Genomic DNA, 57,671 nt, shown 5'->3' with positions numbered 1-57,671 from the left:
TACGTAGCTTGCCGCGGCGGTGGGAGCTATCGTCATTAACAGTACTATTCCTAAATTCATGCCACGAAATCCGGCCCAGTAACTTAGCAGTACCAGTAGAAGCGGGTAGAGTATGCACTTACTCACTGTGCTGACGCCGATGTTGTACCAATCGGTGCTAAAAGAGCGAAATTGCAGCGAAGCGCCAGTGCATATTAGCGCTAACGGAAGAGTAAGCTGCGCGAAATATTTACCGGTGGCGAGCAATGTAATTGGCAGTTGAATTTGAAAGAAAGAGACGAAAAGTGCCAATGCAATGGAGATGATTAAAGGATTGGTGGCAACTCCTACAATATGCTGACTCACAGACCGTTTGGCATCTAAATAAAAGTTAAGTACAAAAACAGAGAGAACATTATACAAAATGGTGGTGAAACCTAGATAAACAGAAGCAGCCGCTAAGCCTTCATCACCATAAGTGTTAGCACAATAAGCGAGCCCGATGATCCCCATATTGGCGCGAAAGCCGCCTTGCACCACCACGCCGCGTGCGTTGGCAGGCGTGACAGTAAAATGGGAAAACAGCGTTAGTGCTGCAAAAAATATTATGGTACCAAAGAGACCGACAAGAATAAGAACCGGATTGGCCGCCTGAGAAAAATCTGCCTGACTGATGGAAATAAAAAGAAGGGCAGGCAGCGCCACATTGAACACCAGCTTAGATCCCGCTTCTATAAATCCTTCATTCAAAATTTTCCAGCGGTAAAGCGCGTAACCCATGAGCAAAAGAATCAGTACCGGGACAAGCGTGGTGGTAATAAATGTGAACATCTAAATGTGAACCTTAAGTACTTATCCATGAATGTCAAAACAACAGTTTACCAAATATCGAATTCGGCTAAGACTCCGGTTACCGATAAAACACTATGTTTGGTCGGCAGTGGGGAGCCGTTGTAATTCCTTTGTTAAACAGCGTACCAGCGGCTTAACACCTCTGGCGTTCAACGTGGTTATTTCGCCGTTAAGCGCCTCTCAACAGCAACGAAGACTTACTGTAAAATAGGACAGTACTTTTTGAACGTTTCCGGCCTCTGCGGCAAATTTCCCTTAAACACATTGAAACTGTAGCGACATGCTACAACCCTTTTCTATTTTCCAAAACAGGGTCACAGGCATGGCGTAATTGCCAAAGCTTGGGGTGAATTTGGCAGCGAAACCATGGCGGAAGAGCAGCATTTACTTTATCAGAAAATTAAGGCAGTAGCAGATTATGACGACAAATCCCCTGGAGCAGATTTCTCACCGCCATCGTTTCTGGTGCATTGTGATAATGGCTATGGGTACATTTATTTTGGGCATTACCGAGTTTGCTACTATGCCGATGTTGCCCTTGATTGCCTCCAGTTTCAATGCAACACCTGCTGAGGCGGGAAACGTGATAAGTGCATATGCCATCGGAGTGGTTGTTGGCGCACCGCTTTTAATGCTGACAACCACCAAAATGAATCGTCGAACCGCTCTCATGCTGTTCGCATTTTTGATGTTTGCCGCCAATTCTCTAAGCTCAAACGCTGCAAGCTTAATGCAGTTAACCTTTTTTCGTTTTCTTAGCGGGCTTCCACATGGTGCCTATTTTGGAACGGCTTTTCTATTGGCTGCGGATATGGCCCCGAAAGGGAAGCGGGCAAATTATATGTCACGGGTCTTTTTTGGTTTGACCTTTGCCACAATCTGCGGCGTGCCGCTGGTGACATTAATCGGTCAATACTCAAGCTGGCGATTGTGTATGCTGGCGGTAGGGGTGATGGCACTTGTTACCGTGATGCTGCTTTATCTGGTGTTGCCCAGCAGCCCCGTGACTAAACCTTCAAACATGATGAACGAGCTTGGCGTACTTAAAAATAAGCTGGTTTGGTCTATTCTGGGGATCTGTATTATTGGCTTTGGCGGTGTCTTCTGTATTTATACCTATTTAGCCGATACTATTTTAACGGTGACCAATGCTCCGGAGATTTCAATTTCTATTGCCATGGTATTATTTGGTGTGGGTACAACCACAGGCAACTGGATTTGCGGGAAATACGCCGACCAATCTCCCGTAAATACGTCGGGGATTGCGTTGATCGCGAGCATCCTGGTGTCGCTGTGCTTTGTCTACGCCGCTTACGAGTTGTGGACTTTATATCTGGCCGTTTTTTGTTTGGGGTGCAGCGTAGGTTTGGCTGCTGTCATCCAGTCGATGCTGTTTGATGCCTCTCCCGACGGACACTCCATGATTGGTGCTCTCGTTCAATGCGGGTTCAATACTGCTAACGCCATCGGACCATGGGCGGGTGGTTTAATGTTAGCAACTGGCGCTGCACCTAACTACACCGGTTATGTTGCGGCAATGCTATTTTCTGGCGGCTTTTTAATGTGGCTGGTGAGCAGCGTCCAAATAAAACGCCGTCTGCAACCTTCACTCTGCTAACCGGCTTTTGTCCTTAGTTTCATTTACTAATCCTTAAAAAGCGGTGATTTGTTGTCGCTTTCTATTCCTACCAGTTCTTATTTTCATACTAATCACCAGATTCTTCAGCCGCTTAGTGCCGGCCACCCGTTTACACCCTTGAAAAGTTGTAAGTTAACAATATAATAAGCAACACTTACTATATAGGTGGCTTATGAGCGAACTACATCGCGAAAATCCAGGCTTTCTATTGGGTGACATTATCCGGCGCATGCGCGGCGTCTTCAATCAACGTTTGGAAGGCACGGATTTGACCTTGGCCCAAGCCAAATCGCTGCTGCATATTTCTCGTAATCAGGGAGTTAAACAGCGGGAGCTCGCTGATGCCCTGGATATTCAACCCATGACACTGGCTAAACAATTGGACCAGCTTGCGGAACGTGGGCTGATTGTGCGTAACCCTGATCCTAATGATCGCCGTGTGCATCTGATCAATCTAACTGATGCTGCTCAACCAGTCCTGGCCAATATTCAGACCGTCATCATGCAACTGCGCAAGGATATGACGCAGGATCTGACAGAAGCAGAAATTGCCGAGTTTAACCGCGCCCTTGTTCTCATCCGTGAGCGTTTACTTACCTTATAAATTCTGATTTGGAGTCGTTATGTCAGAACAACGTGTTGCTACAGAAACTGTGACCGAAGCCAAACCGAAAAAGCGCCGAACGCGTTTGTTGTTGATGGTAGTGGTGCCAACCCTGGCATTGCTCGTTGGTATAGCAATTTACTTGCACAGTGGTCGTATTGTGGAAACAGATAATGCTTACGTTAAGGCGGATAAGGTACGTATCAGTCCGGAGGTCACTGGCATTATCAGCGCCGTTGAGGTTTCAGAAAACCAACACGTTAATCAGGGCGACGTGCTGTTTCAGATTGATCCACAGCCCTTTAAAGTGGCAGTGGCAAAAGCGTCTGCGAATCTGGCGCAGGTGAAGACCGATTTGGCGGCATTGAAAGCTTCTTACTTTGAGAAGAAAGCAGAACTGGCACTGGCTGAAAGCCGTTACGCCTTTGCGCAATCAGAAGAAAGACGTCAGACAGACCTGCTAGCTAAAAATTATATATCAGGTTCGCAGTTTGATGCTACCAAACAGAACTCCGATGTCGCGCGTCTGCAGATTCAGGCTGTGAGAGAAGACTTAAAAAGAATTGAAGAATCTCTTGGTGGTCGTCTTGATTCGCCTGTTGAACAACATCCTAATTATATGGCGGCAAAAGCGGAACTGGAAAGTCGTGAACTGGATTTACGCCGCACCACGGTTGTGGCTCCACAGACAGGAATTGTGCATTCCATCCCGTTAAAAGGGCAGTACTTGCCGGTAGGCACAACGGCCATGGCTTTGGTTGTAGATGACAATTTGTGGATTGAAGCTAATTATACAGAAACCAGTCTTACCTATGTGCAGCCAGGCCAGCAGGTGCAAGTATTTGTCGATACCTATCCCGGTGTTGAATGGCTGGGTGTTGTGGAAAGCGTCAGTCCAGCGACTAGCGCAGAATTTTCAATTCTGCCAGCCCAAAACGCCACCGGAAACTGGGTGAAAATTGCGCAGAGGGTGCCCGTAAGGATTCGGCTTGAGCCTAATGCAAATGCGCCTAAACTCCGCGCAGGCCTAAGTGTTATTACCGAAATTGACACCGGCCATCAACGTAGCCTCATGGGAATTACGCTGTAACATGCAAAACCGGAGCTCGAAAATTCAGCCGGTCAATACGCTTATGGTGACGTTTTCAGTCATGCTGGCTACCATCATGCAAGCGCTGGATACGACTATTGCCAATGTGGCGCTGCCTCATATGCAGGGCAGCATGAGCGCTACACAAGATCAAATTAGCTGGGTACTCACTTCTTATATTGTGGCGGCCGCAATATTTATGCCGCTCACCGGGTTGTTAAGCGCGAAATTTGGCCGAAAACGTCTGTTCATCTGGTCGGTGGTGGGCTTCACCATCACCTCTATGATGTGTGGTGCCGCGCAGAACCTCAACCAGTTGGTACTTTTTCGCTTACTGCAAGGCGTGTTCGGCGCCAGCCTGGTCCCGCTATCGCAGGCGGTGTTGCTGGACACGTATCCTCGGGAGAAACACGGCTCCGCGATGGCGATGTGGGGAGTAGGCGTTATGCTTGGGCCAATTCTCGGTCCTACGCTTGGCGGCATACTTACCGAGTACTATAACTGGCGCTGGGTATTTTATATTAACCTGCCGTTCGGCCTACTGGCGTGGTTTGGCTTGGTGAAGTTTGTGCCGGAAACTGAACTCGATCTCTCACGGCGCTTCGATTTAACCGGCTTCGCCTTGCTGGGAATAAGTATCGGCGCACTGCAGATGATGCTGGACCGCGGCCAATCTCAGGATTGGTTTGGCAGTAGTGAAATTATCGTTGAATGCATTTTAACTGTGTTGGCTTTCTATTTGTTTGTCGTACACATTTTTACCAAAGATAAACCCTTTATCGAACCGGCCATATTCAAAGACAGAAACTTCAGTGTGGGGCTGATATTTATCTTTCTGGTGGGAATAATCCTGCTGGCTACCATGGCGCTGCTCCCTCCTTTTATGCAGAACCTGATGGGTTATCCGGTAGTGGACGTTGGTTACGTTTTGGCTCCGCGCGGGCTGGGAACCATGATAGCGATGATTACGGTGGGTAAGCTTTCTGGCAAGGTCGACACAAGATATATGATATTTTTCGGCCTGCTACTGATTTGTTTTTCGTTGTGGGAAATGACGTTATTTACTGCCGAAGTCGATGCGTTCGAAATTGTACGTACTGGTGTAATTCAAGGTTTAGGGCTGGGATTTGTTTTCGTTCCTCTTTCCACCATTAGCTTTGCCACTTTACATGCGCATTACAGGAACGAAGGCACCGCATTGTTTAGCCTGATGAGGAATATTGGTAGCAGCATCGGTATTTCCATTGTTATGACTTATCTAGCGCAGTCGACACAGAAAAACCATGCGGTATTCAGTGAGTTTATTAACCCCTATAATTTTGCTTTTATGCAGTCAGTGGAGCAGGGCGTGAACGCCACCAGCGCTCAGGGATTAGCTACCGTAAACGAGATGATCACCAGTCAGGCAATGACATTAGGTTATTTACAAGACTTTCGTTTGATGATGTGGATCACTCTGGCCGCCATTCCGCTTTTGCTACTTCTTAAGGCACCAGCGAAGCACTAAATGGATTGGCCGCTTTGTACCTTTGCAGTAAAGCGGCCGGTTCAAGTGATACTTTTTCCATTCCTGCCTGAATAATCCTGATCCTCATCTCTTGGCTGATCACACATCAATGAGGATTAGTATAAAGGTGAAATCCTTTATCGCGAGAGTTTAATGGCACAAGATAAGCGGCGCCTTTTTACCACCCAGACTTTCTTTCTGATGTGGCTGTTCTTTGGCTTGGTTTGGCTTTTTGTGCACCTGGCGATGACAGTAGCGGCGGGGGAAACGTGGATAGTGGATGAAGCTATCATGCTCGGCCTTCGTAACCCGCAGGATTTATCCGATCCTATTGGGCCAACCTGGGTAGAAGAGATTATGCGCGATGCTACGGCCCTGGGGAGTAATTGGTTACTCGTTCTGATGTCTGGGGTGATTGGGTTGGCGCTGGGTATCAACGGCAGACCTAGGCTCGGTTGGTTTTTAGTGAGCGCCATTTTGTCCGGCATGCTTGTCAGCTTTTTGCTGAAATATGGTTTTACCCGCCCGCGCCCTGATTTGGTGCCGCATCATACGCGTATTTATACCAGCAGTTTTCCCTCTGGACACGCCATGATGTCAGCCCTCACTTACTTTACATTAGCTACTTTAGTCGCGCAGATCCAACCTCGTCGCGCCATCAAGATACTGCTATTTTCTGTTGCGTTACTATTGGCAGTGATGGTGGGTTCAAGCCGCGTATATCTGGGGGTTCATTGGCCTTCTGACATCGTTGCTGGTTGGTGCGCCGGTGGTTTTTGGGCGTTGCTCTGTCATCGCGTGGGCAAATTCTTTAATCTTCAGGGCCAACTGTAACGGCTGACGATATGCAATGGTTGTGGCTTTACCAGCGTAGAGAAATTTATGATGAACGTAGAAGAGCAACGTACCGCGGCTCTTTTAAATGCTGATAATTTCAGGCAGCAGTGCCTGCAAGCGGTGCGATCACTTCGGTTACCCGGCGGCTATATTAGCGCTGGGTTTCTGCGCAACGCCATCTGGGATCATCTTCATGGCAAATTGCACATGACGCCGCTCAACGATATTGATGTCGTTTATTTTGACAGCACCGACACCAGTTTTGCAGCGGAGCAGCGCGCTGAATCCATACTTGAAGAGCAACTACCGAATGTTAAGTGGCAAGTGCGAAATCAGGCGCGAATGCATCTGGTTCACGGACACTCTCCTTACCGCTCGACAGCTGAGGCAGTGGCGCACTGGTTAGAGGTGCCAAGGTGTGTAGGGGTGAGAATAAATTTTGATGACAAGCTGACTTTTCTCGCACCATTCGGTTTACACGAAAACTGGTCTTTAACTGTTAAAATTAACCCACTTAATCCGCATCCCGAGGCTTTTATTAGTCGCATCCAGAATAAAAGGTGGCGCGAAATATGGCCTCAGTTAATGATTCAACAGCCATAAATAATTTATGGTGTGGGAGTCTTTACTTAACGCAGCTCTTTCAGTATCGAATTGAGTTCTTGAAAATCGATGGGTTTAGTTAAATGTTTATCGAATCCAGCTGCGCCAGCTAGCTGCTTATCTTTGTCCTGGCCCCAGCCAGTCGTAGCGATGAGATAGACCTCTTTGCCCCACGCGTTTTGACGTATACGTGTTGCGACCTCATAGCCCGTTATATCTGGAAGGCCAATATCAGATAATATGACCTCAGGTCTGAATTCTGCTGCCAGCTCAACCCCGGTTATTCCGTCATGAGCGCTCAGGGTTGTATGACCGTTAGCGCCTAACAAAAATGCAAGACTTTCAGCAGCATCAACATTGTCATCGATAACCAAAATTCTTCTACTTTCCGCATTCTCGGGCCTCGCTCTGCTGTGTTGTGGAGCAAGAACTTCAGACGGAGTCACAATAGGTAATCGTACAATAAATTCACTGCCTTTATCCTCACCTTCGCTACGTGCCGATATTGTCCCGCCGTGTAGCTTTACCAGCCCGCTTACCAGTGCAAGACCAATACCTAAGCCACCGTGGGAGCGTTCTAGCGCTGGCGCAAGTTGCGAGAACATATTGAATATATTGCCAAGTTGCTCCGGTGGAATACCAATTCCCGTATCACTTACGGACAACACCACTTCGTCACCTTCCTGGAAAGCGCGCAGATGAATTCGTCCTCCGTCAGGGGTATATTTTGCAGCGTTATTAAGTAAGTTCGAAATAATTTGAATAATTCTGGTTGGATCGGCATCAATAATAATAGGGTGTTCTGGCTCAGTGACAGTAAGCGTGTGATTTTGCTCCAGCATTAGAGCCTGAGACGATTCCACCGCGTTTTGCATCATTTCATTGATATCGATCTGCTGCTTCCTTAGTTCCACACGTCCTTGGGAGATGCGCGAAACTTCCATCAGGTCATCAATAAGATGAGTCATTTGCGACACATGACGCTCAATAATATCCCGCGACCAATGCATAAAAGAATCCTCAGTTTCTTTCAATCGCATAATTTCTAATACATTTTTGATTGGCGCTAACGGATTTCGTAGCTCGTGCCCCAGGGTAGCTAAAAACTCATCTTTTCGGCGATCAGCAAGGGATAACTGCTGATTTAAGTCATGGAGTTGCTTTTCTGTCGCTTTGCGATCCGAAATGTCAATGAGGATGCCAAAAACAGAAATAACTTCTCCGCCGTCAGAATAGGTCGCGTGACCGCGTCCCTCCATAACCAACCAGTCTCCCGATGCGTGTTGAAGCCGAAATTCAATAGCGTAATCAGATTTTGTTTGGATGGCGTTATGTATTGCATCTTCAAACTTACTTCGGTCATCTTCATGTATTAAGCGATAGAAGTCTTCGGAAGTTGCCCAGCGCGTACTGTCGGTCAGTTCTGTCAAATGCTGAAGTTCCTGGCTCCAGCTTACCTGATTAGACGCTATGTCTTGGGACCAGATACCCATTCTCGCGCTATGGATCGCAATGCTTAAAAAATCACGACTTTCTTGCAGCTTTTTCTGCGTGTCACGTAAATCAGCTAAAGAATCTTCCACAGATTTACGAGCGGCAATTAATTCCCGCTCATAACTCTTCCTATCGGTCGCAACAAAAAACGCCAGTTGATCGAACGTTTTATCACTATATTTTGCGCGGGATGCATTAATGAGCATGGGCAATGTTTCGCCGTCACTTGTCACCATATCAATTTGTACTTCGGCGACAGAACCTTGCATTTGCAACAGCGGAGCCCAGTGGGTGTGGTGAAAAAACCGCCCTCCAACTGTAAACAGTTCCTGAATCTTCTTTTTCCCGATGAGTTCATCGGGCGTAAAGTTAAACCATTTACAGAATGTTGAATTGGCTCTGCAAATCGTCCCGTCCGCTTCAGTGGTGACTAATCCGCAGGCTGCATGCTCGAAAGACGATGGCAGATCCGGAATAGTATTCATTGCAGCCTACGGTTAATAAAACTTTTTAAGATAGTTCTCAATAGCCTCAATGCTCGCGTGAGGGGCACTCAGGTGCGGGCAATGGCCCACATTGTCAATAATGCGTAATTCTGCATCAGGCATCTCTTTTTGCATATATTCCCCAACAGTGCGGGGGGCAATAAAATCATCACTGCATTGCAAAATTAAAGCTGGTGTGACCGATTTTGGTAAAGCGTCACGATGATCTGACAGAAACGTAACTCGCGCAAAATGTTGAGAAATTTTTGGATCTGTTCTGCAAAAACTGTTGGTGAGTTCCTCTGCGAGCTCAGGCTGCTCCGGAGCGCCCATAATCACAGGTGCCATCGTGCTAGACCAGCCCAGGTAGTTACTGTCGATGGTATTACATAATTCTTCCACATCGGCACGTGAAAATCCGCCGATGTAATCACCCTCGTTAATGTAGCATGGTGATGGGCCGATCATGATTTGACACGTAAACTTATCCGGAGCGTCTACAGAGGCGAGTAAGCCGATAATGGTGCTAACTGAGTGTCCTACAAAAATTACCGGTTTATCAGTGACTTCATCAATTATTTCAATGAGATCATCTGCATAACCGTGCAGTGAACTGTATTTTTCATAATCGTAAGCTGAAAGATCCGATTTGCCACTGCCCACCAGATCAAACAGTATCACTTTAAAGCGATCGGTAAATGACGGTGCCAGATACCGCCACATGTTTTGGTCACAGCCAAAACCGTGAGCGAATACAATTGCTGTTGACCCGTTACCGATAACTTTTATGTTATTACGAAGGTAAACGCTCATAATCTCTCTTTTCTACAGCGCCATCTAATTGGCCTACTGATTTATAAATGGGTTAGTACCGCGCGATGTTACTTGTGTGATGCATGTTCTTGAAGGTGACAAAGCAGTAAAATACTTTAGTTATACAGGTTGCGTAGTTTTGTGGCAAACGAAATCTGGCGATTAGACGGACTGCACTCTTGCCGGATGATATAAAGCCGCCAGATAGGAGATTCGGCTACTTACCAGCATCAAAGAACATGTCTGGAAATTGCACATCAAGGTGAAATCCTTTCCACGGCATCCGCAACTGTAATATCCATAATGGCCTCTACAATAGGTTGCGCCGGCATTCAGGGAAAGGTCAAATCCTTAGTTGGTGAGCCACCCATTATTGGCGCCGTTGTGTCCGACGGTTGAAGGACCATCTTCCTTACAGCTTCGGCGTTTTAGTCTTCTGCAATTTGGCGAGACCGTTTGATAATGCGGTTAGACACATCATTTAGCTCTTCTTGCATTGAGGCGGATACATACGGAGTGACTAAAAATACAGCAAGTTTCTTTCGCTTGTAGAGCGAGACCCACGAAGACGTTCCGAATGTCCCTCCGCCGTGATAATACTGGCCTTCAGTATCTAATTGAAATGTATTCCAGATGAATGCCCGACCTAGTCCGTCTCTTTCTCCGGCGAGCAGAGTAAGTGCTCTTTCAGCTAGTTTGTTATCTTCCTGCATATAAAATTAGAGATATTTGCCCATATCAGTGACCGTTGACTTCAAGCCGCCAGCAGCGTTGAAGTAAGCTGACGCATCGGGCGGTGGGATACCGTTTTCGTGCTCACCCTGCCGCCACCTAGCGCGCTTCTGAATCGACAATGTAGCGTGAGTATCGGATTGGCCCGTCCGCTGAAATACAAATTTCTCAAATAGTTGCTCAAGAGGCTTATCGTAAACTTGCTGAAGAATGGTTCCAAGAATCCGCACGCCGACGTTGGAGTAACGGTAATTTGTTCCTGGCTTAGTTGCCAAATTATAATTATTCAGTTGGTTCAGAAGATCTTTATCATCATGTTGTAAACAACAGTCCAAACGCAATTTTGGGTGCATAGTCGGCTCATTACAGGATAAATCCGTGGGTAAACCCGACAAATGTGTAGCCAAGTCTCGAATTGTAATTTCTGTTTCCTCAAATTCTATTGCTTTGCGATTTATTTGTGGCAGGTATCGAGAAACGGGATCATCAAGATTAACTAAACCATCGGCAACTGCCTGAGCAAGAACTAATCCCGTGTAGGTTTTGGTAATTGAGCCTATATCATAAAGTGTTTCATCAGAAGGTTTTTCGCCATTATGAAATTCACCAAAGTGATAAGTCTTAATGGAATTTCCTGAAACAAACGCAACGGAGACAGCGCTAGCAGTTGATTCAGAAAGTAGCTGAGCGACTTCTTCATTAATGATGGCTCCGGAATCTGAGGCATAGAGTTGCGAGCAACTAAGTAACAATAAGCAAGAAACCGTTTTGCTAAGCTTTTATTCAAGCGGGTAAAGTGTTTATTCGGGGAAGCCATCGCCCTTTTCTTTACCGGAGAACAGCACGTAGCCGTTGATAAGTTTCTAAAAGATAAAGCTTTATTACTCATAGAGACAGTTCCGTTGTTTATTATCATCTTATTTTCACTAATAAAAAATTGACGCTATTTCGAGAAGGTCTAGGTCGCAAAGGTCTGCCTGACAGGTCAAAGATTGCTATTGAGCGAGCAGGCGGCAGCCAAAGCATCTTCCTCCCATTAGGCTGGCTGTTAGCAACACCAAAAGTAAAGCTGATAGTGAATTATATCAACATGGGCTATCACAAAATGAGTGTAGTAAACTTTGCGTCTCTAGCCTACTTTTTGCTGAAAATCAGGCTGTAGGGACAGTTCCACCGTCTATAACATACTCTGTTCCTGTAATAGAACTAGCTCGCGATGACACCAACTACTTACGAAATTGTCAGGGGCTTACCTGGCGGTAAGTTTTTGGGATTACCTACACTGTAGGAACGAAATAAATATGAAAAAAACTGGACGCCAGCGACAGCGGCAGAAGAAATCGGGAAAGCGCTTAATATCATTGATGGTAAATGGAAATTGCCGGAGCATCCATGCTCCAGCAGTTCGGCTAAGAAACCTTCACTTATCGCTTAAGCTCATTCGCGATCTCTCTCTGACTTGCTGTTAAATTGCTTTTCCATATTTGCTCAAATCAACGATCTGTGGAATGGCTAAGTGCAACGTCTTTAAGAAGACGTTCTCCTTGCCTTAAAAGAAGCCAGGGCAACACACTGTCTACTCTCCAAATTTAATTCTAAAACCTGCATTGGCAACAAACCCATCGTTTCTCGACCAAATATCTGTCGTCCATTGACCACTCGGTGCTCTGCTTGGTAGAAGTAGCGGGTGCTCATCAGTTTGTTTAACGTCCAGCAAGTTTTCCAGGTTAATAAACCAGCTTATATTTCCCACTGTAATTTCGCCCATTAGGCCAAGGTGCCAGTATGGGTTAGACGTATCAATATAAGGGTTATCATTTAGTCGTTGCGGGCCGGTGTAGTAAGCCTCAAACCCCGCGCGAAAGCTCTCGTGTTTTTCCCACATGGCAACAAAACCCGCTGAGTGCTGTGGCGTCAACGCCATTTTTCTTCTGCCTGAGTTATCGGCAGTTACTTCGGTTGCATCCAGATATAAATAGCTTGCGGTAAGTTTTATATCCTGCCAGTAGTAACGTAGCAAAACTTCTGAACCGCGAATGCGGCTTTCTCCTTCAGCATTGACCAGTCTAACTCTGTTCAGTACGTCGCTGTTGACTGACGCGAAAGCGTCAAGTTGTGTCACATTTTCTACATTTGAGGCAAATAACGTCAGGCTGGTTTCGATATTATCAAAAGTATAGGTCAAGTCGAGGGAAGCGGTTTCCGCTTGTTCCTCTTGTAAATCCTGAAGTTTTTCAAGCCGGGATAAACCAGCAGCTTCAATTTCTTCTACAAACGGCGTGGGCGCATAATAGCCTTGCCCGTACGACCCCCTGATGGTTAAATCTCCCGGCCGATATAGCAATGACACCCGAGGACTAAACTGTGTGCCATACTCGCTATGTTCATCAATACGGGCGCTATAAGAGGTTGTCAGGGTATCGGTGGTTTCATAATCCAGCTGTGCAAATATACCCGGAACATCGTAAGTGTAGTTAAATTCAGGAAAGGTAACTGACTGAAAAATGTCAGACTGGTAAGCAACGCCTATAACCCAGTCGCTGTGGTCACTGAAACCGGACAAACTGGTTTCAACAAGGTAGCTTTCATGCTTATCATCTTCTTTAACATCGCCATACACGTGATCATGCTGCTGCACCATGGCTGACGCTCTGGAATTAAAGGTAATCGAAGTGGATACAGGCATGGTGTATACCAGCCCACCATCAAAGCGTTCAGAATCCTGAATTTGTTCAAATGAACTGCCGTCTGCGACAAAGTGTCCAGGTAACGTCCCTCCATTACGATTCTCTGTCATGAACCCGGCAGTAGCATAGAGGTTTTCTCCATTATCGCCTTCCCAAAACAATCTGGGGCGAACGGTGTATCGTTCGTATCCAGCCAGATCTACCCAGCCATCATTATCAATATCTTCCTCGTTCTGACGATGCGCGCCGGCGGTCACCGATCCCTTTAGCGATTCCCCAATTGGGCTTTCTGCATAGGTAGTAACGTCTTGTCCGTCTCGGGTTGTCAGATTAACCAACGCCTCGCCGTTTGCCTCGTCGCCAGGTCGTCGTGAAACCAGATTGATTACGCCGCCTAGTGCTGAACCACCATAAAGGGATGATGCTGAACCCTTGATAATTTCTACTCTGCCGAGGTCTGTTGGCGGAATTTGGAGTAATCCGATTGATGCAGCCTGGTTTCCATAGAGGGGCAGACCATCAGCAAGTAACTGAGTATACCTACCGTACATGCCCTGTAGCCGTATATTTGAACTTCCCAAAGCCGGTGATGTAGTTTGCATGCGAACACCACCCGTTTCAGCAACAAGCATCGAAATATTTCCGGGCCGCATGGCAGCCTTTTCTTGTATTTCTTCACGGTTAATAAGCTCTACACGTATCGGTTGTTCGTCGGCAATGCGACCCGAGCGGGTGGCCTGGACAATAATTTTCTCCACTTCTTCTGTATGCTCCTGCTCATTGTCGTGCTGGGGCTGTTGAGGCGCTTCTGTGCTGTTTGCTGGCGAAGGTGGTAAAGCAGGTTGCTCGGCGTAACTAACGTATGTCGGACCAAGAAAAAGAAACGCTAAGGCAGAACGTGAAAAAGAAATCATAATCGTCTTGCTGCACCAAATAATATTGGATAAATGTTAAGCTTCAGTATAAAGGTTACCGTAACTGGAAGATCAAGATGAAAATAGGTGAACTTACTACCGCTACGAAAGTTCCAGCTAAGACAATACGCTATTACGAGAAGATAAGTCTACTTCCCCCTCCTTACAGAGCCGCTAATGGCTATCGCCACTATCGGGCAAAGGATGCTGAGACCTTGGTATTTATTCGTCGGTGCAGAGAACTGAACATCGCTATTGACGATATTAAGCGCCTGCTTGATGTGCAGCAAAACCCGAACGCCTCCTGCACAGAGGTGGATAACATAATTGCTGATCAACTCGCCCGCGTTCAGCAAACCCAGCGAGAATTAGCTATGTTAGAAGCCTCGCTCGTCAAATTAGCCTCATCCTGTACGCATCATCAAATTCAGGACTGTACTATTTTACAAGAGCTTAAGTCATGTGCAGGCTGAATTTCAATTTGAAAGCTTCTCTTCTTAGTTGTTCGTTAAGTAAATCGATTATCCGCGTAAAAGCCGATTGGCGGTGCTTCCGCAGGTCATGTGGGAGTCATGGGTTTACTGAAAACTAAACATTTAATACTAATCCATGTGGATTAGTATTAGAACAATGGGCTCTTATATTTCAAATGACCAGCATAGTTGCAGAGTTATCTTTAACAAGAAAGAAAGCAACTAACGACTCGTGACTCACAAGCGCAAAGGGCGAGGGATCCTTTTTAAACTCCGAATGACCGCTTTAGCACTCAGTAGTTGTATCTCAATGTAGATGACGTCTAGCACCATGTACTCATTCGCACCCGGAGAGTGACACTATGATGTGATTCAGGGTATCCTGAATTCCGTTCGGTTACGAATGAAGATATTACGGCTGAGCCACCTGATAATTCTGATAAAAATCTGCTTTTTATCGACTTCCAAGGTGGCAGGATAAAAATAACTCAACTGGGAAGGCATTACCATGCGCTCAATATATTGTATTTTACTGATGCTGATGCTCGTCGGTTGTGATAGTAATGAAGTCGGTGATGTATCACTGGGCGTATTCACTACCAAAGATATTAAGCTGGATGCCTTTAACGATCCGATAGTGACAGGAGTCACCTGTCATGTATCCAGTATCGAAGCCAACCTTGACCTTTCAGACCCTTCTGACAGCTCTATCGCGTGTCGCCAGACGGGTCCAATCACCAACGAAATGATTGCCCAAATAGATAAGAGCAAAAACGGTGAAGTACTCTTCACCAAATCAAAGAGCATTTTTTTTAAAGCCATGAAGATAAGACGTATTCTTGATGCGGAAAACCAGACGCTGATGTATCTGGCATACTCCACAAAAGAAACCTCCGGCAGCTTTAAGCACAGTCTTTCCACCGTGCCACTATGGGGTACTGAAGCACATAGCGCCGCGGAGGCGCAGCGGGATTAAGCTGGGATGGTGTGCTCTGTAACGGCTGGGGCATTGTGTTGGTAGCGTCCCTCTGTTAACCGATCAAACAGCGCAATGATTTGCAGGTGGTTACAAACGCAAGCGAGCTACATGATACGGCTACGGTAGAGCAGACTGAGCCGAGGTAGTGCCACATTTTTCTCGCGCTTTAAGTTATTCACATGGAAGTTAGGATGAAATTAGTACGCAAAACTGTTTTTGCATGGTTGTGTTTTTGTGGCGCTTCGGCCTGTTCTTACATTGCACAGGAGACTCAGGTGGCGGACCCGGATTTTACCCCTAAAAATGTTCACAGGACGTTTTCTGAAAATAGCCCGGTAGTATATGTTGATGAAGCACATCACAATCTCCTGACCAAAAGCGGTCGATATATGCCGTTTACTAAAGTTTTAGAGAGTGATGGTTACACCGTAAAACCCAATAAAAAAGATTTTACGTTCGAGCGTTTGAAACAAGTGGACATACTGGTTATTGCCAATGCACTTGATAAAGAAAGGCATGATTGGTCTCCTCCTTTCAAGGAGGCCCTAAAGACCACCGAGGTTTCAGCTGTAAAGCAATGGGTATCTGATGGAGGGGCTCTTTTTCTGGTCGCTGATCACACTCCGTTTCCCCAAATCATCGGAAAACTGACTGCTACTTTCGGTTTCGTGTTTAGTAATGGTCACGTCGGCAATGCCGTCTTTCGTACAACCGATAATACTCTGGCTAATCATTCTATTACCCAAGGAACATCTCAGCACAACGAATTGGGGATGGAAGGATTTATGTCTTCCTTGATGCAGGGCGCCACTAAACACGCATCACATTCTGGCCGAATAACTAAAGTCAGAGCCTTCGGTGGCGCAGCTTTTAAAGCTCCTGACGACGCTATCTCCCTTTTAACACTCGGAGCTGGTGCAACATCTATCACACCAGTTATAACTTTTGATATAAATGCTGACACCCCTAGAGTGGCTGTGGAAGGTTGGAGTCAGGGAGCCATATTGGAAGTTGGGAAAGGACGCATTGCCGTCTTTGCTGAGGGTATGATGTTTTCATCACAACTTGATACCAAAACTGGCAAGAGATATGGCTTATCTTCAAACGGAGCAGAGCAAAATGAAGCGTTTTTATTGAATGTGATGCACTGGCTTTCTGGCGTCATCTAGCTGTGTGAACAATGGCACGACCTTTAGACCGATTGTCAGAGTTAGTCGTCAAATACATCAAGCTCGTTATGTAATCGAAACAGTCATGTTCAAGAGTTTCCGGGGCATGCTGGTTTATCTACGACCCAATTTATGTTGTAAGCATGGCGCAATTGCGCGAGCTATATAGTCAAACCCACCCAGCCGCTTCAGAACATATTTTAGGATTTTTTTTTCTTACCCTGACAGGGCAGAACAACTTATTTTGAATATCTCTTTCAACTTAGCAGTTGTTGGTGAGGTATTGCTTATTGACGATTTGTCGAGCGTGTGCAGTTGCCACACAGAACACTGCCAATTAGACAGGCCCGGTAACAAGAAGCATGTCAGCACATCGACAACGCGAATGGAAACCAGAAAGTGGCATTTTGCTCAGGTGCTCCGTCATCGCCCGACTTGCTTTACCACTATGTTGGCGATGTCTGCAATTTTCATATTTTGTTCCATCGCGCTTTTTTGTAACCGCCGGTAGGCTTGATCTTCGCTGATTTGCCACTGTTGCATGATAAGCAGCTTTGCTCTGTCGATAACCTTTTGTTCTGTTATTGCGCGTTTGGCTTCATCAAGTTCGGTGGCCATTCGCTTAATATGTGCTGCTTGTCCACGGAGTAAATCATAAAAGGAGCGGTGAGTTGAAAGCGGCTCAGCGCTATTAATTTCTGTTTGCTCTGAATCCTCAGAACCTTTGAGACCTGGCATTTGCGGGTCGAATAACATGGTCAGTGGCGATTGTACAAGAGGCGCAGTTTGGAGCTGATGCAGCTGCTTCTTGTGATTCTCAAGATTAGCGTTGGCATCAATCACACTTTGTGTCGCTGCGCTAAGCAATCTTGTTGTTAGGTGTTCTTCAATCCGCTGCATCTCGTCTACGCGTTTTGTGGCAATGTCATACCATACCTCGCTGATTTCACAGGCAATGGAGCTGCCATCAGCGAGTTGACGAATCATGCCGCGGAAGCGCTCTAGATCAGCAAGTAGCTCTCCTTCTTCCATTGCTTGCCATGTGTCTAGTTCTTCCTTATTGGCAAACTCGGCAAAAATGCTGAAGCTATGCTTTTGCGCAATTTGCAGTTGCTCAAGCTTGTCGCATAGCGTGCTGTCGAAATGGGTTTCCGCGAACCCTATGGCGCCCCACGCTCGCTCCTGACCGGCATATTCCTTTCCCTGCATAAAATTAAAAAGTGCAACCAGCAGACGGGTAATGGCAGGATCACTGGCAACATCCGCAGCTTCAAACACCACACAAAGCAGACCGGCAATTAATCGACAATAAGCTTGAGTGGCTTGTAGCGGCGTAATTCGTAGCTCTTCAACTTTGTGACGTAGTAGCGATAGATTGTCCATACCTTGTAGCGCAAGAGTAATATTGCTTAACAAACGCATATGTCCAATAGATGCTTCACCGTTTAAGTACAGCGACTTCAACCGCCTTCGCAGTGACTGTTCGTGATCAATGCTAATCTTGATTTGATCATGTCGTTGAGTAGCAAAGCGCTGGCCCTTTGAGCCAAGAAAAATATTGCTGATGCCCCGTTCCCGCTGCATCTGGTGAATAACGTCTTTCACCGCAGTTACCAACTGGCAGTTGGCGGAAAGCTGTTTTAAAGCCTGAATTTCCGCATTCTTAGCAGCAAGCAAAAAGCGCTTTGTGGCATCACTGTAGTCTTTCATATACCTCTTCATCAACCGCGAACTGGAGGGGAAATAATGGGAAACCGCTATTTTTGAGGGTAACTGCAAACGGCATTCCATATATCAGTGAATATGCATGTAAGCCGCTACTGCAGGGGCGTGTAAGGGATAAATGCGAATCTGGGGCTCAATGAGAACAGGAGAAATGTTGGATAAAGGTGCGAGATGCGGCTTATCGCGCACTCTTTCGGTGCAAAGCGAAGCGCTAAGGGGCGGTTAATTCCACCGCCAGTAGATAATTTCTTTACGAATTAAACAGTTAATATAAGTGGCCCTGATTTTGCCTTTGTTTCCAGTGATAATCGGCCTATCGGGCCATCACAATTTGGCTGAACCGGATAAAGACGTCCTCCACCTTTCTTTTTAGTAGAAACGGTGTGGACGTTTTTTTTTTCCTGCAGTTTGCTGTGATTACCTGAGAAGGCTATTTAAAACAGATTTTATAACCAAGAGGTGAACAACAATGGCCTACTTACTTCCTACCGAGTTTGTCAGCAAAATGGTAGACGCGGGTGAATCCAAAATTTATATGTCTACCCGCGATACACTGGTGCGCGGTTATATGGCCGGCGCGATACTGGCGTTAGCTGCGGTTTTCGCTATTACTGTTGCTGTGCAAACCGGCAGCTTTCTGTTGGGCGCGGTACTTTTCCCTGTAGGCTTTTGTATGTTGTATCTGATGGGGTTTGACTTGCTCACCGGCGTTTTTATGCTCACGCCACTGGCGTGGCTGGCTAACAGACCGGGAGTCACCTGGCCGCAAATTCTCAGAAACTGGGGCCTGATATTTGTCGGTAACTTTGCCGGTGCACTGACTGTCGCTTTTATGATGGCGTTTATTTTTACCTATGGTTTTAACACCGACGGCGGAGCAATTGCCACCAAGGTTTCTGGTATTGGTGAGGCGCGTACGGTGGGTTATGCACAATACGGCGTAGCGGGTTGGTTCACCATTTTTGTGCGCGGAATGCTGTGTAACTGGATGGTTTCCTTAGGCGTAGTGGGCGCTATGGTTTCGACGCATGTAAGCGGTAAAGTTATAGCAATGTGGATGCCGGTGATGTTGTTCTTCTTTATGGGGTTTGAACATTCTGTGGTGAACATGTTTCTGTTTCCTTTCGCGCTGATAATGGGCGGCAATTTCTCAGTAATGGATTATTTATTGTGGAACGAAATTCCTACGGCGCTGGGTAATCTGGTGGGAGGTGTGGCATTTACCGGTCTTACCCTTTACAGCACCCACTATCGCACTGCGCCTAAACGTAAGCTGGCAGCAAAATCAGAACCGGTTGATGGACTTAACGCAAAAACTGCATCTGCGTAAATCAAAAAAATTCATCAGCCATGCTGAGCTTGTCGATAGGACAATATTCCAGTGCTGGCGATAAGCCTGTCAATCAGGATGCCTACGGTGCCGTCATACCGGAGGAATCAATTTTAAGAACAAAAGGCGCTGCCGTTGCAATTGCTGATGGTATCGGCTCCAGCACGGTAAGTGAGATTGCCAGCCGCAGCGCCATAAAAAGGTTTCTCGAAGATTACTTTTGTACATCAGATGCGTCGAGCGTAGAGCAGGCCGCAGGGCAAGTTGTTACAGCGATTAACGCCGTATTGTGCGCGCAGACGCGTAATAGCCCGTTTATGGGCGAGCCGGAAAAAGGTTTTGTCTGCACATTCAGCAGTGTCATATTTAAAAGGGATCGGGCTTACCTTTTTCATGCGGGAGATTCCCGGATGTATCGATTACGGGAAGGCAAGCTCGAACAGCTTACACGGGATCATCGGACTCGAAGTTCTGGACAACAAGATGTCTTAAGTAATGCGTTAGGCATTCACGAAGATTTTCAGTTGGACGTGCAGGAAGTTAAGACTGCCACCAACGACTGCTTTATTCTGGCAACAGATGGCGTGTACGATTTTTTACCTGAACCTGCTCTGTGTGATTATGTGATGAAGCACATTGATAGACTGGACTTCGCCGCGCAATCGATTGTAGAGCAGGCGTTTGCAAATGGCAGTGACGACAACTTAACGGTTCAGCTTATACGGATAAACGCAGTACCTGCAGATAATCCCAAGTTATCTTCTGAGGCAGAAAATCTGCCTGTGCCTCCGGTATTATCGCCAAACGAAAAGCTGGATAACTATCTTATTCAGCGCCATCTTTACGCCAGTGCGCGAAGTCATATTTATCTGGCTACGGATATAAAGACCCGGCAGCAATTAATCATCAAGGCACCGTCTGTAGCGCTGGCCGACAATCCCGGTCACCTTGAAAAATTCATGATAGAGGAATGGGCAGCCCGCCGAGTGCGCAGCCAGCATCTGTTATCGGTACCCGAAACGCGCTATTCCCGCTCTTATTTATATACAGTTAGTAATTTTATTGAAGGGCAAACCCTTAAGCAGTGGGCGACAGATAATCCTGCCGCGACGGTGGAAAATGTACGCATTCTTATTGAACAGGTAGCTCGGGGCCTGATGGCTTTGCATCGAGATGATGTGCTGCATCAGGATGTTCGTCCGGAAAACATTATGATAGACAACGCGGGAACGGTAAAAATTATAGATTTTGGCGCCGCCAGTATTGTTGGGATTCAGAAGGTGTCGGGCGGTGAGGAATCTGAAATTCCCGGCACTGCCATATATGCAGCGCCAGAATATTTTTTAGGCGAAAGCGGGACGCCGCAATCTGACCAGTTTTCTTTGGCAGTACTAACGTACTTTTTGCTTTGCGGAACTTACCCCTATGGATCAGATGTGGCCAAATGCCGCTCCGTAACGGCGCAGCATAAATTGAAATACAGAAGTGTTCTGCATCCCAACCGTGAGATTCCGTTTTGGGTAGACTGCACTTTAAAAAAGGCGCTGCAGCCAAACCCTCACAAACGTTACCGGGAGCTTTCTGAATTTATATATGATCTGCGCCATCCCAATCCAAAGTTTATGAATCGGCACCGCCCGCCTCTTGCGCAGCGCCATCCAATTAGGTTCTGGCAAAGTGTGAGCGCCGGCTTGCTAATGACGGTGCTGGTGTTGCTGATTGATAAATTTACTTAACCCCATCGGGGGATAAGTGTCTCGTAAAAAACAAAATATTATTTTAAATCGAAGTAGTAATTCATGGCGAGGTCGCGAATATTTTTTAAGCAATAAATGAAAGTTTCTTCGCCGAACTTCTGGTGCAGGGATGCTCCAGCAGAGCCATCATGGATGATTTTACGACGTTTTTGCTACCACTCATGCTCTCGCTCTGATTCAAAAATAGGTTATATTCGCCGTATAATCAGCGGGTTGCGAACGCTAATGCGGAGAAAGCAAACTTTTATCCACGTCATCTCTTATAAACCTTAAACCGCAAAAAATAAGGAGCCGACATGTCAGGTAAATCGTATGTGGTGGTTGCTAATCAAACTGAGGCAAAGATACTTGTTGAAAACAGTAAAACCAAAGAACTGGAGCTGGTGGTTACCTTAACCAACGAAGATGGACGTTCTAGCGACAGCAATCTGGTTACTGATCGGCCTGGGTCTATTTCGGCACCAAGTAATACAGTACCGGGAGTGGATACCATGAGCCGCAAAGACGCTGCCGAGATTGAGGCTGAGAGGTTTGCCGCGAGCGTAACAGGCTGGCTGGATGAGCGGCGTTCTAAAGAGAATATCAATCATATCGACATCATTGCTGAACCCAGTTTTCTAGGTAAGTTACGTAGCCAAATGAGCAAACATCTGGAGAAACTCATCGGCTGCACTGTAGATAAAGATGTAGTTCAGGCTGATCAGCAACGTTGGCTGGATTATTTAAAAGATGCAGGCCACAGCTCATCTTTATAAAATTGGCCCGCCTTTAGGTCTGTTAGTAAATCTGGCTCCCCTGGCAAAGCTACAACGCAGCTTCGGGGGTGCCGGTTAGTAGCCTCAACGTTCGCCATTCATCGCTCTAAATACACGTTGCGCCGAACAGCTAATCAGTAAAAATCCGGTGGCAGATTCCACTCCCGCGAGCATTCTTAAATCATGGGTCGGCTGAATACTTCCTAACCCCAGGGTGGTAATAGTGGTTAAAGAAAAATAAAAAATATCCTGTAAATGGGCAGGACTCTTAAAGCTTCCTAGCCCTGCCTTCATGCCAATAACATAACTACAGGTAAAAATTGCCGCGATGAGCATCTGGCTGATAATCGCGATCATTAACACCAGTTTAGTCTTTACCCAATTGCCGGATACTCTATCAAGTAAAGCATCTGCAAGTTTTGTAATATTGAAAAGGTGAAGGGTAACACCCAGCACGACAGTCACCAGTGACAGCAATAACGCGTAAATCATAACTAACCTATTGTGTGGAATTCTGTGAGAGACATTAACGCAGCGGCGGACCACATTATTTTCATAGCCGCCGTTTTTCCCAGTACTTAAATGACTACGCCCTTTACCAGTTCTGGTTCATCCAGGCACGTCCCAAAATAACAGCGGTTGGAAACCGGCTTCTTCCCCTTCTCATACAGTGTTGCTTCGCAGTCCAACCGGGCGTATAGCAAAAATTACTTTTTTGCAGTGTAACCTTTACGGGAAAGGCGGCCTGCATCTGGATGTAAAAACGTTTACCAGGAGAAACTTTTTATGTCACTGGCGTTTTTTTTGCGATTCCGTTGCTCCAGAAGGGCCTGATCCATAATCATAAAAGTTCGTCTCACGCTCCCTGATCTCCCAGCGTTGCAGCAGCATGAACTGCAAAGTTTCCTGAAACTTCGTTTACTTTGTCGCTGAACAGGGTGAGGTTTACGAGAAATGGCATTTGTATTGCTATGGCTACTACCATCCCAGTCGAAAGCGTTGTGACGACACCAACCAAGCGCCTTTATTAAAAGAGAAAACGCTGTGTTATCAATGCGGTTTCAGTCGATGACTCTATAGATAACTCGGGGGACCCAGGTGTTTTAGTCAATGTGGAACACTGGATGCCTCTACACACCACTCATTTTACGGAGTTGACAGTATGTCAGAATTTAGCGGCACCTTAGGGGTGTCAACGCGTGAACGCGGTCACCAGTTTGCGGTATGGGCACCTAATGCCAAAGCTGTGTCTGTAGTAGGCACGATGAACGACTGGAACCCCGAAGCACATCCCATGCAAGCCATTGACGGCGGGATCTGGTGGTGTGACATAGACGGTTGTGAAAATGGTGCAGAATATAAATTTCAAATTCAAACGGCTGACGATGAGCCCCTGCTTAAAAACGATCCCCGAGCTAGAAAACTGACTAACAGTATCGGCAATTCTGTTGTTTATGATGATGATTTTGAATGGGAAGTGACCGACTTTGAGTTACCGCCAGTTCACGAACGAGTCATTTATGAAATTCATATAGGTACCTTTAATAAGCCTGAAGATGGCAACGGCACTTTTGCTTCTGCCATAGAAAAGCTGCCGGAGTTACAGGCATTAGGTGTGAACGTTGTCGAATTGATGCCGATTAACGAATTTGCTGGTGATATCAGTTGGGGATATAACCCGGCTCATCCCTATGCAGTTGAAGAAGCGTATGGCGGTCCTGACGGTTTAAAGCGTTTCGTGGATGCAGCACATAAAGCCGGCATTGGCGTGGTGCTTGATGTAGTTTATAACCACTTCGGCCCCAGCGACATGGACATCTGGCAGTTCGACGGTTGGAGTGAGAACGATAAAGGCGGCATTTACTTTTATAACGACCACCGTAGCGCAACGCCGTGGGGCGACAGCCGCCCCGATTATGGTCGTCCGGAAGTGCGCAGCTACATTTATGACAATGCACTTATGTGGCTGTCAGAATTTAAGGCTGACGGGCTGCGAATGGATATGGTGCCTTACATCCGTTGCGTCTCGGGAGCTGATACCGGAGAAGACGATATTCCGGAAGCTTACGAGTTGATTCAGAAAATCAACGGCGATATTCGCGAGAGATTCCCGCACAAAATGACCATTGCCGAGGATTTACACGAACACCACTTTATCACCGACGCGATTGAAGACGGCGGATGCGGATATACCAATCAATGGGATGCCACCTTTTTACGCCCAATTCGAATTACGCTGGCGCAAACCAATGACGAATATGTAGATTTGCAAAAGGTTGAAGGTTCTTTGCTGCACATTTATAGCGGTAATGCTTACGCGAGAGTGGTATATACCGAGTCTCACGATGAAGTCGCTAACGAGCGCGCGCGAGTGGTGGAGCAAATTGCGCCGGGAAATGTCGATTCTGACTACTTTGCCCGCCAAAAAGGCATGCTTGCAGGTGCGTTAACGTTAACCAGCGCCGGAATTCCCATGCTGTTTCAAGGCCAGGATTTCAAAGAAGCCGGATGGTTTAATGATGAGAACGATCTGGATTGGAGCAGGAAAGAACGCTTTGCTGAATATGCAGAAGCGTACAAGCAACTGGTGGCGCTGCGTAAGAACACTAACGGAAATTCTGCCGGGTTAACTGGCGGAAACACTGAAATAGTCCATCGGGACGATGACAATAAAGTCATCGGTTATAAGCGTTCCAACGATGTGGGTTCGCAAAATGTTTATGTCTATATTCAGCTATCGAACAATACCACCGACAACTATCGTCTAGACGGGCTGGCCCCAGAGACAGCTTGTTTATTTGCGTGGAGCGACGGTCTTAAAACAGAGGAATTGGAAGAAAACGACGGCTACGTTAAAATGCTGCCCTACAGCATTATGATTTTTGCTGAAAAATAATCTTGCCGGAATATTCTGGGCGACAAAAAGCAGGTGCTGTTAGCGCCTGCTTTTTTTTGGCCGGAAAATTTTTTTTACCTTAAAAAGAGGCCGTGCTGCGTAACATCAATCCGCCTTGATTAGATAAATCCCTCTATCTCTGAGCTGATCACACATCAAGGTGGATTAGTATAACAATCTGTTAAAGGACCTCATCAGGTGAGGGTGGTAGAATCTGCGGCCACTTTTAAACCACCGCAGATCTACCTGATGTTTGACATTATCACTAGCCGGGACAGCAACATAAAAAATGATGTGCTGTCGGGTATCACCGTTGCACTGGCTTTAGTTCCAGAGGCCGTTGCGTTTGCTTTTGTGGCAGGTGTTGAGCCGATGATTGGGCTTTACGCCGCCTTCATGATGGGCCTGATTACTGCCGCTATCGGTGGAAGGCCAGGAATGATTTCGGGTGCAACCGGTGCAATGGCGGTAGTCATGGTCGCACTGGTCGCTCAACATGGCGTACAGTACCTGTTTGCAGCTGTGGTGCTGGCGGGGGTGTTGCAAATTCTCTGTGGCGTATTCAGGCTTGGCAAGTTCATTCGCCTGGTGCCATACCCGGTGATGTTAGGTTTTGTCAACGGTCTGGCGATTGTGATTTTTCTGGCACAGTTAGGACAGTTTAAAGTGCAAAATGCGTTGGGCCAATGGCAGTGGATGGAAGGCACATTGCTGTATATCATGCTGGGACTGGTAGCGCTGACTATGGCGATTATTTATATATTGCCTAAGCTTACCAAAGCGGTACCGGCATCCTTGGTCGCTATTATTACCGTTACCTTGCTGGTTCATGGGCTTGATCTTGAAGCGCGCACTGTTATTGATTTTGTACGCGATCTGCTGCCTGCGGAGCAGAAAGCCACCGCGACACTGGCGGGTGAGTTGCCCTCTTTTGCCGTTCCTTTGGTACCCTTCACCTGGGACACCTTCATGATTATTCTGCCAACTTCAGTCATTTTATGTCTGGTTGGTCTGATTGAGTCACTTCTTACGCTATCTCTTATTGATGAAATGACCGACACTCGCGGTCGCGGCAACAAAGAGTGTGTAGGTCAGGGGGTAGCCAACACGGTAAACGGTTTCTTTGGTGGCATGGGCGGTTGTGCCATGATTGGTCAAAGCATGATCAATATTAACTCCGGCGGGCGTGGTCGTTTATCAGGTATCACCGCCGCACTGGTTCTGCTGGCCTTTATCTTATTTGCGGCACCGCTTATTGAAATGATTCCGCTGGCGGCATTGGTTGGAGTCATGTTTGTTGTCGTCATTGCGACGTTTGAGTGGGCTTCTTTTCGTATAATAAGAGGCGTAAACAAAGAAGACGCCTTTGTACTGTTTTTAGTTACTGCCGTGACTGTTATTGCCGATTTAGCTATTGCTGTGGTGGTGGGCGTTATTGTTTCTGCACTCGTCTTTGCCTGGAAACATGCTCGACATATTGAAGTGAAGGCCCATCTCGATAAGGACGGCTGGAAAGTGTACGAGCTGGATGGCCCACTGTTTTTTGGCTCCATCCAACATTTTAAGGATATGTTTGATGTTGCCAACGATCCGGAAGATGTGGTTGTGGATTTTAACAACAGCCGAATTTGGGATTCTTCCGGTATTGATGCATTAGACAGTCTGGCAGACAAGTACGAAGCGCAAGGTAAAAAATTGCACATACGCCATATCAGCGCGGAATGCCGCGGATTACTACGTAAAGCCAATAAATATGTCGAGATCAACGTAACCGAAGATCCTCGCTATCGTGTGGCTACCGACAAGCTAGGATAGTTTTTGCGCTAACCGCTTCCAATAGTTACTTGTGCATCAACTTGGTTCAGATGAACCAGGTTGGTGCGACAATCCTCCCCTCTGAGTTCTTCTCATACAGTTAAGTCGTTGAAATCTAGAGTCTAAAAAGTTGGCACCGAACTTGAAATACTCTTGTTGAACATATTCTTCAGGCAGATTACTGCCGTTTGACAATGCAGTCAGGCGTACGTCGATGCGCGCTGAAACAGGCAAAGAAGCCCACAACCAACTTTCGTTGGCGGTGGGTTTTTTTTTGACTCGAAAAAGGGTTAGACAATGAATCAATCCACATCATTAACGCGAGTAGTTGTTGTCGGTAACGGCATGGTAGGACACCATTTCGTAGAGCAACTGGTCAGCAGCAAAAGCCAGTGTGAAATTACAGTGCTTAGCGGCGAAAAAAGACTGGCCTATGACCGCGTACAATTATCTTCTTACTTTAGCGGTAAAAGTGCAGCAGATCTGGCTCTGACCGATGAAGCTACTTATGACGAATGGGGCGTGCGGTATATTAAAGAGGCCATGGTTACCAGTATCGACCGTACTGCCAAGATAGTCACCACCGCTGCTATGCAGAATTACGAGTATGACGTTTTGGTGATGGCAACGGGTTCGTTTCCTTTTGTGCCGCCTATTCCTGGTAATGATCAGGCGCATTGTCTGGTATATCGCACCATTGAAGATTTGGAAGCCATTGAAGCGTCTGCCAGCCAAAGCAAAGTCGGCGTTGTGGTCGGCGGCGGATTATTAGGGCTGGAAGCCGCCAATGCACTTAAGCAGGCCGGGCTGGAAACCCACGTAGTGGAATTTGCCTCGCAACTGATGGCAGTTCAGCTTGATAATGCTGGTGGTGAGCTGCTAAGAAGCAAAATTACCGCTCTTGGTGTACAGGTACACACGCAAAAAGCCACACAGGTCATTGAAGCAGGGCAAACCTGTCGCTATCGCATGGTGTTTGCCGATGACTCGTTTTTGGAAACGGACATGATTCTGTTTTCCGCCGGGATCCGTCCCTCAGATCAACTGGCGCGCCAGGCAGATCTACAGATTGGTCAGCGTGGCGGGATTGTCATCAACAACCTGTGCGTTACCTCTGATTCCAGTATTTATGCAATTGGTGAATGTGCGCTATGGGGCAACCGAATCTATGGGTTGGTAGCGCCAGGTTACACCATGGCACGCGTCGCAGCAGCCCATATAGCGGGTAATGACATGGCGTTTGAAGGTGCAGACATGAGCACCAAGCTTAAACTGATGGGCGTTGAGGTAGGATCTATCGGTGACGCCCACGCCCGCACCGAAGGCGCTATGTGCTTTACTTACCATAACCAGCCCGAAGGCATTTATAAGAAGCTGGTAGTGGACGCTGCTCAACAGCAGGTGATAGGCGCTGTGCTGGTGGGGGATACCAGCGATTACGACACATTGCTGCAGTATGCACTAAACAGCATTGCACTACCTGAGCACGCAGAAAGCCTGATTCTACCTAGTGCAGGCGCAGCACCGACATTAGGTGCGGATGCGCTACCTGATAGCGCAACCATTTGTTCATGTCATAACGTTGCCAAGTGTGACATTGTGGGAGCTATAGAGGCAGGCTGCTGCAGCCTGGGAGAGGTAAAATCGTCTACCAAAGCCAGCACCGGCTGTGGCGGTTGCGCTGCGTTGCTGAAAAATGTCGTCGACAACGAGCTGGAAAAGCGTGGGGTCGAAGTGTCCAAAGCAATCTGTGAGCACTTTAACCATACCCGTCAGGAACTTTTTCATATCGTTAAAGTTGAAGGTATCCGCAGCTTCGATGAGCTGGTGGATAAACACGGCAGCGGCTTAGGTTGTGAAATATGTAAACCCACCGTTGCATCAATTATGGCCTCGGTCTGGAACGACTTTGTGCTACAAAAAGCGCACCTTCCTTTGCAGGATACCAACGATACCTATTTGGGAAATATGCAAAAGGATGGCACCTATTCGGTAGTGCCTCGCGTAGCAGGTGGTGAAATTACGCCCGAGAAGCTCATTCTGCTGGGAGAAGTGGCCAAGCGCTATAACTTGTACACCAAGATCACCGGCGGCCAGCGTGTAGATTTGTTTGGTGCTCGCGTGGAACAACTGCCGCTGATTTGGAGCGAACTCATTGAAGGCGGTTTCGAAACCGGACACGCATATGCGAAGTCTCTGCGCACGGTGAAGTCTTGCGTAGGAAGCACCTGGTGTCGCTATGGTGTGCAGGATTCGGTGGGACAGGCCATTGCAATTGAAGATCGCTACAAAGGGCTTCGCGCACCCCATAAAATTAAGATGGCAGTTTCAGGCTGTACCCGCGAGTGTGCTGAAGCACAAAGTAAAGACATCGGTATCATTGCCACGGAGAATGGCTGGAACCTGTATGTTTGCGGCAATGGCGGTATGAAGCCGCGCCACGCGGACCTGTTTGCCACCGACTTGGACACCCCCACACTCATTAGCTACATCGACCGCATTTTAATGTTTTATATAAAAACTGCCGACCGCTTACAGCGAACGTCGGTGTGGATGGACAATCTGGAAGGCGGGCTGGACTATCTTAAGTCCGTCGTTATAGAGGATGCACTGGGAATTAATCAAGAGCTGGAAGCGCAGATGCAGCATATCGTCGATTCCTATCAGTGCGAATGGAAGACTGCGGTGGAATCTCAAGAATCACTGAAACGCTTTCGTCAGTTTATCAACAGCAACGCGGTAGACAGCAATATTCAATTTGTCACGCAGCGGGAGCAGATCCGTCCCGCGACAGAAGCCGAAAAACGCGCCGGTAACAACGTCATTCCGGTTGAATTGGTATAAGGAGAAAATCATGTTAGCACAAGTCGAATACGTCCCGCAGTGGCTGGAGGTTGGGAATGAAGAAGATCTTATTGATAACAGTGGTATTTGCGCACTAATTGATGATCAACAGGTGGCAATTTTTACCCTTGCGAGCAAAGGCGGAAGACACACTTTTGCTCTCGGGAACTGGGACCCCATCGGCAAAGCCAACGTGTTATATCGGGGAATTGTTGGCTCCATTGGCGGCGAACCTGTAGTGGCATCGCCGCTTTATAAGGAGCACTACTCATTGATTACAGGCAAATGCCTTGAAAATGACGGCTACGCGGTGCCTGTTTACGAGGTGCGTGTGGAAATGGGCAAGGTACAAGTCGCAGTATAAAAATAAATGAAACGCAGTTAACAACAAAAGAGCGAAATCATGAATCACAGCCAGCACCACGAACTGTCAACGCTGATACCAGTGACGACAACAAAACGGACACAACAGTTAGGGCAGACAACTTGCCCCTACTGCGGTGTTGGCTGTGGCGTAGATGTTATTCGCCAGCAGGATGGCCGCAACGCTTCCCTGAAAAGCGTGGCCGGTACGCCGGAACATCCGGCGAATTTTGGACGCTTATGTATCAAAGGCACTAACCTTCTGCAAACCAACGGTGCCGAAAACCGCTTATTGTCGCCTTCAGTGGCAGGAAAAAACGTTTCCTGGGACACCGCCACAGGTTTGGTGGCGGAAAAAATTAAAGATGTCATTGCCAAACATGGGCCGGAGGCAGTGGCGTTCTACGTTTCCGGGCAACTGCTTACTGAAGACTACTATGTTGCCAACAAGCTGATGAAAGGGTATATCGGTAGTGCCAATATCGACACCAATTCGCGGCTGTGCATGTCTTCGGCGGTGGCGGCTTACAAACGCGCTTTCGGTGAGGACCTGGTTCCCTGCAGCTATAACGATTTAGAGCACACGGATTTACTGGTTTTAGTAGGCAGTAATGCTGCCTGGACTCACCCGGTTTTATTCCAGCGTATGGAAAGAGCAAAACTGCGCAACCCGGATCTTAACGTGGTTCTTATCGACCCTCGTGCTACAGACAGCAGCACCTTAGCTGATCTGCATTTGCCTTTAAAACCAGGCACAGACGCTGCTCTCTTTAACGGCTTGTTGCATTTTTTAGTTACTCAAGGCCATACCGACAACACGTTTATTGCTGATTCCACCAACGGGTTTGAAGCGGCGGTAGAAAATGCGTCGGTGTGGAGTACCGCCGCGGTTGCCAATTACTGCGACTTACCTGAAGCAAGCGTTATACAGTTTTATACAATGTTTGCTAAAAAGACCACCGCAATCACCTTTTTCTCTATGGGCATTAACCAGTCAACCACCGGGGTAGACAAAGGTAACGCCATTATAAACTGTCATCTTGCCAGCGGAAAAATCGGCAAACCTGGCAGTGGCCCTTTTTCTATCACTGGCCAGCCCAATGCGATGGGCGGAAGGGAAGTTGGCGGATTGGCTAACATGCTGGCAGCACATATGGACATAGATAACGCCGAGCATCGAAAGAATGTTCAGACTTTCTGGCAATCACCTGTAATGGCCGAACGTCAGGGGTTAAAGGCGGTAGATATGTTCGAACGCATGGCGGCGGGTGACATTAAATTTGTCTGGATCATGGCCACCAATCCAGTGGTCAGTATGCCAAACCGGCCGCAAATAGAAGCCGCCTTGGAAAAGTGTGAGACGGTAGTGGTGTCGGATATTGTTGCCAATACCGACACCTTAGCTTTTGCCGATATTGTTTTACCCGCCACAGGTTGGTCGGAAAAAGACGGTACGGTGACAAATTCAGAAAGAAGAATTTCCCGTCAGCGCGGATTATTACCCGCACCAGGTGAAGCCCGTCATGACTGGCAAATTATTTGTGACGTGGCCGGTAAAATGGGCTTTGCTGACAGCTTCAGTTACGCCCATGTCAGCGAAATTTTTGATGAGCACACCCGGCTGACTACCTACAAAAATCATGGCGAGCGGGCGCTCAATCTGTGCGGTTTAAGTGGCATGACGGTTTCTGAGTATGATCGCCTGTCGCCCACCCAATGGCCAGTAGCTGACGCCACTTGTCAGGGAACAGAAAGACTTTTTAGCGATGGCAAATTTTTTACCGCTGACCGGCGTGCAAATTTTATCGCCATCCAGCCAGCAGCTCCTGCGCAGCTTACCTGTGAAGCATTCCCGTTTGTGCTTAATTCCGGACGGCTAAGGGATCAATGGCATACCATGACCCGCACCGGTAAAGCCGCCAAACTTTTTCGTCATACTGCCCAGGCTACGCTGGCTATGCACCCGGATGATGCAGAAAAGCTCTCATTAAAAGAAGGTGATTTAGCCGCATTGTCAGCCGCGAGTAGTGGTGGGATGACGACTATCTTGCCTGTAACCCTGGAGACGCGCCAGCGCAAAGGTGAAGTGTTCGCACCTATTCACTGGTCAAAAGCATGGGGATCGCATTGCCAGATTGGCGCCCTGTTTAATGGAGCGAACGACGAAATTTCCGGTCAGCCTGAACTCAAGCATGCAGCGGTGGCTATTCAACCCGCTGCGTTCACCACTGGCGGGCAAATCGCTGTGCGAAACTCTGCGTTGCTTTCTCAGCTTACCGATGTGGCTGATTATTGGGTAAAAATTCCCGCTGAACATTGTGAAAGCGCACAGGTGGCAAGTTACGCTAAAGCCGAAGATTTGCTGCAGAAGTGGCAATCTGTGCTGCCAGAAAACTGCATTATGTTAACCCGCCAGCAGGATGATAAAGCCTCGGCAGTCATACTGCAGAATGAGATTTTGGCAGCGGTTGTCTGGACAGATTCTAACGCACAGGCGATGCCGCTTGAATGGTTAGACAGCCTCTTTGCTACCTCTGCTGACCTACCAGATGCAACACTTGCTGCACTACTGCGGGGGCAGCCTGATGAAGCTTATTTACTCGGCCCTCAGATTTGTAGCTGTTTTAATGTTCGGCAAAAAACGATTAACGACGCTATTGAAGCCGGAGCTGCCACCGTTGACGCGCTGGGAGATCAGCTTCAATGTGGCACAAACTGCGGTTCCTGTCGCTCTGAGCTGAAAAGAATGATTGATCAGCAAGCCGATGCCCGCGTTTTACTTCACTCAATTGATGAGGGAGCTTTATCATGACATACAGTATTGCCGCACAGGTAGCACGTTTTCCAAACCTTGTTTTTCGCGTGGTAGAGAGCATTCGCCGTAAAGCTGCCCAGCGGGATTTTTCTCACAGCCGTGAAGCGTCAGCAGAAGGAAAGGTGTTTATTGTGGGGGCCGGGCCGGGAGACGCCGACCTTCTCACAGTAAAGGCACACAAGTTACTGCAGGTGGCTGACATAGTATTGTTTGACTGGTTAGTGGATGCTTCAGTCTTGGCGATGATCCCCCGGCACGTGAAGACCGAGTTCGTGGGCAAGCGTAGCGGCAAACACAGTATGCCTCAGCAGGATATTTGCCAGCGACTGGTAGCATTAGGCAAAGCAGGATATACCGTGGTGCGTTTAAAAGGCGGCGACCCTGCGGTATTTGCCCGCACGTGTGAAGAAACAGAGGCGTTGAGCGCAAACAATATTCCTTTTGCTATTGTTCCGGGCATTACCGCAGCCTCTGGCGCATCAGCCTACACCGGCATTCCGCTGACGGACCGTCGTTGTGCACAAACAGTCAGGTTAATGACAGCGCACCTTCAAGATCCCACCAAAGAGCCGGATTGGACGAGCATTGCTGCCGCCATGAAGAACGAGACAGTGGTCATGTATATGGGGCTTAAAAGGCTTGGCATGATCACCAGCCGACTAGCAGATGTGGGAGTAGCACTTGATTTGCCGGTAGCCGTGGTTGAAAATGCCTGTTGTCACAATCAACGGGTTATTACTGGCACCTTAACAACCATTGCGCCCAGTGTAGCCGAGGCCCAAATTGAAGGTCCTGCTTTGCTGATATTTGGTGAGGTCATACACTCCCGTCAGCAGGTAAGTCCGGAACTATTGAAGCATTACTCCCATGTCTCATTTGTTTAGCCAGTATATAAAGATTATCGGTAAAGGCCAGAAAGGTAGCCGCAGCCTGACGCAGGAAGAAGCATTTACCGCGATGAGTATGCTGCTAAAAGGCGAAATTACTCCTGATCAGCGCGGTGCGTTTTTAATGTTGTTACGCACTCGGGAAGAAACTCCGGAAGAAATTACCGGCTTTATTCAGGCGTGCCGCCAGTATCTTGAACCTGGCACAGCAAACATACAGGTCAAGCTAGATATTGGTTGCTATGCCGGTAAACGTCGTCAGTTGCCTTGGTATCTTTTGGCTGTTGCCTGCCTTGTAACAAGCGGCACAACGGTATTTTTACATGGTGCCGAAGAGCCGGGTAGCGGCCGAATGTATGCCAGCCACGTTTTGCCCACGCTGGGCCTGCCGACGGTAGAGTCAATACCGGCAGCCGCCGGGCAAATACGTGCTTATGGTGTGAGTTACCTGGATATGAACGCATTTCTGCCGCCGCTAAACAAGGTAATAAAACTGCGAGAGGAGTTTGGCTTACGTTCCTGCGCCAACACACTGGCGCGTTTGCTTAATCCTAGCGGCGCACCCTTCAGTGTGCAGGGGGTTTATCATATGCACTTAGACCATAAACATACACGCGTAAACGAACAGTTTCCCGCTTACGATTCGCTGTGTTTTCGTGGTGATGGCGGCGATCCCGAAGTAAACAGTGAAAGGCCCACGGAACTATTCTTTACCCGCCAGGGAAACACAAAAGCAATCATGCTGCCCGAATCCAACACCGGTTGGGCAATGAAAGATAAAGACATGGACGTGAAGACCATGCTCGCGGTTTGGCGCAAAGAAAAAGCCCACAAGTATGCCGAGCAATCCGTCTCTGCCACCCTTACCAGTTATCTTATGCTAACAGAAAATTTAGATGTTGCTGAGGCGCAGAGTAAATCCCGCCAGTTGTGGGAATCCCGCGATGTTCATCGGTTGCCGTTTTCCGCCTGTGCCTAAAAGTGATCTCGTCTCCCTGCCTGGCGGGTAATAATCCATTTAGCCGGAGAATATTATGCGCACCCTAAAGTTATGTGATGGACGAAGTATGCCGCAAATCGGATTCGGAACCGCCGCAATAGGCGAATTTCAGCAAGATAATGAATTTGTAAAAGATACAGTCCTTAAAGCAATTGAGATGGGTTATCGGCACATCGATACGGCAGCGTTATACGGAAACGAGCGAAGTGTAGGACAAGCGATTGCCGAATCAGGCATTCCGCGCAAGGAATTTTTTGTTACCACCAAAGTGTGGGACACCCAGCAGGGTCATGAAAATACTCTGCAGGCGATGGAAGAAAGCCTTAACCGCCTGAACATGGATTATGTCGATTTATACCTGGTGCATTGGCCATACCCGGAAAAAACGCAGGCGACTTGGCAGGCAATGGAGCAGTTACATCGCGAAGGCCGCGCCCGTTCTCTGGGGCTATCGAACTTCAGAAAATCGGACATTCAGCAGCTGATGGGTTTTGCAGAAATTAAACCCGTTTATAATCAGTTAGAGTTACATCCTTATCTTACGCAAAAAGCGCTGGTGGAATACTGTGAAAGTAAAGGCATGGTGGTGTCTTGCTGGTCGCCGCTAGGATCAGGCTCCTGGAGCGGAGTCGATAACAGCGAAAAACCGATTTCTGATCCGGTAATCACGAAGCTAGCAGAAAAATACGGGGTTTCAGCGGGTCAAATTATTCTTGCCTGGGATCTGCAACAAGGGCGAATTGTGATTCCAAAAGCCGAAAGCGAAAAGCATATGAAAGGGAATCTGAATTATGGTTTCACTTTAACGGACGAAGAACTTACCGCCATTGATAATTTGAACAAGAACCATCGCTTTGGTGATGATCCAGACACGGCTACAGAATCGAATTTATCCCGGCCTGTTCCTAATTAATAAAAGTTTAAAAGTGGCGTGTTTCCCTGAACGGCCACTTATTACCTTTTTATTCATCAACTCCAAGCCACTTCCATTCATCAACTTTTGCCGGTTATGTAAGGCGAAAGCTCGTTAACCAGCTTTATGTCCACATAAAGTGCATCCGCTGCACTATCTTGATTCAAAAAAGTATTCAGTGCCTACTAGAGATTCCTATAACCATTTGTTTGTTAACGTTTTCTCTGGTTGGCACTAAAGGTGCTTTACTCATCTGCAATAGGATTGTCAGCAGTCGTACTCAATCCCATTTATACAATTTAGCTAATCAGCCTTAGGGTTGATACCCGGCAACGAAGCCCACAATGCGAGATGACATGTTCATCTAGCTTGTGGGTTTTTTTTTGACTCGAACAAAAGTGAAACTTTTATGAGTAACGAAAAATTCAATCTAGCGTCCTTTACCGGGAAAATGAAAATTCTGCATTTGTCCTGGATGGTTTTCTTCATCACGTTTCTTGTCTGGTTCAATATGGCGCCGCTGAAGCAGCTTATTGTAGAAGACCTTGGGCTGTCAGTTGATGACTGGAAAACCTTATTGATTTTGAATGTGGCGCTGACCATTCCCGCCAGAGTGGTAATAGGCGCACTGACAGATAAATTTGGCCCCAGAATCGTCTATTCATCGCTACTGATAGTTTGCTCCATTCCCTGTTTTGCGTTTGCTCTGGCTACGGATTTTACCCAACTGGCCATCGCTCGTTTTGCATTAGGGTTTATCGGCGCGGGCTTTGTAATTGGCATTCGCATGGTAAGTGAGTGGTTTCCGCCAGGAGAGCTGGGCGCTGCCGAGGGAATTTATGGCGGCTGGGGAAACTTCGGTTCGGCGGCTGCGGCATTCACATTGCCGACTTTGGCGCTGCTGTTAGGAGGAGACAATGGCTGGCGCTACGCCATTGCTATAACCGGCGTGCTATCGCTCATTTTTGGTGTGATTTATTATGTAAATGTGTCGGATACACCCAAAGGTGCAACCTACTTTCGGCCAAAAAATTTAGGCGGTATGGAAGTAACCAGCAAAGGGGATTTTCTATTTCTGCTGGTTATGAAAACACCGATGTACCTGGCTTTAGCGTTGCTCAACTGGAAGCTTTCTGCGGCTGGCGTGGGATGGCTGGGAGATACACTCTGCAATGCCATTTATACCTCGCTTATCGCTTTGTACCTGTTTGATGCTTATTCTACGTTTCGCGCAAATGCCAGTATTTTTAAACAGCCTGTGCCCGCCATCCATCGTTATTCATTCAAGCAGGTTGCCGTACTGAATATTCTTTATTTCGCCACTTTTGGTTCCGAGCTGGCGGTTATTTCCATGCTGCCGGCCTTTTTTGCTGAAACCTTTACGTTAAATATGGCAACAGCCGGGTTGCTGGCTGGCATGTACGCGTTTATGAACCTGATGTCTCGACCTGCGGGCGGCGTCATTTCAGATAACTTTGGACGCAAAAAAACCTTACTCATTTTGACCGCCGGTTTGGCGGCTGGCTACTTTTTGCTAAGCACCATTAATCCGGGCTGGCCTACCTGGTTAGCCGTACTCGCAGTCATGCTGTGTTCCTTTTTTGTGCAGTCGGGAGAGGGCGCTGTGTTTGCGGCTGTGCCGCTAATTAAGCGCCGCCTTACCGGACAAATTGCGGGTATGACTGGCGCCTACGGCAATGTGGGAGCGGTCACTTATTTAACTGTGTATTCACTGGTGGATGCTTCTACCTTCTTTATGGTAATCGGCTGCACCGCAGTACTGGGTTTTGTTGCTTTGCTGTTCATGCAAGAACCTGCAGGCACGATGACAGAAGTGAATGAAGACGGCACTGTGGAACTGATTCAGGTTACCTAAGGAATAACGTTGGCAGATTTATCTCTTTCTTACGGGGGTTACAGTAGCGCCGGTGTGAAATCTGAAAATCAGGATGCTTTTGCTGTCTGGCATGGTCAGGGCAGCCAGCTTAAAGAAAAAGGCGTAGTGGCGGCCATGGCTGATGGCGTTTCTGCCTGCGCTAAGGCTAAGGAAGCCGCTAACTCTGCCGTAACTACTTTCGTGCTGGATTACCTGCAAACGCCGGTCACCTGGACAGTAAAGCGTTCTGCACAACAGGTTCTGCAAAGTGTAAATCGCTGGTGTTATGGTCAAAATGCGTTTGCAACCGGGGGCGGCAGCCAAGCCGTTACCACCTTCAGCGGACTCATTTTTAAGTCAAACAGTGCATTTGTTTTTCATGCAGGCGATTCGAGAATTTACCGTTATCAGAATGGCGATCTCGAACAGCTAACGCTGGATCACTGTATCAAGCAAGGTAGGCGTTCTGTGTTGTCCAGAGCGTTAGGAATTGAACCTCATCTGGACGTCGATTTTAAACAAATTGATTTACAGCCAGACGATATTTTTGTGATGACCACTGATGGCGTGCATCAGTTTATCACCACCAAACAAGTGAAGTCAGCGTTACAGGAAGAATCGCAGGACCTGGAGGCGACGAGTCGCAACATTGTTCAGGCGGCATTGACCAATGGCAGTGACGACAATTTAAGCTGCCTGTTGTTGAAAGTTAATAGATTACCCAGTGCCAATCTTGATGAAGTCTGCCAACAACTCACTCGTCTTGCCATACCTCCCGCCCTGAAGCCCGGAATGAAGCTGGAAGGGATGCGAGTGCTGGAAATTTTATTTAACGGCACCAGAAGCAGTTTATATAAAGTTATAGATGACAACAGCGGGCAGCTGTTCAGCATGAAAACACCTTCTGAGTATTTTGCCGATAATCCTGCTTATTTAAGCAGCTTCTTGCGAGAGGAATGGATTGGGCAACATCTGCGTAGCCCGTATGTAATGAAGATTTTTCCAAGGCCAGCTGCGGCCAGATTTATGTATCACCTTTGCGAGTACATTGAGGGGCAGACGTTACGCCAATGGATGATTGATAATCCGTCTCCGGCTCTGGATAAAGTACGGCGTATTGCCAGGCAGTTGATTGCGGCGTTACGAGTGCTGCAGCGGCAACAAATGGTGCATCGGGACGTCAAGCCGGAAAACGTGATGATTAATGGCAATGGTGAAGTCAAGTTGATTGATTTTGGTGCCGTGCTTGTGGCTGCTCAGGAGGAAACAGGCGAGCAGCTGGCTCATACAGTGCCTTTGGGAGCGGTGAACTATATTGCGCCAGAATATTTACTTCACAATACGGCTGATTTTCGCAGTGATCAGTTTTCCTGCGCTACTGTTCTCTATGAAATGCTGTGCGGAGACTTACCGTATCAACCGGCAAGTCAAACGATATCCAGCGGCATTTTTGCCCGGGAATATAAGCCCTTGATTCGCGGACGACCTGACTTGCCGGCCTGGTTGGATGTATGTTTAAAAAAGGCACTGCAGCCAAATCCTGTGAACCGCTACGCCGCCTTTTCTGAATTTGAAACAGCGCTTGAAAGTTCAGACGACACAATTCGTTTGCTGGAAAAACAGCGGCCTTTAATTGAACGTAAGCCGGTGTTGGTTTGGCAGTGCGTCAGTGCGCTTTTATTTATCGCTGTAATGCTACAGCTGGTTTTTAAAGATTAGTACCAGTAAGCGGGCGGCCTGAGGCTGCGCGAATACTGATCCATGCGGATCGGTATAACCAAAAAAGCAAAATAAATCTGAATGTAGGCAACGACGCCCACACAGCCCAGACGGCTCTTCCGTCGATGGCTGGTGGGCTTTTTTGTTTGTTTTACTTTCTCTACTGCAATAGGCATCACACAACGTAAATTTAGGAACAGAAAATGAGAAGAACTCCTAAGCATTTTTTAATAATTGCTTTGTCCTGCGTTTTTTGCGCGGCAAGCGAAGCCGCAGATTGGTACGACGCACTTTCACAAACCACTGCCAGTGCAGATCTGCGGTTACGATATGAGGCAGTGGATCAGGACAACACTTTAGAAGATGCGGATGCGCTAACGTTTCGTACACAGCTGAATATTACCAGCGGTGAATATCGCGGCTTCTCTTTTACTGCCGAACTTGAAGATGTAAGGGTTGCTTTGGGGCAGGGGGATTATTCTGTTGGCCCTGCCGATTTTCATGCTGGCATCTATTCTACTATTGCTGATCCAAAAACCACTGAATTAGACCAGGCACTGATTCAGTATCGCAATCGGCATATTACAGTAAAAGCGGGTCGCCAGATTATCGCTTTGGATGACCACCGTTTCGTGGGAGATGTGGGATGGCGACAAGACCGTCAGACTTTTGATGGCGTCACCGTGGCTTACACAATTAATGATGCGGTTGATGTCTTCTATGGCTATATCAATCAGCGCAACCGCATCTTCGCCGAAGCCGCAGATATTAACTCCAAAGATCACCTGTTTAATGCCTCCTACACTACGGCTATGGGCAAATTTGTAGCCTATGGTTACCTGTTGGAAGAGGATAACGAGGCGGAAAATAGCATTGATACCTACGGTATCAGTTTTACCGGCGGCGTTAAGCAAGGAAACCTGAAATGGGTGTACGGGGCAGAAGCTGCAACCCAAAGCAGCGAGAATGCCTTAGCCGACTACAACGCCAGTTATCATAAGGTAGAAGGTGGATTGCTCATGTCTGGCATTACCGGAAAGCTCATGTATGAAGTGTTAGGTTCCGATGAAGGGAAATACGGTTTCTCTACGCCGCTGGCTACGTTGCATAAATTTAACGGCTGGACCGATCAGTTCCTCACAACACCAGCGCAAGGTTTGGAAGATTTAGCGGTTTCGGTTGCTGCGCCTTTCGCCGGTGGCACAGTGACCATGGTTTATCACAAGTTCGATATAAACAAAGCTGGCACCGTTACTGGTGATCTGGGCAATGAAATAGATCTGCAGTATGTCACCAGCATAGCCGAAAGAGTTAGTGCAGGCGTGAAATTTGGCAGATACTCAGCGAATGAAAATGGTAGCGGGTATGTCGATACCAATAAGCTCTGGGTCTGGATGGGCACCACTTTTTAACCACACGTTTTGGTGAGTGAAAAATAGCTGGAGGAGGGTATCAATGACAAAGAGAACAACAGGAATAGTGCTTTGCGGAGGTCTTTCTCAACGGATGGGAAAAGATAAAGGCGGGTTAATATTAAACGGCAAAACGTTGCTTGAGAACGCGGTTTCATGTCTGATAAATTCTGGCGTATCCAATGTCTACACAGTGGGTGCTAACGCTGCCGATATTGAGGATAAACACTCTCATCGCGGCCCCGGTGTTGCCACACTGGATGCTATGCAGTCAGTGCTCTTGCAATCCACCGAATATTTAATGGTAATTCCGGTGGACATGCCACTGCTAACATCACATCTGCTTAAGCAGCTACTTAACCTGGCGTTACATTATGAAAGTGGCTGTTACATCAGGGGTAATATGATGCCATTGGTATTAAAGATGGAGCCGGCCTTCGTTACTGTCGCCAAAGCGCACTTTGCCCATAATGATTCATTATCGCTGCGCGAGCTAATTGCGCTAAACCAGGCTGCGGCGTTACCGGCTGAGCAATGGCGTAGCGAGCAACTACTAAACATCAATCATCCGGAAGACTGGCAACGTATGCTGGCTTGACAGCAAAGCGAAAGGAGCAAACTATTGTTGTAACCAGCCCTTTTCCACAGCGATATTCAGTTGCTGATTAACATAGCGCCACAGGGCGGGGGCAGCAGATTCAAGAAGGGCGTTTCGGTTAATAATTTTTTCTCTGGTAACCTTATGTCGGGTCCAGCTTCCGCCTCCAGCTCGCATATTCTGAAAAACAGGAAGTACACGATCCATACATTTGGCGAATTGCGCATCAGCGGTAATGGCGGCTTCAAATTCGAGCCATAATTTTAGATAAGCCTGGCCTTGCGCTTCAGGCAAAATACCGAAAATACGTTTAGCTGCGGCAAGTTCCTTCAGCTCTTGCTCGGCATGATCGCTGGCTTCAGCAAAGGCAAACATATCGCCAGCGTCAATTTCTACCAGATCATGGATCAGAATCATTTGCACCACTCTGGCAATATTGATGGGCTCTGCGGCATATTCTGCAAGGACTGTGGTCATTAACGCCACGTGCCAGCTATGCTCAGCGCTGTTTTCCTGCCGGTTAGCATCGACAGGTAGCCTAACCTGTCTTTTCACCGCTTTTAGTTTATCCAGCTCCTGAATAAACGATGCATGGGCGTCTACAAATTCCATAATGTTTCCTTTATAAAAGCGCTATAAAAAACGCGCCCTTTAGGCGCGTTCTGTGCAAGCCTGAGCAGTTACTTCTGCTCGCTTAGCCACACAATAAGTTCAACGATATCATCTGTTGTCATATCGCGGGTAAATGTGGGTTGATAGCGACCGTTAACTATAAAGCTCGGTACGCCTTTGAGGTACTGACGGTACTGGTCGATTTTCTGGTTATTCTTTTTCAGCATGCTGTTTACACCAAAGCTCGATGCTAACTTATCGAACTCCGCAGCGTCGACGCCGTTAACTACAAATATATTACGAAGATCTTTTAAGCCGGTAACGCTGGCATTTTGCTTATGAATATAATTGAAGATAGCCTCATTCATAGCATCTTCTTGTTTAATCGCTCGGGCAATCATTAAGGCGCGGGTAGCGTCATCCTGAATTTCAGGACTCGTAAAACCCATGAAATTTACATGAATTTTAGTAAACTCAGTGTCGTCACTCAGCTTCTTCTTAATTTGCGCCACCAGCGGCTCAAATTGATAGCAATGCGGGCACCAGTAAGAGAAGAACTCCTTTATCTGGGGAGAATCCGTTGCCGGTTCATCCAATATCTTATAATGCTCACCTTCTTTCCACTTTTGTTCCTGGGCACATGCTTGTAGTGGTAAAAGCAGAGCCAATATGATGAGTGCTGCAAATTTTTTCATTCTTTCAGATTTCCTTTCGGCGTGATTGACTTAAGATTACCACAGCAAAAAAGCTTCGCCTAGCTTACGCGACAAGTACCCGGTTGCTGGAGGTTAACGGTAAATACGTGGGCGCTTGCACCTTGGTGCTTTTTATAAATCATCCACTGCAAATTCCGGACATTTACTGCTAGTTCAGCGTGCCTGCCCATTCCTGCTCCACAAGTTGGGCTAAGAAATCTTCGCTTTTTGTTTAAATTCTGCTCGCGTTTTTTCATGTGAAGACCCTTACTCAGCGTTGTTTGAAAGCGAAAAAGTACCACCACGATGTATTTATTTGGTTTCTTCGTTTGACTAAATTGAAGGGCTTTTCAGGACTCACCGAGTGATCAATTATAACTACGGCTTGGTATTACTGGTAACTACAAACGCACGGCGAAAGTTTACTTCCGCCCAGCGATATTAACTTATAGCGGATACCATTTTTGAAAGCAGTATCTTTCCAGTCTCTGGCAATAATTGGCGGTGGGCCTAGCGCTCTGTATTTACTTCATTACCTGTTACTCGGCAAGTCAGGCTTCCGGCGGATAGATATTTTCGAAAAGCGCAGCACATTGGGCCGGGGTATGCCTTATGGTAATGCAGGGGCTTTAAAGGAGCATCTGGCGAATGTCTCATCAAGTGAACTCCCTGCACTGCCGCAATCTCTTGTGCAGTGGCTGTTTGAGCAGTCTGACACCATGCTTGCTTCTTATAGTATTAATAAGCAATGTCTGACCGAAGAAACCATTGTTCCTCGGCTGCTTATGGGCGCTTATTTAGAAGCGCAATTTTCTGCATTGGTGAATAAGGCAAAACAGGCCGGAATTGATATTCGGGTGCATTATGAAGCTACAGTTATTGATGTAAAAATTGATGCCGAGAATAGGCACTGCATAATATTGAAGGAAGGCGATTATGCTGGCTTTACCGCCGCCGCTATTTGCACAGGCCATACCTGGCCGCGAAAGCAAGAACAAAGCGTCGCGGGTTATTTCGATTCGCCTTACCCGCCAATAAAACTTCGACACCAGCGGAATCATGCGGTGGCGCTGCGAGGCTGTTCGTTAACGGCAATTGACGCAATCAGTACGCTTGCTGTTGCCAATGGCGAGTTTTATCACGCTGCCAATGGGCAATTAAAATATGAAAAACATCCGCAGTGTCAGCAGTTTGAAATCGTAATGCACGCATTGGGAGGTTTAATGCCCAGCATCCGATATCATCTGGATTCGCCATTACTTAACACGGATGGTTTGTTAACCGAAGTAGAGCTAGAGGCCCATAGGCAGGAGAATAGCGGATTTTTATCGCTGGATTTTTTGTTTGAGCACAACTTCAAAAAGCAGGTAGCAAACAGGGATGCCGCAAGTTTTAAGAAAATAGCGAATAAAAACATCGAAGGCTTCGTTCAGCAGATGTTGTCCTCTCGAGAAGCATTTGATCCATTTACCCTGTTCAAAGTGGAATATTTGCAAGCTGAAATGTCGATGTTGCATAAAGTGTCAATTGTCTGGAAGGAGTGTCTTGCCGTTTTTAGTTACGCATTGAACCCGCTTGCGCGATATTTAAGTGCGGAAGATACCCAACGCATGAACGAACATCTGCAGCCTTTAATCGCTATTGCTATCGCTAATATTCCGCAGCATTCATGTCAGCGTCTTTTGGCTCTTCATTCAGCAGGAGCGTTGTCCATGATATCGGTGGGCACATCAAGCGACGTAAAGGTTGTAGACAATAATATTTACTACCGGTATAAAAATAGACGGGACGAAACCGTTGAGCAGCATTATCAAACGTTTATAGACTGCATCGGGCAATCTCCTCAGCCGCTATCGGCATTTCCATTTCCTTCAATGAGAAAAAGCGGCAGAGTTAGGCCAGCAAAGGTAGCGTATCAATATTCTAAAAACGGGGCGCGGGATAAGCAGCTTACGCCAAAAGAGGTTGAATTTGATGCAAACGCCAGTGTTTATTATCGACTTATTGGAGGGGCTGATATTTCTGCCAGTTACCAGCTTTTAGATGGAAAACGCGCCACGTCGGCTAAAACTTATATTATGGCTGTGCCTTATATCAGCGGATTGAACCCTGACTTTTCCGGCCTGGATTACTGCGCGGATGTGGCGCAAAAAATTGCGAAGGATTTAGAAACATAAAACCCCCACAAGCACGCGACTGTGAGGGTTATCCCGGCTTAGCGAGGCTGATAAAACCGCTACTACGGATTCATCTGATAGCTGATACTGAATAGTGCGCGGCGCTTTTCACCAGCATAACCATAGATATCTTCGTAATCTTCGCCTAAAGCGTTGTCTATCCGCAGCGCCGCTTGCCACTGAGGCGCTAGCTGGTACGTCACATTAACACTGGCTAACGTGTAAGGCTTCAAGCCGACAGTGGTAGCAGGTTCAGGATACGGCGGGTAGTACATATCGTCCCGGCTGCCGGTATAAGCAAGTTTTACGTAAGCCCCCAGTCCGGCAACGGGTAAATCGCCACTTACGGTAACAGAGCCAACATGTTGTGCGCGGCGAAGCTCAGTAATTTCTGCTTCATCTTGAGTGGCATCCAGATAGCTGTACGCCAGTCGCACGGCGAAACTACTGCCCTGATAATTGAGCTCTGTATCTATGCCTTCACGACGACTTTCACCCAGAATGTTTTTGGCGGTGCTGGCAAGCAGTTCCGGATCGTAAACATAGCCGTTAATTTCGTCTTCAAGACGGGCGTTGAAATAACTGGCTTCTCCAGACCATGCTGAGGTCCAGCGGGCACGCGCACCAACTTCCCACTCGCGGCTGGTTTCCGGTTTCAGCTCTGGGTTTCCCACAAATGATTGCGGATAATAGCCGAAGCGCTCAGTAAAAGTAGGCGTTTTAATGGCTTTACCCAAGCTACCAAACAAAGAATAGTTTCTGGTAACTTCCCATGTTAATCCTGCGCGATAACTTACTGCATTATCGAACTCGCTATTGTTGTCAAAACGTGCACTGAAAGTAGCAAAAACATCGTCGGTCAGTTCAGAACCAGCCTCGCCAAAGGCGCTGACCGTGGTGTCATGCTGATCCTGATTAGGATCGCCGTAGTCAGTAGCTCCACGTTGCTCGAAAAGCCGTTGCAGATATTCAAGCCCGCCAGCCAACTGCCAGTCGTTTACCTGGTAACGATTTACCCAGATAACTTGCTGACGTTTACCAGTAGTGCTTCCAGCATCTGTACCGCTGGTAGTATTGCTGTTTTCATCTTCACGGAACTGAAGCTTTAATTCGCTGGAATAATCAGAGTTCGACGGCGCCAATAGCCAGCTTAACTGGGTGCTGATTTGCTGCCCGTCAGTTACATTGTCTGCGTCTGCTGGCAAGCCGGTGCTAAAGTCTGTGCTGTCATAGTCATTCGCGTAATCTACTATACGAACATTAGCCGAAAACGTGTGTTCGTCCGTCGCGCGCCAGGCAATGCCACCGCCGGTAGTAATATTGCGATAACTGTCGTCTTCATCCCCATCGCGAGCAACGTTGTCGCCATTGGTTTCGAACCAGTCAGCAAATGCCGAATAGCTAAAATCTTCCTGGTTACCCGATGCGTTAAGATTGACTCTAGTTGTTTCGCGGCTACCGACTGCAAATGTACCCCCTACGCTCTGGGAGTTTTGTGTGGCAGCGCCCTTAGTGGTAATGCTGAGTACGCCGCCGATAGCGCCGCTACCCCAGAGAGCACTTTGCGGGCCACGCAGTAGTTCGATGCGAGTGACGTTGGCGGCAGTTAAATGGGCTAAGTCAATTAAACTGCCTTGGCCGATGTCGTTGGCCACAACACCGTCGATCAGCACCAGCAGGTGATTGCTCTCGCTGCCACGAACCCGGATTTCTGCCAACGCGCCGGGGCTGCCCGACTGTGCAATGGTGACGCCAGGCAACGAGCGCAGCAAGTCTGTTAACTGCACTGCACCAGAACGTCGAATTTCATCTTCGGAAAGCACGGATGTTGAGGCCGCCACCTGATTAAGCTCAATAGGTAAACGGGAGCCGGTGATAGTCAGCGTTTCAATATTATCGTTATTGGAAGTTTGCGCCAGTGCTGAGGCTGAAGCCAATACACAGGCAATGGCAGTTGCTTTGGGCAGCAACCGGGAAGTTAATGTGATTTTCATGGTGTCTCTCGTTTCAGTGCTCCACCCGAGCACAATAAACTGTCTTGAGTCAGACAAGGCTGACGGCGTGTCTCCAGGCCGGTATCCGGGCTTACTCACAGCGTATCGAGACGCGGATATACATCCCTTCCCATAGCGGATAATGTATTTCCAACGCTATAGTGGTTGTTCGCCGACCGGGCGGTCTGCGGTGATGCATAAAAGTAACGAAAAGGTTACTTGAGTTTACCGTTGCGGGGGCAGCATCAGCTTCTACTGATTTCCCGTTTACCCTGCCAGAGGCAGGCACCTAAAACGCCGCGGAGTATAACTAATTGAAAGTTGGATAGAAAGGTAAGTCTTATTCCAAATCTTTCCAACTTAGAGTGATACCAATCCCGTAATCAAGTGCCGCAAGGGGCTACTATGAGAGATTTTTAGAAGCCTTGGGTGAGAGGCTTTTCCTGAAGGGCTGACATTTGCTCTTTCAATGCGAGGATTTGACCTTCCCAGTATTTGTCTTCGGCAAACCAGGGAAACGCACGTGGAAAGGCCGGGTCTTGCCAGCGCGCCGATAACCACGCCATATAATGCACCATCCGCATGGCACGCAAAGGTTCTATCAGCGCCAATTGCTTGCGGTCGAAGTCGTTGAATTCTTCATACGCTTCTATTAAAACATCAAGCTGCAACATTTGTTGTTGTCTATCGCCACACAGCATCATCCATAAATCCTGTATGGCGGGACCCATACGGCAATCATCCAGATCCACAAACATGGGCCCATCCCGCCACAGGATATTACCCGGATGACAATCACCGTGAAGACGTATCTGGCTGCTGTCATCGCACCGATAGGCCGCGGTGGTAGCGGAAATAACCGGGTCGAGAATGGCAAAGAATGCAGTACGCAGGTGACTCGGTAGTAGCTGGCTGTGCTGTAGCTCTTCACGAGGCTTTTTCAGATAAGAAGCCACATCTAACGTAGGGCGGGTAGCAAATGGCTGCGCCTGTGCTACCCGATGGATACGGCCGATAAATCTTCCCATCCATTCCAACTGGTCAAGATTATCCACTTCAAATTGCCTCCCTCCAACAGAAGGAAATACCGCAAAGCGAAAGCCATTGGCATGATGGAGTGTGTGGCCGCCAATTTTCATTGGCGGCACCATGGGAATGTCGTTGGCCGCCAGCTCCAGAGCAAAGTCATGCTCTTCCTGAATTTGTGTGTCTGTCCAGCGTTGGGGACGATAAAACTTCACCACCAATCGTCGCGCATCGTCAGTAACAAATTGATAGACGCGATTCTCGTAACTATTTAGCGCCAGCAAACCGGATTCTGGGTAAATACCGCAGGATTCCAGTGCATCAAGAACAGCATCAGGGCTTAAACCTGAAAAGGCAAAATCTGTCATAATCTCTTTTTATTTTTACCGGTAAATGAACTTTGTAGGTTCGTTCGCTTCGACCACATCGCCATTAACGGTAGTGGTCTCGACATGAAAACTGAACTCTGTCACAGATTCTTGCAGTGAATCCGGTTTTATTGCGACTGAAACCGGCACACTTCTTACTTCACCACCGGCTATATTCAGTTCCTCTGTACCTATATATTTGTAGTCTTCAAGATCCTGCACCGAGATGCTGTAGGTCTGGGGAGACTGCGACTTGTTCAATACCTTTAACGTATAGACATTTTCAATCCAGCCGTCTCCTGTATCGCGAAACAAGGTATTACGATCCCTGATGATATCGACTTCTAACGGCACTCGCATAGTAATGTTGGCTATTAACAGCCCCATCATTACCACCAATACGAAGAAGTATCCAATCAGCTTAGGCCTGAAAATATGAGTTTCTCCACCAGACAGCTGTTCTTCTGAAGTAAAACGAATTAATCCTTTCGGATAATTCATCTTTTCCATTACTCCGTTACAGGCATCCACGCAGGCACCACAGTTAATGCATTCATATTGCAAACCATTACGAATGTCGATACCGGTGGGGCAAACCTGCACACAAAGATTGCAGTCAATACAGTCGCCAAGCCCTTTGCTGGGCAATTCCTCGTAAGGAATTTTACGCGAGCGGGGGCCGCGTCTGTCACCTCGATTAGGATCGTAAGCGACAGTGAAAGTGTCTTTGTCAAACATGGCCGATTGAAAACGTGCATAGGGACAAATGTGAGTACACATAATTTGCCGCATCCAACCGGCGTTGCCGTAAGTGCAGAAGGTGAAGAACAGCACCGAAAATACTGCCCAAAAGCCAGCATTAAAGATAAAAAAGTCGATAAATAGCTCGCCGATAGGCGTGAAGTATCCCACAAAGGTAAGCGACGTCAGCAAGGCTACAGCTATCCAGCAAAAATGTTTAAGGGATTTCCGCCAAAACTTGTCCAGGTCCATCGGGCGCTCGTCCAGCTTTATCCGCTTGTTTGCGCTGCCTTCGATTTTTTCTTCTAACCATATATAGATATAGGTCCAGGTGGTCTGGGGGCACATAAATCCGCACCACACCCGACCTGCAAAAGCCGTGACAAAAAACAGAGCAAACGCGCTCACAATAAAAATATAAGCGAGTAACGTCAGATCCTGAGGCCACAGAGTAAGAGAAAAGAACGTGAAGCGTTGCTCGGCGATATCCAGTAACACCGCCTGCCTGCCGTCATACTGTAGCCAGGGAATAACAGCAAAGAGGGCAAGAAAAAACAGCCCAAAAAAGCGACGGAACGTTTCGAAAGGTCCTTTTACCGCGCGAACGTAGATACTAGTGCCAGAAGAATGATGTTTGGTCTGATCTTTCGGACTAGGCTTGTGGACTTTAACCGGAGTCACATCTTTAACCGGAATTTGCTCACTCATTCGAAAACCTTAGTTGATACAGAAGGAGATACCGCGGCACGCATTATATCAGGCAGAAACAGGGTTTGTTTAATATAGATCAACTAAATGCCCATACGTTATGCGTGGATTAACTTAATAGGGGCGGATAGGCGGAAATTCAACCAGCCTCAGCATTTGGGGCCGGTAATTAAAAGAACTATCTGCACTATGAAATTCCAATCTGCACTGACGCTCGATGGGAATTCAAAGGACGTTGTAAACCGCAGGGCCTAATGCTCTGCGCCGTTACCATTAAAGAAACCTCCGTTGAAGCATAGAGGAACATTTTATCATTCACCGCCTGATGTTTTTCGGGGTAATTACTGGGTCCAACGGAGAAGCTATGACAGGAATATGATCAGAGGGATCGGCATTATGAATTACTATATTCAGGTATAAAAATCACCCCTGATGCAGCCAAAGCGTTTAGGTTATGCTGAAAAAAAATAGCGCGGTAGTCAACAAGCCGCTGTGGAGCGTCTGGAAGGTATGTTACGTGGTTTCATTATTGTGGCTGAAATTATAATACTTGTCGTTATCTTACGTTCCGATTTCGCCCAGTACATATTTAAAGACCTGCAAAAATTTCTTGCTGACTGGTTTGTTCATGTAGCGGAAATTCCCGAGCAAAATGAACTACGTCAGCTTCAAGGGAAAACTTCCCCTACTTTTGAGACACTGCGTCCATTTCAAAAAGAATATCTTACAGAGATAATGTCTAGCCGCACCAGCTTGAATCGTTTTTACTCCCAGTACTGTTTAAATGATGATAAAAACCCCTATATTTATGGAGGAACGTTGCACTATTTCTGTGACGAAATTCAGCGCACCTCGCTGTTAGACTCAGGCTGATTGTTCAGGCTACGTTCAGACCTCTTTGCTAGTATTAATGCATAAGATCCGTACTCTGTGAAACCAGTACCAGACTCGGCAAAATTCTGGGCGTGGTGGTACGTTTAATGCTCTTCCAGGTTTGGTAGGCCCGATACGGGCGTTGCAACGGCGCAGGAATCTATGCAGGAACTTGCGCAGAAGCCGCGCCTTTCTTTCTGCTGTAGTCAGTGTAAGCCTATATGAGAGGACGCGCGTTTTTCGTTGTATTGCGCAACAGTTAATGTGAATCATGAAATGAGGTGAAGCAATGCGTAAATATGTCTTGGTATCCATGCTGATCAGTGGCGTTTTTACAAGTTCTGCGTTTGCCGCTGCAGAGGTGGACGTAACCTGGCAAGATCCAGACTCCTATACCGACGTTCGGGGTTCTAATGAATCCAATAGCAAATTTAAAAAACGGACTTTTAAAGAGCTTGAATCCTACTTTACTGAAATGGCGGAAGCGTTACCCGACGGTCAGAAATTAGCAATAACTGTTACTAATTTAGATTTAGCAGGACAGGTATGGCCGAGCAGCTTTATTGGCTTTGGTGCATCGGCAGGGTCAGAAATTCGTCTTATTAAACGTGTCGACATTCCGCGAATTTCCTTCAACTATACCTTAACAGATGCCGATGGTCAGGAAGTAAAAAGTGCGGAAGTAAAATTAAAGGATATGGGCTTTATGGACGGCACCGTTCGCTTTATGCAGCACGACAATTTAGCGTATGAAAAGCAAATGCTGAAAGACTGGTTTCGTGAAGAGATGGCCAGCGTAGTAGTAAAAAATAACGTTTAGTTCCCGCCTTCGCTATGAATAAGAACGCGTTTTCGAAAGGAAACGCGTTTTTTGTATCAGCAAAAGATTCCCTTTCTTGTAACCCGCACCGCTATTGGGTTAGCAGACTGTTTGGTCAAAAAATTGGCGTTTTGGTCAAAAAATTGTCATTTAATTGTAGTATTTTATTTATACTCTCTCCTGCACTTTGGGACAGTTTACCAACCAGCAGGAGTCATTATGAAAGCAACAGTCCTGCTTCCTCTTGTATTGAGCGTATCAACCACGGCATTGGCAAATGACGTGTTTATTTCGCAGTACATCGAAGGAAGTAGTAATAATAAAGCAATAGAACTCTATAACCCGACTGATGCTAGCATCTCGTTGACCGGTTATAACCTTTCTTTTTATTCCAACGGAAATACTTCAGCCAGCACGATAATCGATTTAGGTGACACCATTGAAGCGGGTGCAACTTTCGTTATTGCCGATAGCTCAGCAAGCAGTGAGATTCTTGCTCTGGCCAATGTCACGTCTGGTCAGTCGTTCTTTAACGGCGATGATGCGGTGGTATTGGCTAAGTCAGGTAATGTTGTTGATAGTATTGGACAGGTAGGTGTAGATCCTGGTTCCCAATGGGGCTCTGGAGACACCAGTACCCAGAATAACACATTAATTCGACTGGCTTCTGTCAGTGTGGGAGACACCGATCCTTCAGATGTCTTTGATCCTGCCATTGGTTGGTCAGGTTTACCGCAGGATGACTTAACCGATCTTGGCAGTCACACTTATGACGGTAGTGATGATAGCGGCGACGGTGGCGATGAAGATGAAGACTTGTCGAACGTATGCACCAACTGTCCCGATCTGGACAAGATAGCTGATGCCAGCACCTTTAATCCTGCCGTTTACTACGCAGCGGTTCAGACAGAAATTAATAACGGTTCTTCTACCGACGTTGTCCGCCAAATTCTCAGTGAAACTATTGCTTCCGGACAACGTACGCTAACCTACAGCGAAGTCTGGACGGCGCTGACAGAAACCGACGAAGATCCTACAAACCCGGAAAACGTGCGGTTGTTCTATTCCAACCGTTCGATCGCTAAATCCTCAAATGGCTCAGGCGCAGCTTCAAACAATCCCGACAACTGGAACCGCGAGCACAGCTGGCCGAAAAGCCATGGTTTCCCAAACAGTGGACAAGAAGCTTACACCGACATACAGCACTTACGCGCGACAGATATTTCAGTAAATTCAAGCCGTGGAAATCTGGATTTTGATAACAGTGATTCGCCGCTGGGCGAAGCGCCTGAAAACCGGGTAGACGGGGATTCCTTTGAGCCTCGCGATGCCATTAAGGGCGACGTGGCGCGGATGATGCTGTACATGGACATTCGTTACGAAGGCAACGGCAGCGATTCCACACCAGACTTGACGCTGGTCAACCGCATAACCTCGGGTAGCGAAGCCAGTTTAGGTAAACTGTGCACGCTGTTGCAGTGGAACGAAGCCGATACAGTGGACGCTGAAGAACAACGCCGCCAAAACGCAATCTACGAGTATCAAGGTAACCGGAATCCCTTTGTGGATCACCCTGAATGGGTAGATATGTTCTATTCTGCGGCAACCTGTGATGAGGAACCCGTTGATCCAATCGATCCAGAAGAGCCTGAATTACCTGCTCCTTCAACGGGTGTCGCGCCAGTTATCATTACCGGTGTATTCGACGGCCCGTTAACTGGTGGAGTACCAAAAGGGATTGAGCTGTATGTTACGCAGGATATCGCTGATTTAAGCGTTTGTGGCGTGGGTTCAGCCAATAATGGTGGCGGCTCTGACGGCGAAGAATTTACCTTCCCCGTGGTATCCGCTTCGGCTGGCGATTTTATTTACGTTGCCAGTGAATCTGAAGGTTTTGCTGCGTTTATGGGGTTTGCGCCGGATTACACCACTGGCGCAATGGCAATAAACGGTGATGATGCAGTGGAAGTATTCTGTAACGGTGAAGTCGTTGATCTGTTTGGGGATGTAGACACTGATGGCAACGGTGAGGCATGGGAATACCTGGATAGCTGGGCGTATCGTACCGCGGGTGCTGGTTCAGCTACCTTTGATGTGTCGCAGTGGCTGTTTGCCGGCGCCAATGAATGGGACGGCGAAAGCAGCAACAGTACTGCGGCGAGCCCGTTCCCGCTGGCCACTTATTTGCCACCCGCTACTGAACTTTTCTTTTCTGAATATATTGAAGGCAGTGGCAATAATAAAGCGCTGGAAATAGCGAATCTTGGTTTCTCTGATGTCGATCTTAACGGTTACGATGTACAGGTTTACGCCAACGGTGCCACTACCGCCAATTCTACTATTGCGCTAACAGGTACGCTGGCCGCAGGTGATGTGTTTGTTATTGCGAATAGCTCTGCAGGTAGCGCAATAATGGCTCAGGCGGATTTAGTTTCCGGCGGACTGTCTTTCAATGGAGATGATGCGGTCACCTTGCGGTTGGATGGTGAAATTATTGATTCCATCGGGCAAATTGGCTTCCGGCCGAATTCTGCATGGGGTAGTGGTGACACCAGTACGCTGAATAGTACGCTACGTCGCAAATCTTCTGTTCGTAGCGGGGATAGCAATGCTTTAGATGAATTTGTTCCCGCATCACAGTGGGACGGATTCCCCATCGACACTTTCGACGGCTTGGGTTCCTACACACAAGTTGAAGCCCCGTTTGAATTGGGATTTTGTGGTGAGCCGGCTACTTATATCAGCGCTATCCAGGGTGAGGGTGCAACGTCTGCGCTTAGCGGCGAGACGGTAGTGGTGGAAGCGGCAGTTTCTCACGTAACGCCTAATCTCGGTGGTTTCTTTATTCAGGAAGAAACGGTTGATTACGATAATAATGCAAATACCTCAGAAGGCATCTTTGTTGCTGCACCTGCATTGCTTGGTACAGTAGCAGTGGGTGATGTGGTACGCGTGGGTGGTATAATTGGTGAAACCTACGGCCGTACTGAAATTGCGGCGCAAAGCGAGGCGTTAGTGTGCGGCACATACACTGTTACACCCGTAGCAATCAGTTTGCCTAAAGCTGAGGCGGACAGTTTCGAAGCAGTTGAAGGAATGCTGGTATCCAGCAACCAGTCGTGGGTGATAAGCGACAACTACAACTATACCGCATATGGTGAAGTGGTGGTGTCTACTGAACGTCTTTTCACCCCTAGCCAGGTTGCCTTACCCGGCTCAGAAGCCTTTGCCGCTGTAGAGCGACAAAACGAGCTTGACCATCTGTTAATTGATGACAACTCAGACGGCGCCGATACCACAGAATTGCTGTTATCGCCTGGCGGCTTTAGCCCATACAATCCTGTGCGAGCTGGTGATACGGTAACTGGTGTGACAGGTGTGATGGACTACGGTTTCTCTGAATATCGCATCCGCCCGGTAGAGACAATAAGCGTGGCGAATACGAATCCAAGAGAAGATGAACCCGTACTAGCGGATGGCAATCTAAAAGTCGCCAGCTTTAACGTGCTTAATCTGTTTAATGGTGACGGACAGGGAGAAGGTTTCCCTACATCTCGCGGCGCGGACACTTACGAAGAATATTTGCGTCAACGTACCAAGATCGTTAATGCCATTGTTGAACTGGATGCCGACGTTATTGGTTTACTAGAGCTGGAAAATGACGGCTTTAGCGAGCGTAGTACCATTGCGCAACTGGTGGATGATATTAATGCCAATTTGGGCGTAAACGCTTATGCCTTTGTTGATGTTGGTACCAGTGAAGTCGGCACTGATGAAATAACCTCAGGCATGATTTATCGTCCTGCAGTGGTTGAATTGTCGGGAAGCGCGCAGGTGCTGTTAGAAACGAACAGTATTGTGGATGAAAATGGCCCGTTGTGGGGAACGGCGAAAAATCGTCCCTCAATTGCGCAGGCATTTGTTCATAGCGAAACCGGACAAACCTTTGTAGTCGATGTTAACCACCTGAAATCAAAAGGTTCCTCATGTGGTTCAGGAGACGACAGTGCCGAACAGGGAAGTTGTAACCTTACACGCACGCGTGCCGCGATGGCCCTGCATGCGTGGCTGGCTCAGACTTTCCCTGACACGGCCACTATTATCATGGGAGATCTTAACGCCTATGGTAAAGAAGATCCTATTCAGTATCTGGTTACCTCCGGTTATACCAATACAGTAGCCGCCTTAAAAGGTGAGAAATCTTACAGCTATACCTTCGACGGGTTGGCGGGAACGCTGGATTATCAGCTAATTAACGCGCCAATGCAGGAATGGCTGGTAGATGTCACAGAATGGCATATCAACGCAGACGAAGCGACAGCGCTTGATTACAATGAGGAAAATAAACCTCAGTCGTATCTTAACGAACTGCTTTTCCGCGCCTCGGATCACGACCCTGTGATCGCCAGCTACTTACTGGAGTCAGCAGATGTGACCGGCGACTGGGACGGTGATGGCGATGTGGATATTGATGATATTCGCGCGTTCTTTAGTGCCCTTTTGAGTAAACAAAAAATAGGAATGGAATTCGATTTGAATCAGGACGGCAAAGTCGATACTCAGGATATGACGAAAATGCGTACGATGTGTACCTATTACGCTTGTCGAACTGAAGAGGTTTCACCTACCAAAACAGGTAGTTCTGCAAACGTGAGCCGTTTATCGCGGTAATCGGAACCGTAACGAAAAAGCCCCGGGCTGCCGGGGCTTTCTATTTTTATCGGCTATGGCAAATAGTCGAATTCACTATCAGATACGCTCAGAATAGTTTCCGCGCCTGTTATCATTGCTGCTTTGTGTGCGTCTCGTCGCGGCAGAATACGCGCTTCGTAAAAAGCACAGGTATTCATCTTACCTTTAGCAATAGATCCATCTTCACTTTCCTGAGCTTTACTTGCCATGCTGTACCATAATACCCCGATTAAAGAATACGCGGTGAAGGCTAAATAATCGTGGGCTGCCGCCGCAGCATCTGTCGCGCTCATTGTCAGACATTCTGTCGAGGTGGCGCACCAGTCGTTTAGTAATGTCTGGGCTCTGGATTGTAACTCCGGCTCTTGTATTGCGGTTGTGAGTTCATGAAAGGCAGTGAAAGTAGCCTGCATTATTTCGCCCTTATCGCGGGTGAGTTTACGGCCAATTAAATCAGCAGCCTGAATGCCATTGGTGCCTTCATAAATCTGGGCAATGCGCACATCGCGCATCAATTGTTCCATGCCCCACTCACGAATATAGCCGTGACCGCCGAACACCTGAATTCCCAGGCTGCAGACTTCCAGTCCCATATCGGTCATAAACGCTTTACAAACTGGCGTTAGAAACTGAAGTACCGGCTTTGCTTCCGCTTTTTTACTGTCGCTGCCGTGTTTTTCAATATCCATGTGCTTAGCATAAAACAGCGATAGGGCACGGCAGCCTTCAGTTAAGGCTTTTTGCGTCAGTAGCATTCTGGCTACATCGGGTTGGAAAATTATGGCGTCGGCTTTTTCTTCTGGTTGCTGAATGCCTTGAGGCGCACGGGACTGGCGGCGATCTCTGGCATAGGCAAGTGCACCCTGATAAGACGCTTCAGCAGCGCCCAAACCTTGCATACCTACCTGAAAGCGGGCATCGTTCATCATGGTAAACATACAGGCAAGCCCTTGATGTGGCTCGCCAATCAGCCAGCCTTTCGCATTGTCGTAATTCATCACGCAGGTTGGGCTGGCTTTAATACCCATTTTATGTTCAATACTTCCTACTGAAACGGCATTGGCTTCACCAGGTTCACCAGTTTCGGTAACAAGAAATTTGGGTACTAAAAAGAGGCTAATACCCTTAACGCCCGCTGGCGCATCAGGTAATCGGGCAAGTACCATATGGATTATATTTTCTGTCCAGTCGTGATCGCCGCCGGTAATAAAAATTTTGTTGCCGGTAATGCTGTAACTGCCGTCTTCCTGTGGCTGCGCTTTGGTGGTAAGTAACGCAAGATCCGACCCCGCTTGCGGCTCGGTCAGATTCATAGTGCCAGTCCACTCACCGCTGATAAGTTTGGCAAGATAATGCGCTTTTAGCTCCTCAGTGGCGTGACGGGAAACAGCCAACACTGTGCT

The 57,671-nt window shown here is 47.5% G+C and carries 41 protein-coding genes and 1 riboswitch (2 of these 42 only partly in view); of the genes, 28 read left to right on the top strand and 13 right to left on the bottom strand.

The annotated features are described in order from the left end of the window. Window positions 1-810: the 5' portion of an AEC family transporter gene (locus CA267_RS06015; RefSeq protein WP_075608326.1), read on the bottom strand. Its footprint begins 123 nt before the window's first position; only the first 810 of its 933 coding nucleotides appear in the window; the start codon lies at window positions 808-810; the stop codon falls past the left edge of the window. 439 nt (window positions 811-1,249) lie between these two features. Here CA267_RS06015 and CA267_RS06010 point away from each other — a divergent pair, with 439 nt between their 5' ends. The 6 genes from CA267_RS06010 to CA267_RS05985 all read left to right on the top strand — a co-directional run bounded on the left by CA267_RS06010 (window position 1,250) and on the right by CA267_RS05985 (window position 7,111). Beyond that, on the top strand, window positions 1,250-2,449 hold the full coding sequence (locus tag CA267_RS06010; RefSeq protein WP_075608327.1) for an MFS transporter: 1,200 nt from the start codon (window positions 1,250-1,252) through the stop codon (window positions 2,447-2,449). 193 nt (window positions 2,450-2,642) lie between these two features. Then, window positions 2,643-3,074: a MarR family winged helix-turn-helix transcriptional regulator gene (locus tag CA267_RS06005; RefSeq protein WP_075608328.1), complete on the top strand. Its 432-nt coding sequence runs from the start codon at window positions 2,643-2,645 to the stop codon at window positions 3,072-3,074. Between the two features lie 19 nt (window positions 3,075-3,093). Continuing rightward, window positions 3,094-4,164, top strand: coding sequence for an HlyD family secretion protein (locus CA267_RS06000; RefSeq protein ID WP_075608329.1), 1,071 nt, complete (start codon window positions 3,094-3,096; stop codon window positions 4,162-4,164). Window position 4,165: 1 nt separating this feature from the next. After that, window positions 4,166-5,671: a DHA2 family efflux MFS transporter permease subunit gene (locus CA267_RS05995; RefSeq protein WP_075608330.1), complete on the top strand. Its 1,506-nt coding sequence runs from the start codon at window positions 4,166-4,168 to the stop codon at window positions 5,669-5,671. Between the two features lie 153 nt (window positions 5,672-5,824). Further along, a complete protein-coding gene (locus CA267_RS05990) occupies window positions 5,825-6,505 on the top strand; it encodes a phosphatase PAP2 family protein (RefSeq protein ID WP_075608331.1) in 681 nt (226 codons plus the stop codon). Window positions 6,506-6,553: 48 nt separating this feature from the next. Then, a complete protein-coding gene (locus tag CA267_RS05985) occupies window positions 6,554-7,111 on the top strand; it encodes a nucleotidyltransferase family protein (RefSeq protein WP_217358054.1) in 558 nt (185 codons plus the stop codon). Between the two features lie 26 nt (window positions 7,112-7,137). Here CA267_RS05985 and CA267_RS05980 read toward each other — a convergent pair whose 3' ends face one another. From CA267_RS05980 to CA267_RS05960, 4 genes are all read right to left on the bottom strand, one after another. Beyond that, window positions 7,138-9,090 (bottom strand): PAS domain-containing hybrid sensor histidine kinase/response regulator, encoded by a 1,953-nt coding sequence (locus CA267_RS05980; RefSeq protein ID WP_075608333.1) that lies wholly within the window; start codon window positions 9,088-9,090, stop codon window positions 7,138-7,140. A gap of 12 nt (window positions 9,091-9,102) precedes the next feature. Next, window positions 9,103-9,903: an alpha/beta fold hydrolase gene (locus tag CA267_RS05975; protein ID WP_075608334.1), complete on the bottom strand. Its 801-nt coding sequence runs from the start codon at window positions 9,901-9,903 to the stop codon at window positions 9,103-9,105. 719 nt (window positions 9,904-10,622) lie between these two features. Next, window positions 10,623-11,387 (bottom strand): serine hydrolase domain-containing protein, encoded by a 765-nt coding sequence (locus CA267_RS05970; protein WP_075608336.1) that lies wholly within the window; start codon window positions 11,385-11,387, stop codon window positions 10,623-10,625. Between the two features lie 824 nt (window positions 11,388-12,211). Beyond that, a complete protein-coding gene (locus CA267_RS05960) occupies window positions 12,212-14,236 on the bottom strand; it encodes a TonB-dependent receptor plug domain-containing protein (protein WP_075608337.1) in 2,025 nt (674 codons plus the stop codon). A gap of 77 nt (window positions 14,237-14,313) precedes the next feature. Between CA267_RS05960 and CA267_RS05955 the strand changes: the two genes are divergently transcribed. The 3 genes from CA267_RS05955 to CA267_RS05945 all read left to right on the top strand — a co-directional run bounded on the left by CA267_RS05955 (window position 14,314) and on the right by CA267_RS05945 (window position 16,857). Further along, the gene (locus CA267_RS05955) at window positions 14,314-14,709 is read left to right on the top strand and encodes a Cd(II)/Pb(II)-responsive transcriptional regulator (RefSeq protein WP_075608338.1); all 396 of its coding nucleotides are present in this window, start codon (window positions 14,314-14,316) and stop codon (window positions 14,707-14,709) included. A gap of 508 nt (window positions 14,710-15,217) precedes the next feature. Beyond that, complete coding sequence (locus CA267_RS05950) at window positions 15,218-15,685, top strand: CreA family protein (protein WP_075608339.1); 468 nt, start codon at window positions 15,218-15,220, stop codon at window positions 15,683-15,685. Window positions 15,686-15,879: 194 nt separating this feature from the next. Continuing rightward, entirely contained in the window at window positions 15,880-16,857 is a 978-nt protein-coding gene (locus tag CA267_RS05945) for a hypothetical protein (RefSeq protein ID WP_075608340.1), read from the top strand. A 423-nt stretch (window positions 16,858-17,280) separates the two neighbouring features. Here CA267_RS05945 and CA267_RS05940 read toward each other — a convergent pair whose 3' ends face one another. Continuing rightward, entirely contained in the window at window positions 17,281-18,567 is a 1,287-nt protein-coding gene (locus tag CA267_RS05940) for a nitrate regulatory protein (protein ID WP_097349123.1), read from the bottom strand. 484 nt (window positions 18,568-19,051) lie between these two features. On the opposite strand from CA267_RS05940, the gene CA267_RS05935 reads away from it, so the two are divergent. The 3 genes from CA267_RS05935 to CA267_RS05925 all read left to right on the top strand — a co-directional run bounded on the left by CA267_RS05935 (window position 19,052) and on the right by CA267_RS05925 (window position 22,424). Then, window positions 19,052-19,912 (top strand): formate/nitrite transporter family protein, encoded by an 861-nt coding sequence (locus CA267_RS05935; RefSeq protein WP_075608342.1) that lies wholly within the window; start codon window positions 19,052-19,054, stop codon window positions 19,910-19,912. A 20-nt stretch (window positions 19,913-19,932) separates the two neighbouring features. Then, a complete protein-coding gene (locus CA267_RS05930) occupies window positions 19,933-21,648 on the top strand; it encodes a bifunctional protein-serine/threonine kinase/phosphatase (RefSeq protein ID WP_075608343.1) in 1,716 nt (571 codons plus the stop codon). A 317-nt stretch (window positions 21,649-21,965) separates the two neighbouring features. After that, window positions 21,966-22,424 (top strand): baeRF12 domain-containing protein, encoded by a 459-nt coding sequence (locus CA267_RS05925; RefSeq protein ID WP_075608344.1) that lies wholly within the window; start codon window positions 21,966-21,968, stop codon window positions 22,422-22,424. 84 nt (window positions 22,425-22,508) lie between these two features. Here CA267_RS05925 and CA267_RS05920 read toward each other — a convergent pair whose 3' ends face one another. Next, the gene (locus CA267_RS05920) at window positions 22,509-22,916 is read right to left on the bottom strand and encodes an ion channel (protein ID WP_075608345.1); all 408 of its coding nucleotides are present in this window, start codon (window positions 22,914-22,916) and stop codon (window positions 22,509-22,511) included. A gap of 670 nt (window positions 22,917-23,586) precedes the next feature. Here CA267_RS05920 and CA267_RS05915 point away from each other — a divergent pair. The 12 genes from CA267_RS05915 to mobA all read left to right on the top strand — a co-directional run bounded on the left by CA267_RS05915 (window position 23,587) and on the right by mobA (window position 41,562). After that, window positions 23,587-25,320, top strand: coding sequence for an alpha-amylase family glycosyl hydrolase (locus CA267_RS05915; protein ID WP_075608346.1), 1,734 nt, complete (start codon window positions 23,587-23,589; stop codon window positions 25,318-25,320). A 249-nt stretch (window positions 25,321-25,569) separates the two neighbouring features. Next, entirely contained in the window at window positions 25,570-27,135 is a 1,566-nt protein-coding gene (locus CA267_RS05910; RefSeq protein WP_075609974.1) for a SulP family inorganic anion transporter, read from the top strand. 297 nt (window positions 27,136-27,432) lie between these two features. Next, a complete protein-coding gene (gene nirB, locus CA267_RS05905; protein ID WP_075608347.1) occupies window positions 27,433-29,979 on the top strand; it encodes a nitrite reductase large subunit NirB in 2,547 nt (848 codons plus the stop codon). A gap of 10 nt (window positions 29,980-29,989) precedes the next feature. Continuing rightward, on the top strand, window positions 29,990-30,343 hold the full coding sequence (nirD, locus tag CA267_RS05900; protein WP_075608348.1) for a nitrite reductase small subunit NirD: 354 nt from the start codon (window positions 29,990-29,992) through the stop codon (window positions 30,341-30,343). Window positions 30,344-30,382: 39 nt separating this feature from the next. Next, complete coding sequence (locus CA267_RS05895) at window positions 30,383-33,154, top strand: nitrate reductase (RefSeq protein WP_075608349.1); 2,772 nt, start codon at window positions 30,383-30,385, stop codon at window positions 33,152-33,154. Further along, window positions 33,151-34,041: a uroporphyrinogen-III C-methyltransferase gene (gene cobA / locus CA267_RS05890; RefSeq protein ID WP_075608350.1), complete on the top strand. Its 891-nt coding sequence runs from the start codon at window positions 33,151-33,153 to the stop codon at window positions 34,039-34,041. The genes CA267_RS05895 and cobA overlap by 4 nt, the downstream gene beginning before the upstream one ends. Next, the gene (locus CA267_RS05885; RefSeq protein ID WP_075608351.1) at window positions 34,025-35,023 is read left to right on the top strand and encodes a glycosyl transferase family protein; all 999 of its coding nucleotides are present in this window, start codon (window positions 34,025-34,027) and stop codon (window positions 35,021-35,023) included. The genes cobA and CA267_RS05885 overlap by 17 nt, the downstream gene beginning before the upstream one ends. A gap of 55 nt (window positions 35,024-35,078) precedes the next feature. After that, window positions 35,079-35,957: an aldo/keto reductase gene (locus tag CA267_RS05880; protein ID WP_170669022.1), complete on the top strand. Its 879-nt coding sequence runs from the start codon at window positions 35,079-35,081 to the stop codon at window positions 35,955-35,957. 409 nt (window positions 35,958-36,366) lie between these two features. Continuing rightward, window positions 36,367-37,833 carry a NarK family nitrate/nitrite MFS transporter gene (locus CA267_RS05875; RefSeq protein ID WP_075608353.1) on the top strand — a complete coding sequence of 489 codons (1,467 nt, stop codon included), beginning with the start codon at window positions 36,367-36,369 and terminating at the stop codon, window positions 37,831-37,833. A 9-nt stretch (window positions 37,834-37,842) separates the two neighbouring features. Further along, window positions 37,843-39,552, top strand: coding sequence for a bifunctional protein-serine/threonine kinase/phosphatase (locus CA267_RS05870; protein ID WP_075608354.1), 1,710 nt, complete (start codon window positions 37,843-37,845; stop codon window positions 39,550-39,552). A 203-nt stretch (window positions 39,553-39,755) separates the two neighbouring features. Next, window positions 39,756-40,964, top strand: a complete 1,209-nt coding sequence (locus tag CA267_RS05865) for an alginate export family protein (RefSeq protein WP_075608355.1) — start codon at window positions 39,756-39,758, stop codon at window positions 40,962-40,964. Between the two features lie 43 nt (window positions 40,965-41,007). Further along, on the top strand, window positions 41,008-41,562 hold the full coding sequence (gene mobA / locus CA267_RS05860; RefSeq protein ID WP_075608356.1) for a molybdenum cofactor guanylyltransferase: 555 nt from the start codon (window positions 41,008-41,010) through the stop codon (window positions 41,560-41,562). Window positions 41,563-41,583: 21 nt separating this feature from the next. On the opposite strand, the gene CA267_RS05855 is transcribed toward mobA, so the two are convergent. Then, complete coding sequence (locus CA267_RS05855; protein WP_075608357.1) at window positions 41,584-42,174, bottom strand: HD domain-containing protein; 591 nt, start codon at window positions 42,172-42,174, stop codon at window positions 41,584-41,586. A 68-nt stretch (window positions 42,175-42,242) separates the two neighbouring features. Beyond that, window positions 42,243-42,869 carry a thiol:disulfide interchange protein DsbA/DsbL gene (locus CA267_RS05850; protein ID WP_075608358.1) on the bottom strand — a complete coding sequence of 209 codons (627 nt, stop codon included), beginning with the start codon at window positions 42,867-42,869 and terminating at the stop codon, window positions 42,243-42,245. 464 nt (window positions 42,870-43,333) lie between these two features. Here CA267_RS05850 and CA267_RS05845 point away from each other — a divergent pair, with 464 nt between their 5' ends. Then, window positions 43,334-45,046 (top strand): FAD/NAD(P)-binding protein, encoded by a 1,713-nt coding sequence (locus tag CA267_RS05845; protein ID WP_075608360.1) that lies wholly within the window; start codon window positions 43,334-43,336, stop codon window positions 45,044-45,046. A gap of 62 nt (window positions 45,047-45,108) precedes the next feature. On the opposite strand, the gene CA267_RS05840 is transcribed toward CA267_RS05845, so the two are convergent. The 3 genes from CA267_RS05840 to ccoG form a co-directional block, all read right to left on the bottom strand. Further along, window positions 45,109-47,040, bottom strand: a complete 1,932-nt coding sequence (locus tag CA267_RS05840; RefSeq protein WP_075608361.1) for a TonB-dependent receptor plug domain-containing protein — start codon at window positions 47,038-47,040, stop codon at window positions 45,109-45,111. Window positions 47,041-47,099: 59 nt separating this feature from the next. Next, window positions 47,100-47,348, bottom strand: a riboswitch (cobalamin riboswitch). Between the two features lie 108 nt (window positions 47,349-47,456). After that, window positions 47,457-48,434, bottom strand: a complete 978-nt coding sequence (locus tag CA267_RS05835) for a serine/threonine protein kinase (protein ID WP_075608362.1) — start codon at window positions 48,432-48,434, stop codon at window positions 47,457-47,459. A 15-nt stretch (window positions 48,435-48,449) separates the two neighbouring features. Beyond that, on the bottom strand, window positions 48,450-49,883 hold the full coding sequence (ccoG, locus tag CA267_RS05830; RefSeq protein WP_075608363.1) for a cytochrome c oxidase accessory protein CcoG: 1,434 nt from the start codon (window positions 49,881-49,883) through the stop codon (window positions 48,450-48,452). A gap of 510 nt (window positions 49,884-50,393) precedes the next feature. On the opposite strand from ccoG, the gene CA267_RS05825 reads away from it, so the two are divergent. The 3 genes from CA267_RS05825 (at window position 50,394) to CA267_RS05815 (ending at window position 56,247) form a co-directional block, all read left to right on the top strand. Beyond that, a complete protein-coding gene (locus tag CA267_RS05825) occupies window positions 50,394-50,756 on the top strand; it encodes a hypothetical protein (RefSeq protein WP_075608364.1) in 363 nt (120 codons plus the stop codon). Between the two features lie 289 nt (window positions 50,757-51,045). Continuing rightward, window positions 51,046-51,576 (top strand): DUF3016 domain-containing protein, encoded by a 531-nt coding sequence (locus CA267_RS05820; protein ID WP_075608365.1) that lies wholly within the window; start codon window positions 51,046-51,048, stop codon window positions 51,574-51,576. Between the two features lie 219 nt (window positions 51,577-51,795). Beyond that, on the top strand, window positions 51,796-56,247 hold the full coding sequence (locus CA267_RS05815) for an ExeM/NucH family extracellular endonuclease (RefSeq protein WP_139316219.1): 4,452 nt from the start codon (window positions 51,796-51,798) through the stop codon (window positions 56,245-56,247). Window positions 56,248-56,300: 53 nt separating this feature from the next. Here the strand turns inward: CA267_RS05815 and CA267_RS05810 are convergent, their stop codons facing one another. Next, on the bottom strand, window positions 56,301-57,671 hold the 3' portion of the coding sequence (locus CA267_RS05810; RefSeq protein WP_075608367.1) for an acyl-CoA dehydrogenase family protein. Its footprint extends 393 nt past the window's final position; 1,371 of the gene's 1,764 nt are visible here — the last part of the coding sequence; its start codon lies off the right edge, out of view — the gene reads right to left on this strand; it ends in the stop codon at window positions 56,301-56,303.

The organism is Alteromonas pelagimontana, assembly GCF_002499975.2.
GTDB classification, from domain to species: domain Bacteria; phylum Pseudomonadota; class Gammaproteobacteria; order Enterobacterales; family Alteromonadaceae; genus Alteromonas; species Alteromonas pelagimontana.
The sequence above is the reverse complement of the archived record's forward strand: the minus strand, read 5'-3'. Positions and strand labels throughout refer to the sequence as shown.

What these genes read in the sequence shown, in the direction of transcription:
- CA267_RS06010 (WP_075608327.1), top strand. Translation starts at nt 1,250, where the DNA reads ATGACGACAAATCCCCTGGAGCAGATTTCTCACCGCCATCGTTTCTGG.
- CA267_RS06005 (WP_075608328.1), top strand. Translation starts at nt 2,643, where the DNA reads ATGAGCGAACTACATCGCGAAAATCCAGGCTTTCTATTGGGTGACATT.
- CA267_RS06000 (WP_075608329.1), top strand. Translation starts at nt 3,094, where the DNA reads ATGTCAGAACAACGTGTTGCTACAGAAACTGTGACCGAAGCCAAACCG.
- CA267_RS05995 (WP_075608330.1), top strand. Translation starts at nt 4,166, where the DNA reads ATGCAAAACCGGAGCTCGAAAATTCAGCCGGTCAATACGCTTATGGTG.
- CA267_RS05990 (WP_075608331.1), top strand. Translation starts at nt 5,825, where the DNA reads ATGGCACAAGATAAGCGGCGCCTTTTTACCACCCAGACTTTCTTTCTG.
- CA267_RS05985 (WP_217358054.1), top strand. Translation starts at nt 6,554, where the DNA reads ATGATGAACGTAGAAGAGCAACGTACCGCGGCTCTTTTAAATGCTGAT.
- CA267_RS05980 (WP_075608333.1), bottom strand. Translation starts at nt 9,090, where the DNA reads ATGAATACTATTCCGGATCTGCCATCGTCTTTCGAGCATGCAGCCTGC.
- CA267_RS05975 (WP_075608334.1), bottom strand. Translation starts at nt 9,903, where the DNA reads ATGAGCGTTTACCTTCGTAATAACATAAAAGTTATCGGTAACGGGTCA.
- CA267_RS05960 (WP_075608337.1), bottom strand. Translation starts at nt 14,236, where the DNA reads ATGATTTCTTTTTCACGTTCTGCCTTAGCGTTTCTTTTTCTTGGTCCG.
- CA267_RS05955 (WP_075608338.1), top strand. Translation starts at nt 14,314, where the DNA reads ATGAAAATAGGTGAACTTACTACCGCTACGAAAGTTCCAGCTAAGACA.
- CA267_RS05950 (WP_075608339.1), top strand. Translation starts at nt 15,218, where the DNA reads ATGCGCTCAATATATTGTATTTTACTGATGCTGATGCTCGTCGGTTGT.
- CA267_RS05945 (WP_075608340.1), top strand. Translation starts at nt 15,880, where the DNA reads ATGAAATTAGTACGCAAAACTGTTTTTGCATGGTTGTGTTTTTGTGGC.
- CA267_RS05940 (WP_097349123.1), bottom strand. Translation starts at nt 18,567, where the DNA reads ATGAAAGACTACAGTGATGCCACAAAGCGCTTTTTGCTTGCTGCTAAG.
- CA267_RS05935 (WP_075608342.1), top strand. Translation starts at nt 19,052, where the DNA reads ATGGCCTACTTACTTCCTACCGAGTTTGTCAGCAAAATGGTAGACGCG.
- CA267_RS05930 (WP_075608343.1), top strand. Translation starts at nt 19,933, where the DNA reads ATGCTGAGCTTGTCGATAGGACAATATTCCAGTGCTGGCGATAAGCCT.
- CA267_RS05925 (WP_075608344.1), top strand. Translation starts at nt 21,966, where the DNA reads ATGTCAGGTAAATCGTATGTGGTGGTTGCTAATCAAACTGAGGCAAAG.
- CA267_RS05920 (WP_075608345.1), bottom strand. Translation starts at nt 22,916, where the DNA reads ATGATTTACGCGTTATTGCTGTCACTGGTGACTGTCGTGCTGGGTGTT.
- CA267_RS05915 (WP_075608346.1), top strand. Translation starts at nt 23,587, where the DNA reads ATGTCAGAATTTAGCGGCACCTTAGGGGTGTCAACGCGTGAACGCGGT.
- CA267_RS05910 (WP_075609974.1), top strand. Translation starts at nt 25,570, where the DNA reads ATGTTTGACATTATCACTAGCCGGGACAGCAACATAAAAAATGATGTG.
- nirB (WP_075608347.1), top strand. Translation starts at nt 27,433, where the DNA reads ATGAATCAATCCACATCATTAACGCGAGTAGTTGTTGTCGGTAACGGC.
- nirD (WP_075608348.1), top strand. Translation starts at nt 29,990, where the DNA reads ATGTTAGCACAAGTCGAATACGTCCCGCAGTGGCTGGAGGTTGGGAAT.
- CA267_RS05895 (WP_075608349.1), top strand. Translation starts at nt 30,383, where the DNA reads ATGAATCACAGCCAGCACCACGAACTGTCAACGCTGATACCAGTGACG.
- cobA (WP_075608350.1), top strand. Translation starts at nt 33,151, where the DNA reads ATGACATACAGTATTGCCGCACAGGTAGCACGTTTTCCAAACCTTGTT.
- CA267_RS05885 (WP_075608351.1), top strand. Translation starts at nt 34,025, where the DNA reads ATGTCTCATTTGTTTAGCCAGTATATAAAGATTATCGGTAAAGGCCAG.
- CA267_RS05880 (WP_170669022.1), top strand. Translation starts at nt 35,079, where the DNA reads ATGCGCACCCTAAAGTTATGTGATGGACGAAGTATGCCGCAAATCGGA.
- CA267_RS05875 (WP_075608353.1), top strand. Translation starts at nt 36,367, where the DNA reads ATGAGTAACGAAAAATTCAATCTAGCGTCCTTTACCGGGAAAATGAAA.
- CA267_RS05865 (WP_075608355.1), top strand. Translation starts at nt 39,756, where the DNA reads ATGAGAAGAACTCCTAAGCATTTTTTAATAATTGCTTTGTCCTGCGTT.
- mobA (WP_075608356.1), top strand. Translation starts at nt 41,008, where the DNA reads ATGACAAAGAGAACAACAGGAATAGTGCTTTGCGGAGGTCTTTCTCAA.
- CA267_RS05855 (WP_075608357.1), bottom strand. Translation starts at nt 42,174, where the DNA reads ATGGAATTTGTAGACGCCCATGCATCGTTTATTCAGGAGCTGGATAAA.
- CA267_RS05850 (WP_075608358.1), bottom strand. Translation starts at nt 42,869, where the DNA reads ATGAAAAAATTTGCAGCACTCATCATATTGGCTCTGCTTTTACCACTA.
- CA267_RS05840 (WP_075608361.1), bottom strand. Translation starts at nt 47,040, where the DNA reads ATGAAAATCACATTAACTTCCCGGTTGCTGCCCAAAGCAACTGCCATT.
- CA267_RS05835 (WP_075608362.1), bottom strand. Translation starts at nt 48,434, where the DNA reads ATGACAGATTTTGCCTTTTCAGGTTTAAGCCCTGATGCTGTTCTTGAT.
- ccoG (WP_075608363.1), bottom strand. Translation starts at nt 49,883, where the DNA reads ATGAGTGAGCAAATTCCGGTTAAAGATGTGACTCCGGTTAAAGTCCAC.
- CA267_RS05825 (WP_075608364.1), top strand. Translation starts at nt 50,394, where the DNA reads ATGTTACGTGGTTTCATTATTGTGGCTGAAATTATAATACTTGTCGTT.
- CA267_RS05820 (WP_075608365.1), top strand. Translation starts at nt 51,046, where the DNA reads ATGCGTAAATATGTCTTGGTATCCATGCTGATCAGTGGCGTTTTTACA.
- CA267_RS05815 (WP_139316219.1), top strand. Translation starts at nt 51,796, where the DNA reads ATGAAAGCAACAGTCCTGCTTCCTCTTGTATTGAGCGTATCAACCACG.